Annotated in this window: 57 protein-coding genes and 2 pseudogenes (1 of these 59 only partly in view); 23 read left to right on the top strand and 36 right to left on the bottom strand. The window is 70.2% G+C overall.

What is annotated here, in order from left to right; translation table 11 throughout:
* The 3 genes from ACIBBA_RS26450 to ACIBBA_RS26440 form a co-directional block, all read right to left on the bottom strand.
* On the bottom strand, window positions 1–1,411 hold the 5' portion of the coding sequence (locus ACIBBA_RS26450) for an AAA family ATPase (RefSeq protein WP_396700631.1). Its footprint begins 119 nt before the window's first position; 1,411 of the gene's 1,530 nt are visible here — the first part of the coding sequence; it begins with the start codon at window positions 1,409–1,411; its stop codon lies off the left edge, out of view.
* Window positions 1,412–1,529: 118 nt separating this feature from the next.
* Entirely contained in the window at window positions 1,530–2,282 is a 753-nt protein-coding gene (locus tag ACIBBA_RS26445; protein WP_396700630.1) for a dienelactone hydrolase family protein, read from the bottom strand.
* Window positions 2,283–2,410: 128 nt separating this feature from the next.
* Window positions 2,411–3,109, bottom strand: coding sequence for a helix-turn-helix domain-containing protein (locus tag ACIBBA_RS26440; RefSeq protein ID WP_396700629.1), 699 nt, complete (start codon window positions 3,107–3,109; stop codon window positions 2,411–2,413).
* Window positions 3,110–3,167: 58 nt separating this feature from the next.
* Here ACIBBA_RS26440 and ACIBBA_RS26435 point away from each other — a divergent pair, with 58 nt between their 5' ends.
* Window positions 3,168–4,001, top strand: coding sequence for an alpha/beta fold hydrolase (locus tag ACIBBA_RS26435; protein WP_396700628.1), 834 nt, complete (start codon window positions 3,168–3,170; stop codon window positions 3,999–4,001).
* 18 nt (window positions 4,002–4,019) lie between these two features.
* On the opposite strand, the gene ACIBBA_RS26430 is transcribed toward ACIBBA_RS26435, so the two are convergent.
* Window positions 4,020–4,496: an SRPBCC family protein gene (locus ACIBBA_RS26430; protein WP_396700627.1), complete on the bottom strand. Its 477-nt coding sequence runs from the start codon at window positions 4,494–4,496 to the stop codon at window positions 4,020–4,022.
* A gap of 179 nt (window positions 4,497–4,675) precedes the next feature.
* Here ACIBBA_RS26430 and ACIBBA_RS26425 point away from each other — a divergent pair, with 179 nt between their 5' ends.
* The 4 genes from ACIBBA_RS26425 to ACIBBA_RS26410 all read left to right on the top strand — a co-directional run bounded on the left by ACIBBA_RS26425 (window position 4,676) and on the right by ACIBBA_RS26410 (window position 9,019).
* Window positions 4,676–5,620 carry an ion transporter gene (locus ACIBBA_RS26425; RefSeq protein WP_396700626.1) on the top strand — a complete coding sequence of 315 codons (945 nt, stop codon included), beginning with the start codon at window positions 4,676–4,678 and terminating at the stop codon, window positions 5,618–5,620.
* A 170-nt stretch (window positions 5,621–5,790) separates the two neighbouring features.
* On the top strand, window positions 5,791–6,960 hold the full coding sequence (locus ACIBBA_RS26420) for an acyl-CoA dehydrogenase family protein (protein ID WP_396700625.1): 1,170 nt from the start codon (window positions 5,791–5,793) through the stop codon (window positions 6,958–6,960).
* Window positions 6,960–7,805 (top strand): phosphate/phosphite/phosphonate ABC transporter substrate-binding protein, encoded by an 846-nt coding sequence (locus tag ACIBBA_RS26415; RefSeq protein ID WP_396700624.1) that lies wholly within the window; start codon window positions 6,960–6,962, stop codon window positions 7,803–7,805. The genes ACIBBA_RS26420 and ACIBBA_RS26415 overlap by 1 nt, the downstream gene beginning before the upstream one ends.
* On the top strand, window positions 7,802–9,019 hold the full coding sequence (locus ACIBBA_RS26410) for a ferritin-like domain-containing protein (protein WP_396700623.1): 1,218 nt from the start codon (window positions 7,802–7,804) through the stop codon (window positions 9,017–9,019). Before ACIBBA_RS26415 ends, ACIBBA_RS26410 begins: the two co-directional genes overlap by 4 nt.
* A gap of 63 nt (window positions 9,020–9,082) precedes the next feature.
* On the opposite strand, the gene ACIBBA_RS26405 is transcribed toward ACIBBA_RS26410, so the two are convergent.
* The gene (locus tag ACIBBA_RS26405; RefSeq protein ID WP_396700622.1) at window positions 9,083–9,610 is read right to left on the bottom strand and encodes a GNAT family N-acetyltransferase; all 528 of its coding nucleotides are present in this window, start codon (window positions 9,608–9,610) and stop codon (window positions 9,083–9,085) included.
* A 100-nt stretch (window positions 9,611–9,710) separates the two neighbouring features.
* Between ACIBBA_RS26405 and ACIBBA_RS26400 the strand changes: the two genes are divergently transcribed.
* A complete protein-coding gene (locus tag ACIBBA_RS26400; RefSeq protein WP_396700621.1) occupies window positions 9,711–10,355 on the top strand; it encodes a class I SAM-dependent methyltransferase in 645 nt (214 codons plus the stop codon).
* Here ACIBBA_RS26400 and ACIBBA_RS26395 read toward each other — a convergent pair.
* The gene (locus ACIBBA_RS26395; protein WP_396700620.1) at window positions 10,352–10,753 is read right to left on the bottom strand and encodes a carboxymuconolactone decarboxylase family protein; all 402 of its coding nucleotides are present in this window, start codon (window positions 10,751–10,753) and stop codon (window positions 10,352–10,354) included. The genes ACIBBA_RS26400 and ACIBBA_RS26395 overlap by 4 nt on opposite strands.
* A 179-nt stretch (window positions 10,754–10,932) precedes the next feature.
* Window positions 10,933–11,433 (bottom strand): hypothetical protein, encoded by a 501-nt coding sequence (locus tag ACIBBA_RS26390; protein ID WP_396700619.1) that lies wholly within the window; start codon window positions 11,431–11,433, stop codon window positions 10,933–10,935.
* A gap of 343 nt (window positions 11,434–11,776) precedes the next feature.
* On the opposite strand from ACIBBA_RS26390, the gene coaD reads away from it, so the two are divergent.
* Window positions 11,777–12,205 (top strand): pantetheine-phosphate adenylyltransferase, encoded by a 429-nt coding sequence (gene coaD, locus ACIBBA_RS26385; protein WP_396700618.1) that lies wholly within the window; start codon window positions 11,777–11,779, stop codon window positions 12,203–12,205.
* On the opposite strand, the gene ACIBBA_RS26380 is transcribed toward coaD, so the two are convergent.
* Window positions 12,202–12,900 (bottom strand): alpha/beta fold hydrolase, encoded by a 699-nt coding sequence (locus ACIBBA_RS26380; RefSeq protein WP_396700617.1) that lies wholly within the window; start codon window positions 12,898–12,900, stop codon window positions 12,202–12,204. The two genes, coaD and ACIBBA_RS26380, sit on opposite strands and share 4 nt — an antisense overlap.
* Before the next feature lie 73 nt (window positions 12,901–12,973).
* Between ACIBBA_RS26380 and ACIBBA_RS26375 the strand changes: the two genes are divergently transcribed.
* Window positions 12,974–13,669: a helix-turn-helix transcriptional regulator gene (locus ACIBBA_RS26375; protein WP_396700615.1), complete on the top strand. Its 696-nt coding sequence runs from the start codon at window positions 12,974–12,976 to the stop codon at window positions 13,667–13,669.
* Between the two features lie 59 nt (window positions 13,670–13,728).
* Here the strand turns inward: ACIBBA_RS26375 and ACIBBA_RS26370 are convergent, their stop codons facing one another.
* On the bottom strand, window positions 13,729–14,622 hold the full coding sequence (locus ACIBBA_RS26370; RefSeq protein ID WP_396700614.1) for an SGNH/GDSL hydrolase family protein: 894 nt from the start codon (window positions 14,620–14,622) through the stop codon (window positions 13,729–13,731).
* A gap of 164 nt (window positions 14,623–14,786) precedes the next feature.
* Between ACIBBA_RS26370 and ACIBBA_RS26365 the strand changes: the two genes are divergently transcribed.
* The gene (locus ACIBBA_RS26365) at window positions 14,787–15,539 is read left to right on the top strand and encodes a hypothetical protein (RefSeq protein ID WP_396700613.1); all 753 of its coding nucleotides are present in this window, start codon (window positions 14,787–14,789) and stop codon (window positions 15,537–15,539) included.
* Window positions 15,536–15,841 carry a hypothetical protein gene (locus ACIBBA_RS26360; RefSeq protein ID WP_396700612.1) on the top strand — a complete coding sequence of 102 codons (306 nt, stop codon included), beginning with the start codon at window positions 15,536–15,538 and terminating at the stop codon, window positions 15,839–15,841. Before ACIBBA_RS26365 ends, ACIBBA_RS26360 begins: the two co-directional genes overlap by 4 nt.
* Window positions 15,842–15,857: 16 nt before the next feature.
* Here ACIBBA_RS26360 and ACIBBA_RS26355 read toward each other — a convergent pair whose 3' ends face one another.
* On the bottom strand, window positions 15,858–16,253 hold the full coding sequence (locus tag ACIBBA_RS26355; RefSeq protein WP_396700611.1) for a VOC family protein: 396 nt from the start codon (window positions 16,251–16,253) through the stop codon (window positions 15,858–15,860).
* 44 nt (window positions 16,254–16,297) lie between these two features.
* The gene (locus ACIBBA_RS26350) at window positions 16,298–16,915 is read right to left on the bottom strand and encodes a TetR/AcrR family transcriptional regulator (RefSeq protein ID WP_396700610.1); all 618 of its coding nucleotides are present in this window, start codon (window positions 16,913–16,915) and stop codon (window positions 16,298–16,300) included.
* Between the two features lie 134 nt (window positions 16,916–17,049).
* On the opposite strand from ACIBBA_RS26350, the gene ACIBBA_RS26345 reads away from it, so the two are divergent.
* The 3 genes from ACIBBA_RS26345 to ACIBBA_RS26335 all read left to right on the top strand — a co-directional run bounded on the left by ACIBBA_RS26345 (window position 17,050) and on the right by ACIBBA_RS26335 (window position 22,735).
* On the top strand, window positions 17,050–17,910 hold the full coding sequence (locus ACIBBA_RS26345; protein WP_396700609.1) for an SDR family oxidoreductase: 861 nt from the start codon (window positions 17,050–17,052) through the stop codon (window positions 17,908–17,910).
* A gap of 40 nt (window positions 17,911–17,950) precedes the next feature.
* A complete protein-coding gene (rox, locus tag ACIBBA_RS26340; protein WP_396700608.1) occupies window positions 17,951–19,375 on the top strand; it encodes a rifampin monooxygenase in 1,425 nt (474 codons plus the stop codon).
* Window positions 19,376–19,792: 417 nt separating this feature from the next.
* A complete protein-coding gene (locus ACIBBA_RS26335) occupies window positions 19,793–22,735 on the top strand; it encodes a beta-L-arabinofuranosidase domain-containing protein (protein ID WP_396700607.1) in 2,943 nt (980 codons plus the stop codon).
* Window positions 22,736–22,898: 163 nt separating this feature from the next.
* Here ACIBBA_RS26335 and ACIBBA_RS26330 read toward each other — a convergent pair whose 3' ends face one another.
* The 9 genes and pseudogenes from ACIBBA_RS26330 to ACIBBA_RS26290 form a co-directional block, all read right to left on the bottom strand.
* The gene (locus tag ACIBBA_RS26330; protein WP_396700606.1) at window positions 22,899–24,098 is read right to left on the bottom strand and encodes a low temperature requirement protein A; all 1,200 of its coding nucleotides are present in this window, start codon (window positions 24,096–24,098) and stop codon (window positions 22,899–22,901) included.
* A 301-nt stretch (window positions 24,099–24,399) separates the two neighbouring features.
* Entirely contained in the window at window positions 24,400–24,978 is a 579-nt protein-coding gene (locus tag ACIBBA_RS26325; RefSeq protein WP_396700605.1) for a dihydrofolate reductase family protein, read from the bottom strand.
* A complete protein-coding gene (locus ACIBBA_RS26320) occupies window positions 24,975–26,174 on the bottom strand; it encodes an RNA polymerase sigma factor (protein ID WP_396700604.1) in 1,200 nt (399 codons plus the stop codon). Before ACIBBA_RS26320 ends, ACIBBA_RS26325 begins: the two co-directional genes overlap by 4 nt.
* A 20-nt stretch (window positions 26,175–26,194) precedes the next feature.
* Window positions 26,195–26,548 carry a YciI family protein gene (locus tag ACIBBA_RS26315; RefSeq protein ID WP_396700603.1) on the bottom strand — a complete coding sequence of 118 codons (354 nt, stop codon included), beginning with the start codon at window positions 26,546–26,548 and terminating at the stop codon, window positions 26,195–26,197.
* 39 nt (window positions 26,549–26,587) lie between these two features.
* A complete protein-coding gene (locus ACIBBA_RS26310; protein WP_396700602.1) occupies window positions 26,588–27,001 on the bottom strand; it encodes a DUF6069 family protein in 414 nt (137 codons plus the stop codon).
* A 352-nt stretch (window positions 27,002–27,353) separates the two neighbouring features.
* On the bottom strand, window positions 27,354–27,914 hold the full coding sequence (locus tag ACIBBA_RS26305) for a GNAT family N-acetyltransferase (RefSeq protein ID WP_396700601.1): 561 nt from the start codon (window positions 27,912–27,914) through the stop codon (window positions 27,354–27,356).
* 413 nt (window positions 27,915–28,327) lie between these two features.
* Window positions 28,328–29,752, bottom strand: a complete 1,425-nt coding sequence (locus ACIBBA_RS26300; RefSeq protein WP_396700600.1) for an IPT/TIG domain-containing protein — start codon at window positions 29,750–29,752, stop codon at window positions 28,328–28,330.
* 541 nt (window positions 29,753–30,293) lie between these two features.
* Window positions 30,294–31,310: an acetamidase/formamidase family protein gene (locus tag ACIBBA_RS26295; RefSeq protein ID WP_396700599.1), complete on the bottom strand. Its 1,017-nt coding sequence runs from the start codon at window positions 31,308–31,310 to the stop codon at window positions 30,294–30,296.
* Window positions 31,307–32,791: pseudogene (locus tag ACIBBA_RS26290) on the bottom strand (APC family permease). The gene ACIBBA_RS26295 and the pseudogene ACIBBA_RS26290 overlap by 4 nt, the downstream one beginning before the upstream one ends.
* Before the next feature lie 222 nt (window positions 32,792–33,013).
* On the opposite strand from ACIBBA_RS26290, the gene ACIBBA_RS26285 reads away from it, so the two are divergent.
* Both ACIBBA_RS26285 and ACIBBA_RS26280 read left to right on the top strand, forming a co-directional pair.
* Entirely contained in the window at window positions 33,014–36,382 is a 3,369-nt protein-coding gene (locus tag ACIBBA_RS26285; RefSeq protein WP_396700598.1) for an endo-1,4-beta-xylanase, read from the top strand.
* Window positions 36,383–36,479: 97 nt separating this feature from the next.
* A complete protein-coding gene (locus ACIBBA_RS26280; RefSeq protein ID WP_396700597.1) occupies window positions 36,480–37,163 on the top strand; it encodes a GNAT family N-acetyltransferase in 684 nt (227 codons plus the stop codon).
* 21 nt (window positions 37,164–37,184) lie between these two features.
* Here the strand turns inward: ACIBBA_RS26280 and ACIBBA_RS26275 are convergent, their stop codons facing one another.
* Complete coding sequence (locus ACIBBA_RS26275; RefSeq protein WP_396700596.1) at window positions 37,185–37,859, bottom strand: winged helix-turn-helix transcriptional regulator; 675 nt, start codon at window positions 37,857–37,859, stop codon at window positions 37,185–37,187.
* Between the two features lie 75 nt (window positions 37,860–37,934).
* Between ACIBBA_RS26275 and ACIBBA_RS26270 the strand changes: the two genes are divergently transcribed.
* Both ACIBBA_RS26270 and ACIBBA_RS26265 read left to right on the top strand, forming a co-directional pair.
* Entirely contained in the window at window positions 37,935–38,453 is a 519-nt protein-coding gene (locus ACIBBA_RS26270) for a pyridoxamine 5'-phosphate oxidase family protein (RefSeq protein WP_396700595.1), read from the top strand.
* A 36-nt stretch (window positions 38,454–38,489) separates the two neighbouring features.
* Window positions 38,490–39,077: a dihydrofolate reductase family protein gene (locus tag ACIBBA_RS26265; RefSeq protein ID WP_396700594.1), complete on the top strand. Its 588-nt coding sequence runs from the start codon at window positions 38,490–38,492 to the stop codon at window positions 39,075–39,077.
* A gap of 50 nt (window positions 39,078–39,127) precedes the next feature.
* Here ACIBBA_RS26265 and ACIBBA_RS26260 read toward each other — a convergent pair whose 3' ends face one another.
* Window positions 39,128–40,066: a LysR family transcriptional regulator gene (locus ACIBBA_RS26260; protein ID WP_396700593.1), complete on the bottom strand. Its 939-nt coding sequence runs from the start codon at window positions 40,064–40,066 to the stop codon at window positions 39,128–39,130.
* A 72-nt stretch (window positions 40,067–40,138) separates the two neighbouring features.
* On the opposite strand from ACIBBA_RS26260, the gene ACIBBA_RS26255 reads away from it, so the two are divergent.
* Both ACIBBA_RS26255 and rox (ACIBBA_RS26250) read left to right on the top strand, forming a co-directional pair.
* Complete coding sequence (locus ACIBBA_RS26255; protein ID WP_396700592.1) at window positions 40,139–41,167, top strand: DMT family transporter; 1,029 nt, start codon at window positions 40,139–40,141, stop codon at window positions 41,165–41,167.
* A 436-nt stretch (window positions 41,168–41,603) separates the two neighbouring features.
* Window positions 41,604–43,028, top strand: a complete 1,425-nt coding sequence (gene rox, locus ACIBBA_RS26250; RefSeq protein WP_396700684.1) for a rifampin monooxygenase — start codon at window positions 41,604–41,606, stop codon at window positions 43,026–43,028.
* Between the two features lie 202 nt (window positions 43,029–43,230).
* On the opposite strand, the gene ACIBBA_RS26245 is transcribed toward rox (ACIBBA_RS26250), so the two are convergent.
* Window positions 43,231–43,680, bottom strand: coding sequence for a MarR family winged helix-turn-helix transcriptional regulator (locus tag ACIBBA_RS26245; RefSeq protein ID WP_396700591.1), 450 nt, complete (start codon window positions 43,678–43,680; stop codon window positions 43,231–43,233).
* A 77-nt stretch (window positions 43,681–43,757) separates the two neighbouring features.
* On the opposite strand from ACIBBA_RS26245, the gene ACIBBA_RS26240 reads away from it, so the two are divergent.
* Window positions 43,758–44,831, top strand: a complete 1,074-nt coding sequence (locus ACIBBA_RS26240) for a GNAT family N-acetyltransferase (protein WP_396700590.1) — start codon at window positions 43,758–43,760, stop codon at window positions 44,829–44,831.
* A 116-nt stretch (window positions 44,832–44,947) separates the two neighbouring features.
* On the opposite strand, the gene ACIBBA_RS26235 is transcribed toward ACIBBA_RS26240, so the two are convergent.
* Window positions 44,948–45,769, bottom strand: coding sequence for an alpha/beta fold hydrolase (locus ACIBBA_RS26235; RefSeq protein ID WP_396700589.1), 822 nt, complete (start codon window positions 45,767–45,769; stop codon window positions 44,948–44,950).
* A gap of 177 nt (window positions 45,770–45,946) precedes the next feature.
* Between ACIBBA_RS26235 and ACIBBA_RS26230 the strand changes: the two genes are divergently transcribed.
* Entirely contained in the window at window positions 45,947–46,924 is a 978-nt protein-coding gene (locus tag ACIBBA_RS26230; RefSeq protein ID WP_396700588.1) for a sigma-70 family RNA polymerase sigma factor, read from the top strand.
* On the opposite strand, the gene ACIBBA_RS26225 is transcribed toward ACIBBA_RS26230, so the two are convergent.
* A complete protein-coding gene (locus ACIBBA_RS26225) occupies window positions 46,838–47,194 on the bottom strand; it encodes an STAS domain-containing protein (RefSeq protein ID WP_396700587.1) in 357 nt (118 codons plus the stop codon). The two genes, ACIBBA_RS26230 and ACIBBA_RS26225, sit on opposite strands and share 87 nt — an antisense overlap.
* 80 nt (window positions 47,195–47,274) lie before the next feature.
* Here ACIBBA_RS26225 and ACIBBA_RS26220 point away from each other — a divergent pair, with 80 nt between their 5' ends.
* Window positions 47,275–48,543 (top strand): FAD-binding oxidoreductase, encoded by a 1,269-nt coding sequence (locus ACIBBA_RS26220; protein WP_396700586.1) that lies wholly within the window; start codon window positions 47,275–47,277, stop codon window positions 48,541–48,543.
* An 11-nt stretch (window positions 48,544–48,554) separates the two neighbouring features.
* Here the strand turns inward: ACIBBA_RS26220 and ACIBBA_RS26215 are convergent, their stop codons facing one another.
* From ACIBBA_RS26215 to ACIBBA_RS26165, 11 genes are all read right to left on the bottom strand, one after another.
* Window positions 48,555–48,728 (bottom strand): hypothetical protein, encoded by a 174-nt coding sequence (locus tag ACIBBA_RS26215; RefSeq protein ID WP_396700585.1) that lies wholly within the window; start codon window positions 48,726–48,728, stop codon window positions 48,555–48,557.
* Between the two features lie 649 nt (window positions 48,729–49,377).
* The gene (locus ACIBBA_RS26210; protein ID WP_396700584.1) at window positions 49,378–49,710 is read right to left on the bottom strand and encodes a putative quinol monooxygenase; all 333 of its coding nucleotides are present in this window, start codon (window positions 49,708–49,710) and stop codon (window positions 49,378–49,380) included.
* Window positions 49,711–49,809: 99 nt separating this feature from the next.
* Complete coding sequence (locus tag ACIBBA_RS26205) at window positions 49,810–51,042, bottom strand: cyanophycinase (protein ID WP_396700583.1); 1,233 nt, start codon at window positions 51,040–51,042, stop codon at window positions 49,810–49,812.
* A gap of 201 nt (window positions 51,043–51,243) precedes the next feature.
* Window positions 51,244–51,648 carry a GNAT family N-acetyltransferase gene (locus ACIBBA_RS26200; RefSeq protein WP_396700582.1) on the bottom strand — a complete coding sequence of 135 codons (405 nt, stop codon included), beginning with the start codon at window positions 51,646–51,648 and terminating at the stop codon, window positions 51,244–51,246.
* On the bottom strand, window positions 51,645–52,193 hold the full coding sequence (locus ACIBBA_RS26195) for a hypothetical protein (RefSeq protein WP_396700581.1): 549 nt from the start codon (window positions 52,191–52,193) through the stop codon (window positions 51,645–51,647). The genes ACIBBA_RS26200 and ACIBBA_RS26195 overlap by 4 nt, the downstream gene beginning before the upstream one ends.
* Complete coding sequence (locus ACIBBA_RS26190) at window positions 52,180–52,620, bottom strand: MarR family winged helix-turn-helix transcriptional regulator (RefSeq protein ID WP_396700580.1); 441 nt, start codon at window positions 52,618–52,620, stop codon at window positions 52,180–52,182. Before ACIBBA_RS26190 ends, ACIBBA_RS26195 begins: the two co-directional genes overlap by 14 nt.
* 46 nt (window positions 52,621–52,666) lie before the next feature.
* On the bottom strand, window positions 52,667–52,846 hold the full coding sequence (locus ACIBBA_RS26185) for a hypothetical protein (RefSeq protein ID WP_396700579.1): 180 nt from the start codon (window positions 52,844–52,846) through the stop codon (window positions 52,667–52,669).
* A 112-nt stretch (window positions 52,847–52,958) separates the two neighbouring features.
* Window positions 52,959–53,048: a hypothetical protein gene (locus ACIBBA_RS26180; protein ID WP_396700578.1), complete on the bottom strand. Its 90-nt coding sequence runs from the start codon at window positions 53,046–53,048 to the stop codon at window positions 52,959–52,961.
* A gap of 13 nt (window positions 53,049–53,061) precedes the next feature.
* Window positions 53,062–53,769 (bottom strand): DUF5984 family protein, encoded by a 708-nt coding sequence (locus tag ACIBBA_RS26175; RefSeq protein ID WP_396700577.1) that lies wholly within the window; start codon window positions 53,767–53,769, stop codon window positions 53,062–53,064.
* A complete protein-coding gene (locus ACIBBA_RS26170; protein WP_396700576.1) occupies window positions 53,753–54,169 on the bottom strand; it encodes a hypothetical protein in 417 nt (138 codons plus the stop codon). Before ACIBBA_RS26170 ends, ACIBBA_RS26175 begins: the two co-directional genes overlap by 17 nt.
* A complete protein-coding gene (locus ACIBBA_RS26165) occupies window positions 54,162–54,998 on the bottom strand; it encodes a TIGR02452 family protein (protein ID WP_396700575.1) in 837 nt (278 codons plus the stop codon). The genes ACIBBA_RS26170 and ACIBBA_RS26165 overlap by 8 nt, the downstream gene beginning before the upstream one ends.
* A gap of 307 nt (window positions 54,999–55,305) precedes the next feature.
* Here ACIBBA_RS26165 and ACIBBA_RS26160 point away from each other — a divergent pair.
* Window positions 55,306–55,476: pseudogene (locus tag ACIBBA_RS26160) on the top strand (helix-turn-helix domain-containing protein); the annotation flags it as partial.
* Window positions 55,477–55,650 lie beyond the last annotated feature (174 nt).

Genomic DNA, 55,650 nt, shown 5'->3' with positions numbered 1-55,650 from the left:
CGCGGAGGTCCGCACCGGTCAGCCCGGGGCTGACCGCGGCCAGCCCGGCCGGGTCGATGTCGTCGGCGAACATCCGGAACCCGGACGACTCGTGCCGGTCGACCAGGTCCCGGATCATCCTGGTGATGATCGCGGCACGACCGGCCTCGTCGGGCGGCGGGATCGACAGCTTCACGTCGAAGCGGCCGGAGCGGATCAGCGAGGCGTCCACCCGCTGGGGGAAGTTGGTGGTGGCCACCACGATCACGTTCGGGTTCTCCTCGATCAGGGTGTTCATCTCCTGCTTGAAGATTCCCGCCACCGCGTTGACCGCCTGGCTCGCGGCGTCCCCACCGGCCCCGGCGTAGCTGATGATGCTGTCGAACTCGTCGAAGAGCAGCACCGTCGGCTCGCGGTAGCGGCGCGCCTCGCGGAAGATCTGCTTGATGTTCCGCTCGGAGCCACCGAGCCACTTGTCCAGGATCTCCGGGGTGCGGATCTCCCGGAACTCCGCGCCGATCTCGTTGGCCAGCGCCCGGGCCAGCATGGTCTTGCCGGTGCCCGGCGGGCCGTACAACAGGATTCCCTGCGGCCGGCGGGCGCCCCAGCGCGCCATCACCTGCGGATGCCGGAACGAGATGGCGATCTCCCGGAACCGGGCGACGACCTCGTCCAGGCCGCCGACCTGGTCGAGGCTCACCGCCTCGCTGCGCGGCGCCGGCCGCGCTCGGGTCGGTGCGACCGGCCGGGCCAGCACGTACGTCCCGCCGCGCAGCGCGCGCGGCTCCGGGTCGTCACCGACGATCTCCCGGACCACCTGCAGCACCACGGTGACCAGCGCCCGCAGGTGCGCCGGGGTGACCGCCGAGGCGACCGCGGCGGCGCGCACGGTGACCAGCCGGCCGCCGCCGACCGCCGGCTCGTCGCTGATCTCCGGATCCAACCCCAGCTCCGCGGCGGCGCGCAGCACCGCGACACCGGCCGGGTCGCCGACCGGCGGGCGCTCGGCCACCGCGGCCGGCGCCGGCCGGTCCAGGCCCAGGCGCCGGGAGGCCTCGACAGCCATCCGGCCGGCCCGGACGGCCAACGGCCCGACCGGGGCGCCGGTCGCGGCCAGACGCCGCACGAGCAGCATGCCGGCCGGGCCGGCGGCGCCGGCGGCGAGCCAGCGCAGCGGATGCTCGGGCCTGATGGGCGGGGCGGTACGGATGATGGCGGCCATCCGGCACCGCTGCACGCCGTCGACGACTGTCGGGGCCAGCGTGAAGCCGACCTGGTCGACCGGAGCCGGGAACGGGCCCTCCAGTCGCACCTCGACCGGCCCGGTGCGGGCCGCCGCGAGCAGGGCGTCGGGGTCGACGATGGTGACCTGGCAGCCGAACAGCTCAACGGTGTCGGCGCCCGGTCGCAGGCCGTGATCCGGTTCCGGCATGGGCATCCCCGTTTCTCGAACGGCGCTGACCAGCGAAGTCTGACACCTGCCCACGGCACTCGCCACCGGACGACAGCCGCGGTACGCCTGCTCGCCCGGGCGCGACGCGGGCCCGGGGTCAGCGGCGGAAGGTGCGCTCGAGCAGGTCGAACATCGCGTTCCAGTGCCGCTCGGTGGCCTGCTCGTCGTACGACGCGGTGTCGGCCATGGTGAAGCCGTGGCTAGCGCCCGGGTACACCTCGGAGCGGTACCGCGTTCCGGCGGCGTCCAACGTCCGCTCCAGCTCCGCGATCTGCTCGGCGGTCATCGACCCGTCCTGGTCGGCGTGCGCGAAGTACAGCTCGCCGGTGACCGCGCCGACGCCCCGGTGCGGGCTGTCGGGCGCGTCGGTGACCACCCGGCCGGCGTGGAAGCTGGCCAGCGCGGCGATCCGGTTCGGGTACGCCTCGATGGCCCGCAGCGCGTTCATCCCGCCCATGCAGTACCCGACGGCGGCGACCGGACCCTGCGCGACGTCGTCGCGGGCGGCGAGGAAGTCCAGGTACGCCCCGGTGTCGCGGTCGACCACCTCGGGGGTCAACGCCATGATGTGCGGCGTGATCTCGCCGAACAGGGCGCCCCGGTGCTCCGGCTCGGCGAGCCGGGACAGGTCGAACAGCGGCGTCCGGCCGGCCCGGTAGAACAGGTTGGGCACCAGCACGAGGTAGCCCCGCGCGGCGATCCGTTCGGCCATCTCGGCCAGCCGGGGCCGCAGCCCGAACGCGTCCATGAAGACCAGCACGGCCGGGAAGGGGCCGTCGCCGTCCGGCCGGACGAGGTACGCGTCCGCGACCCCGTCCGCGGTCTTCACGTCCACCGTGGTCGTCTGCACCCGCAACCCCTTTGTCCGGAAACCGTCGTCCCGCCGCACGCTACCCCTCGCTGTTCACCCGCTTCGACAGGCCCCGGAAGCCGTCGGTACGGCTGGTCGCGACGCCCTGCCCGGCGGTGCGGAGGGGCTCACGACCCCTCCGGGTGGTCGGTGCCGAGCAGGCCGGTCAGCAGGCCGCGCAGCGTCCGCTCGAAGAGGTCCGTCGCGGGTGCGGACGCCGGTGGTTGGCGGAACGCCGCCACCAGGTGCGGGTACGCCGCGAGGTCGAAGCCGGCGAAGGTGAACGGCGGGGCGGCTGCCTCGTTACGGGCGAAGAGGCTGACCACACCGGTCATCATCGCGATCGCCTCGAACTTCGCGGCGATGGGGCGGCGTACGGGAGTCATGACCCGCAGGCAGTTGTCGAACCAGGCCAGCGCCTCCGGCCCGATGCCGGAGGGCCGGTGGATGACGTCGATGAGCCATCGGTGGCGCTGGAACAGGGCCAGTTGCCGGCGGGCCAGCAGCAGCAGGTCGTCCAACCAGTCGCCGTCGGTCTCCGGATAGGGCCGCAGCTCCCCCACCACCCGGTCGGTCATCAGGTCAAGCAGGTCGTCGCGGGACGAGAGGTACCGGTAGAGCGAGCCGGCGCCGGTGCCCAGCGCGGCGGCGACCGCCCGCATCGACACCGCGGCGAGGCCGTCGGTGTCGGCCAGGGCGATGGCAGCGGCCACGATCGCGTCGCGGCTGTGCGCCGGGGCGGGACCGCGACTGCCGCGCTCGGCTCGGATCCAGATCGGTTGTCGCCCGGAGTCACCGTCGCCGGGAGAGGTGGATGCGTCGCTCACCGATTCACTGTAAACTGCAAACGACGTTCGCAGTTTAGGTAGCAGGAGGTGGCGGGTCATGACGCGGATCACCGCACGGGACGGCGCGAGCATCGTGCTGCACACGACGGGCACCGGTCCGGGGATCGTGGTGGTGCACGGCGGAGGCGTCACCATCGACGTCTACCGCCGACTGGCGGCGGCGCTGGCCGACCGGTTCACGGTGCACCTCTACAACCGGCGCGGGCGGGCGGACGCCCCGCCCAGGTCGGAGCCCTACCACTTCGAGCAGGACATCGACGACCTCGCCGTGGTGCTGGAGCAGACCGGCGCCCGCAACGTCATCGGGCACAGCTCCGGCGGTTTCATCGCGATGCGGGCCGCGCTCCGGCTGCCGATCGACCGGCTCGCGCTCTACGACGCGGCGATCTCCATCGACGGCGGGTTTCCCGCCGACTGGTTGGACGCCGCGGTCGAGGCGCTGCGCGCCGGCGACACCGCCCGGGGCATGGCCATCACCGCGGGCGGCATCAACACCCAGTCGGCGTCGGCGAAGCTCCCGCTCGGCGTGCAGACCGCGATCTGCCGGCTGTTCCTGCGTACCCCGATCGGGCGGAGCATGGGCGAGCTGCTGCCGATGACCCTGGACGAGTCGCGCCTGATCCACGAGCACGACGGCCCCGCCGACCAGTACGCCGGAATCACCGCCGAGGTGCTGCTGGCGTGCGGCGCCGACGGGCCTCCCTACTACCCGCAACTCAACGAGGCGCTCGCCCGGGTGCTGCCACGCGCCCGGACCCTGATCGTGCCCCGCAGCGGCCACGACGCCATCAACCGGGCGCGTCCGAGACTCGTCGACCCGTTCGCCGCGTTCTTCGCCGCTCCGGTGACGCCGGAACGGGCGCACCTCTGACGGTCACGCCGACGCCGGTCACCCGGGGCGGCCACGTCCCGCCCCGACGTGACCGGCGAGAAACGCGTTGCGCCGCGTGATGAGTCGGCGCAGATACGGTCGCAGGACAAGGCTGGCCACGATGGCGCCGACGGGCCCCATCGGAGCGCTGAACTCGATGACGTCCCGCATGATCGTGACCGATGGGTCGAGCGGATCCGGCGTGAAGACGTGCTGGTGGCGCCATCGCCGGAACGGGCCGCGGACCTGCTCGTCGGTGAAGCCGTTCGGCCGCTGATAGTCCGTGATCCGAACGGTCATGCGCCAAGGGATGCCGAAGTGCCGCGCTTCCCAGGTAACGACATCCCCCGCCGTCAGCTGGCCGCTCGTGACGCCGTCGACCGCACGCTCGACACTGGCGCCCATCGACTCGGTATGCAGACCGACGTCCAGGCAGGCGTCGAACACTGCCTCCGGCGCTGCTCTCACCGTCGTGGTCAGCTCGATGCGCGACACGCCGTTCACCCTAGGCGGGTAGCTCGCTCACCCTGGCGCGGCCTCCGCTGGCGCCTTGGCGAGGCAACGACCTTGGCTAGGCTGTTCGGCATGCCCGTACGCCGCCCGCACCGCGACGATGCCGGCCAGAGGTGGGCCCAGACCGCGGCGTCGACGCGTACGACGGGACTGGCGACCCGGTGACTGGACCACCCGCGCCTGCCCAGCGGGGCAAGCCGGCCGCGCCCGCCCGCCGCCCAGGGCTGGCCGCCGCCTGCGATCGACTGGCCCGGTCCCGTCCCTTCGAGATCGGCATCGTCGTCGTCATCCTCGCCAACGGGGTGGTCCTCGGTCTGGAGACCTATCCGGACCTGGTGGCGGCGGGCGCGGCGCTGCACGGGCTGGAGCTGTTCTTCCGCGCCGTCTTCGTCGTCGAGATCGCCATCCGGCTGGTGGCCTACGGGCGTCGGCCGCAGGACTTCTTCCAGCACGGCTGGAACGTGTTCGACTTCGCGGTGATCACGGCGATCTTCATACCGGGCCTGCACGGCGACCCGGCCCTGCTGCGCGTGGTGCGGGTCGCCCGGATGGTCAGGTTGGTGCGGTTCTCTCCGGGGCTGCGCACCATCGTCTCCGCACTGTGGCGCAGCCTGCCGGGCGTCGGCGGTTTCCTCGCCCTGGCCGTGGTGACCCTCTACGTGTACGGCATGGCCGGCTGGCTCATCTTCGGCAGCACCTATCCGGAGCAGTACGGTGACATCGGCCGGTCCCTGCTGACGCTGTTCGTGCTGCTGTCCCTGGAGACGCTGCCGGACCTGATCGAGCAGGGCATGGCGATCTCGCCGTGGACCCTGCTCTACTACGTCAGCTACGTCGTGATCACCGTGAATCTGCTGCTCAACATCCTCATCGCGGTCATCGTCAACTCGATGGAGGAGGCACGCCGGTTGGAGATGACCGAGCGGCTCGCCCCCGGGTACGACGAGGACGGCGACGGCGTACCGGACGAGGTGGACCGCATCGCGCTGACCCAGCGGCTCGACGACCTGCGGGCGGTCATCGCCGAGCTGGAGCGGGAACTGCGGATCGACCGCGACGACGGGCACGGCCGGGCGCACCGCCAGGACGCCACCGCCCGCCGTTGAGCAGGCAACCGAGCGTGCCGCACCCACCTGAGGCGGCCCGCGCGCCCGGTCCCGACGACGTCGGGACCGCGCCTCGCACGCAAAGACGACCATCCGACGTTCTCGCGCGCCGGTCTCCATAGCAGATAGCCTCGACGGCGGTCCCAGTGGGTCGACCAAAGGACATTCAGATGACGGCGACCGTCGACAATGCCCATCCCGTCACCGACGACCCGGACACCCTCGGCACAGTGATCGAGGACGTGATCCGACCCCAGGCGCCGACCGTCGACCGCGGCGGGGCCTTCCCTCGGCAGGGCATCGACGCCCTCGCCGGCGCTGGTTTCCTGAGCCTGGCCTCCTCGACGGAGGTCGGCGGCGGTGGGCAGGGAATGCGCCCAGTCGCCGAGCTCATCGAGCGGCTGGCCGCCGAGTGCGGGTCCACGGCGATGGTGGTCCTCATGCACTACGCGGCGACCGCCGTGATCGAGGCGCACGGCCCGCGCGAGGTGCGCGAGGCCGTTGCCGCCGGCGAGCACCTGAGCACGTTGGCCTTCTCCGAGTTCGGATCGCGCAGCCACTTCTGGTCGCCGACGGGCAGCGCGACCGCGGCCGACGACGGCACCGTACGGCTCGACGCCCGCAAGAGCTGGGTCACGTCGGCCGGCGAGGCGGACAGCTACGTCTGGTCGAGCCTTCCGCTGTCACCGGAGGCCGGTCCGATGACACTGTGGCTCGTTCCCGCCGGCAGCGCCGGCCTCGATGTCACCGGCGACTTCGACGGGCTCGGCCTGCGGGGCAACGGCTCCCGACCGATGACAGCCGACGGCCTCAGCGTCCCCGCCGACGCGATGCTCGCCGCCGACGGCGCCGGCCTCGACACCGCGCTCGGCGCGGTCCTCCCCTGGTTCCTGGTGCTCAACGCCGCGTTCTGCCTCGGTCTCGCGGACAGCGCGGTCACCGAGGCCGGCCGGCACCTCACCCGGACCACGCTCACGCACACCGGCGCGGCCCTGCGCGACGCGCCCGTCGCCCGACGCGACTTCGCCCGGCTGAAGATCCGCACCGACGCCCTGCGGGCCTTCCTCGGCGACACCCTCACGGCGCTGGAGACCGGTCGGGAGGACGCGATGCTGCGGGTGTTGCAGGTCAAGGCGCTCGGCGGCGAGACGGCCGCCGAGGTGACCGACGGCGCGATGCAGCTCTGCGGTGGCAGCGCGTTCCGCAAGGAGTTGGGGCTCGAACGCCGGTTCCGTGACTCCCGCGCCGCCCGGGTGATGGCGCCGACCACCGACGCCCTGCACGATTTCGTCGGCCGCGTCGCCACCGGGCTGCCTCTGCTCGACGAGGCCAACCGCTGATGCCGGCGCCAGCTGTCCTGATGGGCGCGGTGGCCTACGACCCCAAGGTGGTGACCATCTGGGAAGGCTTCCGCGCCTGGCTGCGCGGGCGCGGCCTGGACTTCGACTTCGTCCTCTACTCGCACTACGAGCGGCAGGTCGAGGACCTCGTCGCCGGGCGGATAGACGCGGCCTGGAACTCGCCGCTCGCCTGGCTGCGCGCCGAGCGGCTGGCGGCGGCCACCGGTGGCACCGTCAGCGCCCTCACCATGCGTGACACCGACCGGGATCTGACCTCGGTCGTGGTGGTGCGCGCCGACTCGCCGGTGCAACGAGTTGAGGACCTTGCCGGGATGACGGTCGCCGTCGGCGCCGTGGACAGCCCGCAGGCGACACTGATTCCACTCGGTCACCTCGCGGCCGCCGGTGTCGAGGTCGGAATCCGCAGGTTCGACGTCGGCGTCGGCCTGCACGGCGACCACATCGGCGGCGAGCGCGACGCCGCCCGGGCCCTCGTGGCCAAGGAGGTGGACGCCGCATGCATGATCGACGCCAACCACCTGGCGTTCGTCCAGGAGGGCACGCTGCCCACCGAGGGCACCCGGATCGTCGCGCAGACCGCGCCCTACGACCACTGCAACATGACCGTCCGCGAGCCGGCCTCCGCCGGGGTCACGCTCTTCGGCGAGCTGCTGCGCGGCATGTCGTACGCCGACCCGCAGGTCCGGCCGCTGCTCGACCTCGAAGGGCTGACGGCGTGGGAAAAGGGCCGCACCACCGGCTACCAGGCCCTCGCCAGCGCGGTCGACGCCATCGGGTTCTACGCCGAGGACGGGCGGGTGACCGCCGAGGACTACCAGCCGTGAGCACCGCACCGGCGGCCGACGTCGACGTGCAGCTCGGCGGGCTGGGCTTCGGCCGCGGCGCGTACCTGCTGGTGCAGCGCGCTCTGGCCCGGCTGCCGCCGGGCGGCCGGGTGGCGGTCTCCGGCCGCGATCCCGCCCTGCGCGTACACCTGCCGGCGTGGTGCCGCAGCCGGGGCCACCGGGTCGAGTGGCCGGACCCGGCCGACCGGACGGACCTGGTGGCGGTGATCGTCCGCGGCTCGGCGGACGACGAGCGCTGGTTCGGCGCGGAGCGCGCCGGGCCGGCTCTGCCACCGGCCTTGAGCAGTCGCCCGCCGTCCCGCTGGGGGCTCGGCGCCCGTGGCGCGCTGCTCGAAGCCGGCGGGCCCGAGGCCCGCTTCGACCTGGACGAGCGTGACCTGGTGTGGGCCGACGTCGCGCCGAAGCTGTACGCGCAGGCGGCCGCGCGGCAGTGGGACCCGGAGACCGCCGTGCCGTGGCACGACGCGTTCACGCTACCGGCCGACGTCGAGGCCGCTGTCGTGCAGGTGATGACCTACCTGGTCGAGAACGAGCAGGCCGCGCTCGTCGTGCCGGCCCGCTTCGTCGGTCGGATCCACCCGCACTTCCGCGAGGTGGTGCAGCTGCTCGCCGTGCAGATGGCCGACGAGGCCCGGCACATGGAGGTGTTCAGCCGACGGGCGCTGCTGCGCGGCACGGAGCTGGGCACCTCCTCGGCAGGTGGCCGGCAGTCGCTGTTCACCCTCGTCGCCGAGTCCGACTTCGCGCTCGCCTCGTTCCTGCTCTCCGTGCTCGGCGAGGGCAGCTTCGTCGACCTCCTGGCGTTTCTCGAACAGAACGCCCCGGACCCGGTGACCCGCCGGATCTGCTGGCTGGCGATGCAGGACGAACGCCGCCACGTGGTGTTCGGCATGGCGCACCTCGAACATCAGGCCGCCGTGGATCCGTCGCTACGTGATCGGCTGCGCGCGGCCATCCACCGCCGCCACGACGCGCTGACCGACACCGCGGGCCTCAACGCGGACGTCTTCGACGCCCTCGTGGTGCTCGCGGCCGGCGGCTGGAACCCCGACGACGTTGCTGCCGGCTACGACCGGGTGCAGGAGCTGCAGAACGCGATGGACCAGGGCCGTCAACGCCGGCTCGTCCGGCTGGGCTTCCGCAGCGACGAGGCGGCCGCGCTCTCCGCACTGCACACCCGCAACTTCATGTAGCCCGCAGGCCAGCCTCGGTTGTCCCTGCCACGAACCGTCCGCCTGGTCTCGTCGACACGTGGGTCAGAGCTTCACCCAGTAACGGCGCACGGCGCCGAGCTCGGTGTCCCGGACATCCTCGAGGACACCCCCGTGGCGCTCGATCGTCTTCGCCGAGGCGACGTTGTCGGTCGCGCAGCAGATCAGCACCCGTTCCAGGCCGAGCCCGCGCGCCTCCTCGAGCATCCGCCCGAGCGCCCAGGTGGCCAGCCCTCGCTGCCGGGCCGACGGCCGGATGCCGTAGCCGATGTGACCGGCGATCCGCTGCAGAAAGTCGTTGGCGAGCTCGTGCCGCAGCGCGATTCCGCCGAGCACCTGGTCACCCTCCACGATCCATCGGTACGTGCAGTGCGCCCGGCCCGCCTCCAGTGGCGTCGCCGGGTCCGACTGCGCGGTCAGCCGGGCCACCCAGGCCGCGAACCCGGTCGGCGACTCGACCTCGTCGGACGGCCGCAGCCCGAACCCGTCCTCGTGGACGCCGGGACCCCAGTCGTCGCGTGCTTCGAGCCAGGCGGCGTGCAGACTGACGGTGGGCGCGATCAGTTCAGGCACTCCGTGACGATAACCTCCCGACCACGCCGGCCCGGGCGCGACCGGTCCGCTCGCCCTGGCAGTGGTGCCGACGCTCCGCCGGGCCACTAGCCTCTCCGGGATGAGCGATCAAGGTTGGTTGGCGGACACCCGGGCCTCGTACGACACCGTCGCGGTCAGCTACGCCGACCAGGTACGCGACGCTCTCGCCGGCGAGCCCTACCTACGCGGGAGTCTGGCGATGTTCGCCGACCTGGTCCACGTGGCCGGCGGCGGGCCGGTGGCGGACGTGGGCTGCGGACCAGGACATGTCACCGCCCATCTGCGCGAGTTGGGCGTCGACGCCTTCGGCATCGACCTCTCACCCGCGATGGTCGGCGTGGCCCGGCGCGATCACCCCGGCCTGCGGTTCGAGGTGGGTTCGATGACGGACCTGGACCTCGCCGACGCCTCGCTCGCCGGCCTGCTCGCCTGGTGGTCGCTGATCCACGTCCCCGACGACACGGTCGGCACGGTTCTCGGCCAGTTCCGGCGGGCGTTGCGTCCCGGTGGGCTGCTGCTGCTCGGCTTTCACGTCGGCGACCAGTCGCGACTGAAGACCCAGGGCTACGGCGGCCACCCGATGAAGGTCCACGTCCACCGCCGTCGGCCCGAGCAGGTGACAACCTGGCTTCGCGACGCCGGATTCACCGTCGAGGCCCAGCTGCTGATCGACCTGGACGAGAGTATCCCCGGGGCCATCCTCTTCGCCCGCCGCCGGCCCTAGCTCTCCGCGAAGACCTGGGTCGCGACCTGGTAGCCGTCGAACGCGCGCGCCACGCCGGCGTAGACCGCGATCTGCACGAACACCTCGGCGATCTCTTCCTTGGTGACACCGGCCTTGAGCGCGATGCGGAGCTGACCGCGCAGCGGTTCCAGGACGCCGAGGGTCGCCGCGATGGTCACGGAGACCAGCGCCCGGGAGCGGGTGTCCAGGTGCTCGGTGCGCGGCCAGGCGTCGCCGAATGCGTGCACCGTCGCGATCCGCTTGAAGTCCGCGCCGTTGGCCGGTTCACCGGGGCTGGCACCGAGGAAGCGCTCCAGACGGAAGCCCAGCAGGCGCTCAGCCGTGTCCAGCGCGGCGGCGTACTCCGGGTCGGTCGCCGCGGGCTCGTTCGTCGTCACGACGCTCACTCTGTCATTCACCATGGCAAAGCGGGCGGGTCCGCGCATTTTCGGCGGTGCCTACGGCCCCCGAGATCCAGTACGGCATCACCTGCACCTCGCCGCTGGCACCGGAGACGAGACGTGATTCCCGGCGACAGCGGCGAAGGAGGCGAGTTTGGCCGCTGTGGGCGGCGCGCTCAGAAGTTGACGCTGACTCCGGCCGCCTTGCAGGCCGCGGTGATGTCCGCCCCGGCCTTCTCGAAGGCGGCGTTGTCGGCGGCGCCCACCGGGTCCGCGGCGGCTGCCGCCTTCGAGGCCTGCGCACCGAACCGCGACATGGCGGTGGCCACGTCGCTGTCGCCCCCGGCGGACGCGAGCGTCGCCATCTGCTCGCTCATCTCGGTCAGGATCTTCTTGAAATCCGCCGGTGACGGTTCGCCGGACTGCATCGCCGCGATGAGCGCCGCCTTCTGGTCATCGCCGACCTTCTTCGCGGACTCGCAGAGTTCCTTGTCGCTCCTGCCGCCTGCCGCAGGCGACGACGGCGCCGAGGAGGGGGTGGCATCGGCCGAGGAAGGGGCCGCCGAGACAGAGGCTGAGGGGCCAGCCGTCGTCGCAGCGTCCTCCCCACCACAGGCGGCGAGAGCCATCAGGCAGGCAGAGAACACGACAACGGCGGGGACACGGAGAGCTTTCACGGGCGCACGCTAGCCGCACCACCTACTTTGATCAACTTGGCCGATGAGCCGCCACGCCGGTTTGAGCCGCTCCTCGGTGCGCCAGCGGGAGCCGGCCGCACCGGGGTGCAGCCAGGCCAGTGCCAGACGTGTCCACGGCGCTGTGACATATTGCCCACGCCCAGGGGCCGACGAATCCGACAGCCGATACCTACAGTCGGGCCATGGGCACCGACAACGGCGTGCGGGTCTCGCTCGCCGCGCTTGCCTGCAGCAGTGAGGCGCAAGCCGCGGGTCTGCGGCCGTGACCCCCGAACCATCGGCGGAGCGACGTCCGATCGAACACACCATCGGTCGCGTACGTGTGCGAGCCGTCTACCCCGGTAGCTTTGATCCCTTCACTCCGGGGCATCTGAACGTGGTGAACCGGGCACGCGACCTCTTCGACGAAGTGGTCGTGCTCGTCGCCGTCAACAGCATCAAGCATCCGGGCACCGACGAAGAGGAGCGAGCGGCGGCTGTCCGGGCCCTTCTGCCGGTCGAGTGGACGTCCGTCACCGTTGCGGCCTGGGGCGGGTTGACCTCCACCTACTGCCGTCGGCATGAAGTAGGAGTGATCGTCCGCGGCGTGCGTAACACCACCGACCTTCGGACCGAGTACCAGCTCGCCGCGATGAACCAGTCGCTGGGCGTCCCCACGGTATTTCTGCCTGCGCAGCCCGAACTGGCCGCGGTGTCTTCGACCGCGGTGCGCACGCTGGGGAAGTGGCCTTCGTCGGCGCAGCCGTACTAACCGAGGATTTCTGCGCGTGAGTCAACCGGCGCCCGACGTGAATCGAGGAATCGCGTGATGGAGGCCGCCACGGCCGGGTGGTCTTCGAGCATCGGCAGGTGCCCCGCATCCAACTCGTACTGCCAGGCGGCGCCGAGGCGCTGGGCGCATCGTCTTTGCAGCGCGATCGGCAACTCACGGTCACCGCTGGTACGCAGGTAACCGCGCCACCCGCTCCACTCCCGGTGGGCGGTCCCGTCTCGATAGAGGCCAGGTGACTCGGGGGTGAAGTCGGCGATGATGCGGTCGGCGACCTGCTCGGCCAGGCCGTGGGCGAGGCCGCGTCTGATCGCCGAGTCAGGTGGCCGGGTCCCGGCGAACCGCATGACGGCGCTGAGCAGCCACCGGTTCGGCACCGGCATCGCCGAGATGAACGACCCTCCCGGCCGCGGGATCACGGCACTGATCGCCAGGAAGGCACTGACACGCTCAGGTACGAGCCGGAGGACTTCGGAGCCGATCACGCCGCCGGCTGAGTGCGCAACGATCACGAACCCGCCCGTCGGCGCGGAGTCGATGGCGGCCTGGGCGTAGTCACGCAACCGCGCCCGGCCGTTCCCAGGTCGGGAAGCGACCCGGGTTTCCCGCCCCTCGCCGAGACTGCGGCGGACGTCATCCCAGATCCAGCCAGGAAGCCCGGCGCCGCTGAGGAACAAGATCGGATCGTGTGAGGTGCTCATGACAGCATCGTCACTCGGACGGATGTCACCGGCATGTCACTATTTATGGATGAGCCGCACCGACCGTCTCTACGCCCTGCGTGAGGAACTGCGACGGGCAGGGCCTGCCGGGCGTACCGCGGAACGGCTCGCCGAGGTCTTCGAGGTCAGCGTCCGCACGATCAAACGCGACATCTCGGCCCTGCAACACAGCGGCTTCCCGGTCTGGGCGCGACCCGGTCCCGGTGGCGGCTACGTGGTCGACGCGGCCGCGACGCTCCCGCCGGTGAACTTCACCGACGCCGAGGTCTCCGGCCTCGCCGCCGCCGTGGCCGCCCACCGCGGACAACCTTTCGACAGCCACGCCCGCGCCGCCCTCGTCAAGGTTCTCGGCGTGATGGACAGCCGCGCACGGGAACACGCGACCGCGTTGAACGAACGCGTTTGGATCGACCACACCGATGCTCCCGGCGGCGCGCGGACTCGACGAGCGATCGAGCAGGCGCTTCACGAACAACGCGTGCTCGTCGTGCACTACCGCGACGGGCACGGCAAGGACACCACTCGCCACCTCGACCCCGTGCTCCTGGCCCGCACCCAGGGACACTGGTACCTCGTTGGGCACTGCCGCACTCGTCAGGCGATCCGCTGGTTCCGCCTCGACCGGGTGAGTGCCGCACACCTGACCACGCAGCCCGCAGCCCGCATCCCCGTCGAAGCCGTCGGCACACCGCCCACTACCGCGGGAACCATCGCCGATCTGTGACGCCGAGCCGGGTCCCGCCGCTGCACGACGGGACCCGGCTCAACCATTCGCACGCCCGATCAGCTGTTCAGCCTCGCGAGAAGGGCATTGGCCATGCCCTGCTCGCCCCGGGCGTTCGGGTGGAACGGGGCAGCGGAGTTCTGGGGAACCAGTCCCTCGACCCACCGGGTGCTGCTGCTCTTGCACGCGTCACGGCCGATCGACGGGGTGTAGACGTCCGCGTAGATCGCGCCGTTCGCGGTCGCGGTGCTGGCCAACATCGCGTTGAGCGACTTCTCGATTCCGCGCAGGTACGGCACGTCCTGGTAGGCGATCGGGACCACTGGCCAGCAGCCGTATCCGGTGTCCGGCAGGATCGCCGGGTACCCGAGCACCGCGACCCGCGCGCCCGGCGCGGCTTGGCGGACGGCCTGCAGCACAGCGGTCACCTTCGGCGCGGCGGCGGCGATCCTGGCCTGCAACTGGTCGGTGCCTCCGGCGGTGTACCGGTCCTTGCACGGCGATCCGAGCGGGCTGCTGAGACTCGCCTCCGCGCAGTCGCTGATGATGCCGGAGAAGCCGATGTCGTTGCCGCCGATCTGCACCGTCACCAGCGCCGTGTTCGACGTGACCGCGCTGAGCTGTGGCGGCACCGTGATGCCCAACTGGCCGCTGCCACCGTAGAGGATGTCGTCGGTGGTGGCGCCGGAGCAGCTCACGTCGGCGAACGACGACGAGCCGGCCGACGCGGCCGTCAGCGAAGGGTAGTTGCGGTTGGACCGCAGGCAGTTCAGGTCGACCTGGGTGGGGATCAGCGGGCCGGCGGTGTACGAGTCGCCCAACGCGACGTAGCGCCCGGCGGGTACGGCGGCGCTGGCAGGTGTCGCGACGGTGAGCAGCACGCCGGCGGTGGCCGCAGCGAGTGCGGCCAACCGGGTGGCTGCCCGCAGGAGCGGCAGGCGGGGACGGGTCATGGCGCCTCCCAGGGGAGTCACGGTGGTGGTGCCGAGATCCTGTCGCCACTAATGATGGCCGTCAATATTGATGGATCTCACTAATTGCCGTGCCGAAGTGTGGGCTGGCGGGGTACAAGAAACCGAAGGCACTGTCGTGGGCGGTCGGGGCAGACTGCCTGCCGATGAGTGGTGACACCGAAGACTCCGACCCCGACTGGTGTTACGCGAGCCCACGTACCCTGCTGGGGTCGCTGCAGCGCGGCCTTGGCCGCGGCGCGCCGCTGGGGGTGTTGGAGGTTCTCGGCCGGGCCGGGGTCGGCGAGGTGGTGGCGGAGGTGCGCCGCTACATCAGAAGCGGTGAGCGATGGCTCGAAGCCCTGGAGACCGTGGCCCGGTCCTGGCCGATCCGCTGGTGGGACGACCTGTACCCGGTCGGCGCCGGCCGGCTCAACTCGACCACTCCTGACCAGATCCTGTGGCGCTCAGCTCCCTGGACCGCATGGACCGAACGCAGTAGTCGGATCGCCACCGCGGTGGACGCCGCGAAGCGCCGGCCAGCACCAACCCGACCGTACGCCGACACCACGACCAGGGCCTTGCTGGACCTGCTGCGGGATACCGGCCGTGTCACAGACTGGCGCCCGGCGTTACGCGAGTTGCGCCGGCGGCCACCCGAACCGGCGTTGCTCGAGATCGTCGACACGCTGGTCGCCGCCGATGTCGGGCACCCGCTCGCCGCGGCGATGGGACAGCTCGGCACAGTCGCCCTGCCGGCAGCGCGGACGTGGGCGACCACACCGCGGCATCCGTTGTTCTGGACCGGAGTGCGGCTGTTGGCGGCACACGGCGGGCAGGCCGACGTGCCAGCGCTCGTCGCCGGACTCGACTGCCTGGACAGCCGCCCACCGACCGGTGCGGGTACGACGACCTGGTGAAGGGGCTGGCTCGGATCGGCGGCCCACAGGCATCGGCAGAGCTACCTCGGTTGCGCCGGCTGTGGTTCAGCCCGCACTCGTACGAGCGGGCCGACTACCTGAGGGCGCGGCTGGCCCTGGACCCCGACGGAGCCTCAGGTTGTCTGTCCGAAGGGCTGGGGGACTGTGAGTCGGCGGTGCGCCTGCTGGCCGCTCAGCATGTGACCCTTGACGATCGATCCCGTGACCGCCTGCGCTACCTGCGCGACGATCCGATCGAAGCGGCCGACGTCCGCGCCGCGGCAGCAGCACGCCTGTCCTGAACAGCCGCACCGCGACCTAGTTCTGCGGTGCCAGGGTGCGTAGGACGTCGAACTCGTTGCCCTCCGGGTCTGCCATGACCACCCAGTTCCGGTCTGACCCCTGGCCCACATCCGTCCTGGTGGCGCCGAGGCCGAGCAATCTGGTCACCTCGTCCTCTGTGCTGCCGTCGATCGGGCTGACGTCGAGGTGAAGCCGGTTCTTCACGGTCTTGCCCTCGGGCACCCGGATGAACAGCAGGGTGGGTGACATCTGGCGGGCCCGAACGTCCTCGACAGTCGGCACCCAGGAGCCGATCTCGACCTTGCCCTCGCTTCGGTCGATCACCTTGAAGTCCAGGACTTCGCACCAGAAGGCCGCGAGCCTCTCTGGATCGTGGCAGTCAACGACCAACTCAGTGAACCTACTTGTCATGACACTCCCAGGCAGTGCGGCGGGGCTCACGCTCTGATCGGAAATCAGGTCGTCGGTGGTGCCGTGGCTTCGATGTCGTGCGCGGGTTGGCCGAGGGCGCGGAGGGCGTGCGCCACGAGCGTGTGCAGCTGCTCCTGGTCGGGCATGCCGAGGTGAAAGACGAGCCGGTGATAGAGGGGCCCGTAGACCAGGTCGACGGCCACGTCCAGATCGGCGTCGGCGGCGAGCTGCCCGTCGAGCTGAGCTTGGTGCATGCGCTTGTTGAATGCGCTGATGCGTGGCCGGATCAGCCGCTCTCGTAGCTCCTGCGCCAGCTCGTCGTCGTGCAGGGCCTCGGCGATGAGGCCGACGACGGCGGACGTGTTCGAAGGCGTGAGCAGGGCGATGACCGCGGTGAGCTGGGTGCGTAGGTCAGCGGCGAGGTCGCCGCTGTACGGGTGTTCGGCGACCGTGGTCGCCACGTCGTTGACGGCCTCCAGGACGACGGCTCCCTTGGAAGGCCACCACCGATAGATCGTCTTCTTGCTGACGCCAGCGCGGGCCGCGATGGCCTCGATCGTGAGCCGTCCGTAGCCAAGCTCGGCGCACAGCTGCAGCGCCGCGTCCAGGATGGCCCGGCGACTGGCCTCGTTGCGGCGCAGAGGGTTAGGCGATGTCGGCACGGTTCTTACCGTACCAGGAAACGACACGTGCCGTGTTGACACTTTCGGTGCACGACACGTAGCGTGTCGCCATCGAAGACCGTCCAACACATGACGTCGAGCAGCTCGCTGTGCATGAGAGGGAGTTCATGGCAATGGCAGACAGTGCGGGTTCGCGGGTCTGGTTCATCACCGGGGCGAGTCGTGGCCTCGGCCGCGCCTTCACCGAGGCCGCGCTCGCCGCCGGCGACCGGGTGGTCGGAGCGGCCCGCGACACGTCACCACTGGACGATCTCCGCACCGAACACCCGGGTCGGCTGCTGACGCTGCGACTCGATGTCACGGACCGTTCGGCGGTCTTCGACGTGGTCGGCCGGGCCGCCGCGCACTTCGGACGGCTCGACGTCGTGGTGAACAACGCCGGGGCGCTGTTCACCGGGATGGTTGAGGAGTTCACCGAGGCCGAGGCCCGCGCGCAACTCGAGCTCAACTTCTTCGGCGCGCTGTGGGTCAGCCAGGCCGTCCTGCCCCGGCTGCGGGAACAGGGCAGCGGGCACATCGTGCAGATCTCCAGCATCGGCGCGCTCGGCGGTTTCCCCAGCACCGGGCTGTACAGCGCGAGTAAGTTCGCGCTGGAAGGCCTGAGCGAGGCACTGGCCGCCGAGGCCGCCAGGTTCGGCGTCAAGGTCACCATCGTCCAGCCGGGGGGCTACTGGACCGATCTCTACACCAGCAGCCGGGCAACCACGCCGAACCCGGCGTACGACGCGCTGCGCGCGGAGTTGGCCGCGCAGTGGGCGGAGGGGTCGATCGACAGCGAACCCCGGCTGGCGGCCGACGCGCTGATGACGCTGGTCGGTAGCGACGAGCCGCCACTGCGGCTGCTGCTGGGCAGCATGGTCTACGACGTGGCCTTCGACATCTCGAGGCGACGGATGGACACCTGGGCCGCCTGGGAAGCGGTGAGCCGAGCCGCAGAGAAGGCGGTCCCGGCCCCGGACGCCGGGCCGGCCTGACCGTCAGGCCGCAGGAGAACAGTTAGCGATTGGACGGTTCATGGTCGACGTGATCGTTGTGGGCGGCGGCCCGACCGGGCTGATGCTGGCCAGCGAGTTGCGGCTGCACGGCGTACGCGTGGTCGTGGTGGAGAAGGAGGCGCAGCCGACCCAGCAGGTTCGTGCGCTCGGCCTGCACGTACGCAGCATCGAGGTGATGGACCAGCGCGGTCTGCTGGAGCGGTTCCTCGCGCATGGCCGCCAGTACCCGGTCGGTGGCCTGTTCGCCGGCATTTCCAGGCCGTCACCCGATCTGCCGGACACCGCACACCCGTACATCCTCGGCATTCCACAACCCACGATCGATCGTCTGTTGGCTGAGCGCGCCGGCGAGCTCGGCGCCGAGATCCGGCGCGGCTGTGAACTGGTCGGGCTCAGCCAGGACGAACACGGCGTGACCGTCGAGCTGGCCGACGGGACGCGGCTGCGCTCGCGCTACCTGGTTGGTTGCGACGGTGGCCGCAGCACGGTACGCAAGCTGCTCGGGGTCGGCTTCCCCGGCGAACCGGCGCGGGTCGAGACGCTGCTGGGCCATATGGAGGTGGCCGTGCCGGCGGAGACGGTGGCCGCCGTGGTGGCCGAGGTCCGCAAGACCCACACGCGGTTCGGCGTCACGCCCTTTGGCGAAGGGGTGTACCGCGTTGTCGTGCCCGCCGAGGGGGTGGTCGAGGACCGTACGGTTCCGCCAACCCTCAAGGAGGTCAGGCAGCGGCTGCGGGCGTTGGCCGGCACCGACTTCGGCGTGCACTCACCGCGCTGGTTGTCCCGGTTCGGTGACGCCACCCGGCTGGCCGAGCGCTATCGGGTAGGCTGGGTACTGCTGGCAGGCGACGCGGCGCACATCCACCCGCCGACCGGTGGGCAGGGCCTCAACCTCGGCGTCCAGGACGCGTTCAACCTCGGCTGGAAATTGGCGGCCGAAATCGGCGGCTGGGCGCCGGACGGGCTGCTGGACAGCTACCACACCGAACGGCACCCGGTGGCCGCCGCCGTGCTGGAGAACACCCGCGCCCAGATCCAGCTGATGTCCACCGAGCCGGGCGCCCAGGCGGTGCGTCGCCTGCTGTCCGAGCTGATGGACTTCGAGGAGGTGAACCGGCACCTGATCGGGAAGATCACCGCGATCGGGGTTCGCTACGACTTCGGCGACGGCCACGACCTGCTCGGCCGACGGCTGCGGGACGTGCGGCTGAAGCGCGGGCGCCTCTACGAGCTGATGCACGCCGGCCGCGGGCTGCTGCTCGACCAGGCCGGGCAGTTGTCAGTGGCGGGGTGGACGGATCGGGTCGACCACGTCGTCGATGTCAGCGAGGAGTTGGATATCCCGGCCGTGCTGCTGCGCCCGGACGGCCACGTGGCCTGGATCGGCAACGACCAGCAGGACCTGCTCAACCACCTGCCACGGTGGTTCGGTCCCGCCGCCTGAGATAGCTCCAAAGTGGAGGGCAAAAGCCCTGGCCAGCGTCTCTGCTGGTCAGGGCTTCTTGTCTGGGTCGGGACGGCCGGATTCGAACAGCCGCAGGTAGCGGTTCTCGGGAGGGTCAGGAGGCCACGCCGGCAGGACGCCGCCGCGGTCACACCGCACCCGCTCCCCCATCGACACGCGCAGACCTCTTGACCGTGGTGTAGTGATCGCTAACATAGGCAGCATGTACGTGCAGTAGCGCCCCCACCACCGACAGGGCGCCATCCTGCCTGAGCTGATCCCCCGTCATGGCCCGCCAAGCCGTCCCCCGACGCGTCGTGTTGTTAGCGCGAACATTCCTGCTCCAGCGGCGGGGCGGCCCGGGGGTGTCCCGTCCCGGCCAGCCACCTGGTCACAGCCCAGTCCAAGGAGAGTGACGTGAGCAAGCAGTTCTCCCGGCGGAACCTGTTGCGCATCGGCGCATTGGCGGCCGCCGCCCCGGCCGCGATGACCCTCGCGCCAACCGCGCCCGCATTTGGTTCGGGCGGTACCCACAGCGGCCGAGACGGCGCCGGAAGCAAACACCCGCGGCCGGGCTGGGAGGCCGCCAACTGGCGAGTCAAGCCCTTCGCGCTGAACCAGGTCGCCCTGCGCGACGGCATCTTCCAGCAGAAGCGCGACCGGATGCTCAACTACGCCCGGAACTACCCCGGCACCGGCGGTGTCTTCGACGGGCCGGACCGCATGCTGCACCTGTTCCGGGTCAACGCCGGCCTGCCCGCTCCCGGGACCTGGCCGGGCGGCTGGGACACACCGAACCACCTGCTGCGCGGCCACTTCACCGGTCACTACCTGACGATGCTCTCGCAATGTTGGGCCGACGCGGGCGAGGAGGTCTTCCTCGACAAGCTCGACTACCTGGTCGAGGAACTGGGCAAGTGCCAACGGGCGCTGGACGCCCGGCCGGTGGGTCGGGTGCCGGGCCGTTCGGGCAAGGCGGTACGGCTCAGCGACCCGCACCCCAACCAGTACGTCCTGCTGCCCGCGGGCATCCTGACGGACGTCGCGGACGTCACCATCGCGGCCTGGGTGAACCTCGCGGCGGCGCAGAACAACCCCAAGATCTTCAGCTTCGGCACGAGTGCCAACGTCCACCTCTCGCTGACCGCGCGGGTCTCGGCGACCAACCCCGGTCCGCGTTTCGCGATCACCAACAGCGGCGCCAGCGCCGAGCAGCGGATCAGCGGCGACAGCGTTCCCGTCCCGGTCGGTCAGTGGGCGCACGTCGCGGTCACCCTCTCCGCCGCCGACGGCACCGGTCGGCTCTACGTCGACGGGGTGGAGGCCGGCACGGCCGCCATCACGCTCACCCCGGCGAGCCTCGGCGCGACCGGCAACAACTGGATCGGGCGCGGGCAGAGCAACAACGACCCGCTGCTGAACACGTCGGTCGACGACTTCCGGATCTACCGTCGAGCGCTGAGCGGGACCGAGGTTCAGGCGCTCGCCGCCGAACAGGCGTCGGCCCCGGCCGCGTCCCCGGCGGACCTGGTCGCCTGGTACCGCTTCGACACCGAAGGCGAGACCGCCCGCGACCACTCGGGCAACCGGCGGGACGCGAGAATCATCGGCACCAGCTACCGCGGTTTCCTGGCCGCGTTCCCGGAGGGCCAGTTCAGTCGCCTCGAGCCGCCGACCCTGCAGCCCAACAGCGGGCCGAACGCGGTCTGGGCGGTCTGGTACACCTGCCACAAGATCATGCGAGGGCTACTCAACGCGTACCACCTGACCGGCAACGAGGAGGCCCTCGACATCGCCTTCCGGATGGGCGACTGGGCCCACCAGCGGCTCAGCCGGTACAGCCAGGATGAGCTGGATCGAATGTGGACCATCTACAGCGCGGGCGAAGCCGGGTCGATGAACGAGGTGATGGCGGAACTCTCGGCGCTGGCCCACGGCGCCAAGAAGCGGGCGCAGTACCTGGCGACGGCGAAGGCTTTCACCTTCACCACCCTCTTCGACGCCTCCCTCGCCGAGCGGGACGAGCTCAACGGGCGCCACGCCAACCAGTACATGGCGCCGAACATCGGCTACCTGCGGATCTTCGAGCGGACCGGGGACCGGGACTTCCACGTCGCGGCCAAGCACTTCTGGTCGATGGTGGTGCCGCACCGCACCTTCAGCAACGGCGGCGCCGGCCGGAGCGAACACTTCGGCCCGCGCGGCGTCATCACCGCCGGATTCACCTCAACGTCGGACCCGAGACACGCCGAGACGTGCTGCGCCTACAACATGCTGCGACTGACCCGGAACCTCTTCTTCCACGACCCGGATCCGGCCTACATGGACTTCTACGAGAAGGCCCTGCACAACCAGATCCTCAGCTCGCGGCGGGACGTGGACAGCGTGACCAGCACCGAGGTGACGTACCACCAGAACATGTGGCCGGGCCGCTCGCGCCGGATCGGCAACACCGTCGAATACAGCCGGTACGGCGGCAACGGCAGTTGCTGCAACGGCACCGGCCTGGAGAGCCACACCAAGTACCAGGAGACCATCTACTTCCATTCGGCCGACGAGTCGACGCTCTACGTCAACCTCTTCATCGCCTCGACCCTCACCTGGCGCGACCGAGGTCTCGTCATCACCCAGGAGACGCGGTACCCGACCGAGGGGTCGAGCCGGCTCCGCTTCGAGCAGGGCGGCGGGCGGTTGAAGGTCCGGCTGCGGGTGCCGTCGTGGGCGACGCAGGGCTATACGGTACGGGTCAACGGGCGCCCCCAGCGGCTGGAGGCCAAGCCCGGCAGCTACGTCACCGTCGACCGACGCTGGAACCGCGGCGACACGATCGACATCGACATGCCGATGAGCTTCCGGGTGGAGAAGGCCCTCGACGACAAGTCGGTCCAGTCGATCATGTACGGCCCGACCCTGATGGTGGTCCGCGACGCGACGCCGAGCTACCGCGAGTTCAGCTTCTATCGCGACCTCAAGCTCAACGGCGACCTGGCCAGCTCGATCCAGTCGACCGACGTGCCGATGCACTTCACCACGCACGGCTACACGCTGGCGCCGTACTACATCTCCGACCCGGTGCCCGGCGAGTTCAACGCCTACCACCCATACGTCAAGCGGATCGAGCCCGAGGTGGTCTTCGGCACGGTCGGGTCCGGAGTGCCCAACGACGGCGTGCGCGACGAGAACGGCGAGACCTTCCTCGACCGAGTCTGGGCGGAGGCACCGTTCGCCAGCCACTGGCACTTCCTCCAGCGGGTGCGGCAGGTTTCGGCCGAGTGGGTCACCGCCGGCCGGCACACCGAGGAACAGCGGCAGGCGATACTCGACGCCGCCAACCAGGCGCAGCGCGACCTGGACGGCTGAGCGTCGCGGCGCGGGGCCGGCCCGGGTGGTGTCACCGCCCGGACCGGCCCCGCGCTGCGGCCAGCCCCACTCCCCGACTCCGTGGCACCGGCGGCGTCGAGTTCGCGTCCAGGCCTGGCTGCCCGCGCGGCGCTGTCGCCGCCTGGCCAACGCCGGGTACACATCAGCGAGGCGGCGAGGCCTGCTCCAGTGGGCGTCCGTGGGCTCGGACCGCGTCCGAGACGGCGACGCCGAGAAGGACGGCGGCAGCCGCCGCGGCGACCCAGAGTGGCGGCAGGCCGACCATCACCGGCGCTATGCACGCGAGGACGACGATCCCGATCGGCCGCGGCCGGGACACGCGGGCGAAGGCCACATACTCGAACAATGAGCGCCCGGCGAGGTAGAGCGCGGGCCCGCCGAGGATGGCGCCGACCCAGGCGGGTTTGGCGTGTCCGGTTGGATCTATGAGGACGAGTTCGGAACCGGCTGAGGTGGCGACGATGCCGGCCACCATGAGCAGGTGGGAAAACTCGGCCGACCGACCGAGCCTGCCTGGGGCGGCGGATGCCGCGATGGCCTCGCCCAAGATCTGGCCGGCTCGGTAGAAGTAGATCCGCCACAGCAACACCGTGGTGAGGAACGACAATGTCAGGGCCACTGTTCGTTCAGCCACGATCGGACCGCGTAGAAGACTCGACCCGGAGGTCAGGATCGTCTCACCAAGCGCGACGATCACGAGTTGCCAGTAGCGTTCGGCCAGGTGCTCGCCCGCCACGGCCCACGGCGACACCCGTGCGCGACCCAGCCACGGTACCGGCCAGCCGAGTCTGCCCCCCAGGTAGTCGATCGCCAGGGCCAGCGTCCACAGCAAATTGCGCGTCAACTCCGGTGCGAAAGCTCCGGTGAGCCACGGCACGGCCGACGCGCCGAACCAGACGAGCGCCAGCATGTTGACGCGGCGCAGATCGTGACCCCGCAGGGTGAGCGCGAAGAAGAGGGTGCGGCCCACCTGGATCGCGACGTACGTGCCCGCAAAGAGCATGCCGGTCTCGGCGAGAGCCCCGGATATCGCGACCGCCAGGAACAGGCTCCCAAGCATCGTCGCGACGACAACGACCTGGATCGCCGGCTGGAACGGGTCGAATCTGCTGGTCATCCACGCCGTCTGGGTCCAGATCCACCAGAGGGCCAGGAGCAGCAGCAGCGTCTCGCCGTTTTCCGAAAGGGAAGTGGTCAACGTCTCGGCGACGTGTCCCCTGGTGTAGTCCAGCACCAACTCGTGCACGATCCGGGTGAGCGCGAAGACGTACACCACATCGAAGAACAGTTCCAGGAAGGTCGGCCGCTGCGGACTCTCACGCTTGCGCAGCAGATTGGCCACCCTGTTCGTCGTCACCTGCCCGCCCGCTTCGTCGGCATGTCGCTGAAGCAGTCGTACCACGCCGCTGCGCCGCCCACGGACAAGACGTACCTCCCGATCACGGAAGGGCCTGACGGCCGACGAGGGCTGCCGCCGCACCCAGCGTCGTGCTCTCCCATTCGGGCAACGGCCAGCTGACCGACGTGCTAGGCGCGTTCCGCCAACTCCCCAGCAACCGCCACCGGTACCACGGTTACCAGGGAGCCGACGATCTCCGGACGGTTCGCGTGGCGGGCACTAGCTCCGCGTATGAAGCGCGGACTCAGACATGCAGGGTGGGCCGGTAGGTGAGTTCCTGGGTGCGACCGTCGAGTGTCCGGCTCTCGATCAGCTCCAGGTCGAAGTCGGCCGCCCCCTGGAAGATCGGCTCCGTCCCGGTCTGACCACTGATCACCGGGAAGAACGTCACCTGGACGCGGTCGACCAGACCGGCGGCCATCAGCGCCCGGTTCAACGACAGGCTGCCGTGCGAGCGCAAGGGCACCTCGGACTCCTCCTTGAGCCGGGCGACGGCGTCGACGGCGTCACCGCTCACGACGGTCGCGTCCGGCCAGTCCAGGGGTTCTTCCAGGGTGCTCGACACCACCGTCGCCGGGAGGCTCCTCATCCGGGTGACCCAGGCGTCACGGACCTCGGACTCGTCGGTGCTCGCGGCCAGCATCCGCGCGAACACCCGGTACGTGTCGGCCCCGAAGACCATCCGCTGCTCCTCGCCGTACATGGCGAGGCGGTGCTCGAGCAGTTCGGGGCCCTGCTTACCCCAGTAGCCGCCCCAGGCGCCGCTGTTGGTGCCGAAGCCGTCGAGGCTGGAGAAGACGTCGAAGGTGTAGGTAGCGGTCATGGTGCTCTCCTTGTGCGGGTGAGTTGGGTACGACGGGTCTGCAGGAAGGCGCGCTCGGTCTCGTTGGTGGCCAGTCCCATGGCCTCGTCGTAGGCGGCTCGGGCCTCCGCGTCGCGTCCGAGCCGGGTCAGCAGTTCGGCCCGGGTGGCGGGCAGCCGGTGATAGCCCGGGAGATCGACGTCCTCCAGCGCGGCGAGGGCCACCGCCGGTCCGTGCACCTCGGCGACGGCGACCGCGCGGTTGAGCGCGACGATCGGGGTCGGCGCGAGCGCGAGGAGCTGGTCGTAGAGTGCCAGGACCTGCGGCCAGTCGGTGGCGGCGCCGTCGGTGTGCACCGCGCTGATCGCGGCCTGGATCTGGTACGGGCCGGGCCGGTTGCGCCGCAGGCAACGGCGGACCAGGTCGTGGCCCTCGACGATGAGTGCCCGGTTCCACAACGAGCGGTCCTGGTCGGCCAGCAGCACCAGTTCGCCGGTCGGGTCGAGCCGGGCCGGGCGGCGCGCCTCGGTCAGCAGCAGCAGGGCGAGCAGGCCGAGGACCTCGGGCTCGTCGGGCATCAACGCGGCGAGCTCGCGGGCGAGCCGGATCGCCTCGGTGCACAGGTCCGTTCTGATCAGCTGCCCGGCGGTGGACGCGTAGCCCTCGTTGAACATCAGGTAGAGCACGGTGAGCACGGGCGGCAGCCGGTCCGGCAGCTCATGTTCGGCGGGTACCCGGTAAGGAATGCCGGCGTCGCGGATCTTCTTCTTGGCGCGCACGATTCGCTGGGCGACGGTCGCCTCCTGGATCAGGTAGGCCCGGGCGATCTCCGGTACTTCGAGGCCGCCGAGCAGGCGCAGCGTGAGGGCGGTCCGCGCATCAGGAGCGAGCGCCGGGTGGCAGCAGGTGAAGATGAGTCGCAGCTGGTCGTCTTTCACCGGTCCCACCTCCTGGGGCTCGTCCTGTTGGTGCAGCAGCAGGGCCTGTGCGTGCCGGGCCTCGCGTGTCGACTCCCGGCGGAGCCGGTCGACGGCCCGGTTGCGTGCGGTGGTCACGATCCAGGCGCCCGGGTTCGGCGGCGGGGTCTGCCACTTCTGCAGCGCCGTGGTGAAGGCGTCTTGGACCGCCTCCTCGGCGAGGTTGATGTCACCGAGGAGGCGGGCCAGGGTGGCGACGCAGCGGCCGTACTCCGCGCGGTAGATGCTCGCCAGATCCATTTCGGGTGACCGGCTTCTGTTCAGGCTTGGGACAGGTCGTCGAAGGGGCGCACCTCTATCGGGCCGCAGGCCGCGGCGCACTTCTCGGCCCAGGCCAACGCCTGGTCCAGGTCGGCGCACTTGATGATCCAGAATCCGGCGATGTGCTCCTTCGTCTCGGCGAACGGCCCATCGCTCATGGTGGTGGTGCCGTTGTCGATCCGGACGACGGTGGCGCTGTCCGGCGACAGGAGTCCTCCGGCGAAGACCCAGGCGCCCGCGGCCTGCAGTTCGTCGTTGATCCGATCGGTCTCCCTGAACATGGTTTGCATCTCCTCGTCGGACGGCGCGGGCGCGCCCTCGACGAAATGCACGGAAAGCAGGTACTGCTTCATGACGGTCCTCCGGTAGCTCGACGGTGGGATGGTGACAGGTCACGCGGCCAGGCGGCGCGCGACAGCGGGGATCACGATCGCGGCCGCGACCAGGTGGGTGAGCATCAGCAGCGCTTTGGTGCCCGCTCCCGCGTCGGCGATCACGTCCGGCACCAGCGACAGGACGGTCAGCGCCACCGTGGTGCGGACGAACGTGCGCCGCGGACGCCGGGCGAAACGGGACAGCAGCGCGGCGATGACCAGGCCGATCAGCGAAAAAGCAGCGGTCAACACGCCGAACCCCGCGACCGGAATCGGGGCGCCGGCCATGTCGAGGCTGACCCCCGCCGCGTGGCCGGCGGCGGCGACGGCCATGGTGGCCGCGCTCGCGGCAACCGCGGCGACGATACCGGTCAGGATCAGCGCACCGATGCTCGACGTGGTGGCGCGGGTCGTGTTCGCAGTGGTGGTCATCGTGGCCTCCAGTAGGTGCACGGCCGGCTCGGTGCCGGCCCCTCACCAGGGCTACGAAAAGGATCAACCCCAATCGACAAGCCGCCCGAAACTTTTCGAAGACACCCGACTCCGGGTGTAGGTCGAGGCGGTTGCGGGGCATAGCGGGCGGACCCGACGATACGCCGGTGACGCTCTCGGCTTCGATGAGCCGCGCGGCACGACCCGGCCTACACCAGAGCCTCCGTGAGGGCGCTCCGATCTGGCCGACGAACCGGCTCTCAGCGCCGAGCACGGCATCCGAGGCGCGGCCGTCCACGACCTGCGCGCTGCTGCCGCGGCCCGCAAGCGCCGCCGGCAGATGAACGCTCCGCTAGGAGCTCTCAGTGCCCGGTGACCCTGGTGGCTTGGTCACGGCGAAAAGTTCGCATGTCATGTTGTAGTACCGACGGGTCTGCCCGCGGTGTTCCATGCCCAGCCGCCGGCAGACAGCCTGCGAGGCGGTGTTGTCGGGATGGGTCACGGCAAGGACTGTCTGCAGGCCCGCGTCGAATGCGTACCGCAGGACCGTCTGTGCGGCTTCGCCGGCGTAGCCGTGCCCCCACGCGTGGGGGTGGAAGTACCAGCCGATCTCCGTTTCGCCCGTTGGCGGCAATGGCTCTCGATCGCTGGAAGCCAGGATGCCGACGAGCAGGAGCGTACCCAGCAGTTGTCCGCTGTGGCGGTCCTCGACCGCCCAGACACCGTGCATCCCTTCCTCGCGCCCACGCCAGCGCGCGATGGTCGCCAACGCCTCGTCGTGGTCGTGGATGACGCGGGGCTTGGCTCCGATGAAGCGTTGCACCTCCCACCGCGAGCACAGGTCGAGGACGAAGTCGGCGTCGTCGTCACACCATTCGCGAAGTCGTAGACGCTTCGACGTCAGGGAACGCACCACCGAATGCTATCGCCGTCAGGGGTGCGGCACGCCGATCACCAGTCGCCGGCGACCCCCTCGCTTGTAAGGTCCGGGCGCCTCGCCTGGCGGCTTCCGGGGCGCCTACGTCGTTGTCGAAATGCCGCCGGGTGCGAGCGGCGGCTCCTCGTCACCCGCACCGGCTCGGGCCGTGGGGCCGCCGCCCCCCCCCGGGGCCGCGGGGGGGGGCGGGGCCCCCGCCGCGCCGGCGGGGGCGCGGGGCCCCCCGCCGCACCCCCCCCCCGCGCCGCATGGTGGGGCCGGCCGCCCCCGCGGGGGGCGCCGGGGCCCCCCCGGGGGTTGCCGACGGGGCGCGGGGGGGGGGGGGCGCCGCCCCCCCCCCCCCCCGGGCGGGGCCCGCCCCCCCCCCCCCCCGCGGGCCCACGGCTGGGTCAGGCCGGCCAGACGCTCTGCCTGCGGCGGCGAGTCGCCAGCAGCAGCACCGCGCCGCTGAGCAGCATGGTGAGGCCGGCCGCGACGGGCAGGCCGAGCGAGGCGCCGGTGACCGGCAGGTTTGCCTGGTAGTGGAACGCGACCTCGTTCGACGTACCACCCGGCGTGGTCACCCGGAACCCGGCCCTGCCCGCCGCGCATGGCGGCGTGCGGAACGTCAACGACCCGGCGTCCGCCGCGACGGTGACCTCACCCCCGGCGATCGTCCGTCCGCAGATGCCGACCGTGGTCTGGCCCCGGACGAACCCGCTGCCCCGGACGGTCACGACGGTGCCGCCCGCCGTGCTGCCCTGGTCCGGGGAGAGCGACTCGATGCTCGGTACGACCGCGACCGCCCGGTAGGTGAACGTGCCGGCGTTGGAGGTACCGGCGGGAAAGACCAACTCGACGGTCGCCGGACCCGCCGGGTTCGGCGGGGTGACCACCGTGATCGTGGTGCCGGCCGGGTTGACGGCGAAGCCGGTGCCGGCCACCTCGGCAAAGGTCACCCCGGTTGCCCCGGTGAACCCGGAACCCGTGATTGTCACCGTCGTGCCGCCGACGGTCGGCCCCTCCTCCGGCGTCAGACCGGTTACCTCAGCGCCGGTGCCGTCGGCCAGATAGGTGTACGACAACGCGGGCGTCGAGCCACCGGCCGTGGTGACCACCACCACCGCCGGGCCGACCGTCCCCGGCGGCGTCACGGCCGTCAACGACGTTCCGTCGGCGGTCACGACCACATTGGTGGCGGCCACGTCGTCGAACGTCACCACCGTGGCGTTCGGCACGAAGCCGGTGCCGGAGATCGTCACCGGCTGGCCACCCGATTGCGGGCCGGAATTCGGCGAGATCGCCGACGCCGTCGGCGGCACCGCCGTCGGGCTCTGGCAGGAGGCTTCGGCGAGGATCACCTGCCCGAGCGAGAACTGCACCGGTTCAGCGCCATCGAGGCCGGAGACGGAGAGCAGCGCGCGCACGTTGATGGCGATCACGTTGTTCGGCGTGCCGGTGAGTTGGCGATCGACGACGGCGCGCAACGTGGCGTTGGTCAGACCGGTGACGGTGACGTTCGCGGCGAACTCCTGGGCCGTGTCCCGGATGGTGATCTGCTGACCGAAGACCGCGATGTCCTCGCCGGTGGCTCCGGCGCTGGTGTTGCCGGCCCTGCACTGCGCGGTGACCTCCAACCCGGAGACGTCCAGCACCTCGACGCCGAGGACGCTCAGCGCGAAGTTGGCGAGCTCGGACGAGGCGGACGACGTGGTCGGCCCGCGGGTGGCGGTGACCTCCGCGACCGTGCCGGTGGTGACCACGTTCTCCGGATCAGCGAGGGTGACGTCCACCGACGTCTCGTCGTCCGTACCGCCACCGGGCGGGGCGGCCACGCTTCCAAAGGTGCCCTGGGCCTGGACCGAATCGTCGCCAGGGTCCCCGACCAGGTCGACTACAACGCCTCGCGCAGCGGCATCGCCCGGAGCCGCGAGCGCCGGCCGCGCCGGCCCCAGAACGGCCGCGCCAGCCACCAGTAACCCCACCGATGCCACCGACAGTCGTCGCCAGACAGGTCCCATCGCTTCCCCCGTTCAGCTCAAGCAGGTGCTGGACGTGGAACCTGGATCCACGCCGCTCAAAGGCGAAACGAGACAGAGAGCGGCGCGCTATGGGTGAAACTACTGGGAGTGCATGAACAGCCACGTTTCGTCACCGATTCCGCAGCCGGCTCGGGACCCACTTCTGAGGAATGCTCGGCATGCGGGCGTGCCTCACCAGACCGGCCCGCCGTGCGGTAGCTCAAGATCGGGCGGGGCTGGCCCCCTGGGCCGTGAACGCAGGTGCTGCCACAGGGCCGGCGCACCGGTAGCGCTGGGGCAGCCACCTCACCGGGTGGCGAGACCGGCCGGGGGCGACCCGGCCGGCCCCGCCCCGTCAGCGGTGGGTCAGATAGTGGCGGGCCGTCTCACGCAGCCGGGCATGCATCCCCTCGTACCCGCCGACCCCGCCCAGATAGCGCTTGTCCACCTTCGCCACCATCGTGTAGTTCGTGTCGCACACGTTGCCGACCGGAGCCTCACCGGCCTGGCTGACCAGTTGGTACGCGTCGAGCTGGTCCAGCCCGACCAGCTCGGCGGTCCAGGTGACCAGGTCGTGCTGGCTGATTCGGTAGGCGTCCTCCAGCGGACGGGCCGAGCCGGTGGACATCAGTGCGTCGTCCGACTCCAGCCGCGGCCACGGGGTGCCGACCCCCTTGACGACGTCCACCACGACCGTGGTGTTCATGGCCGCCTCGATGCCGGTGCCGCACACCTCGCCATGACCCTGCCGGCAGTGCCCGTCACCGAGGGCGAAGAGCGCTCCCGACACGTTCACGCCGAAGTACGCGGTGACTCCGGCCCGCAGTTCCGGGGTGTCCATGTTGCCGCCGTGCGCGTCCGGGGTGATCGTCATCCGCGCCTCGAAGGCACCCGGTGCCACGCCCGCGGTGCCGTGCATCGGATCCAGCGGCAGCGCCACCGTGTAGTCGCGCCGGCGTGCCCGGTACGTCGCCGTGCCGGCGGCGACGTCGACGTCGTACCGCCAGACCACCTCGTCGAGCGGGGGTTGCAGCGTCGCCGTGGTGTGGGTGCCGGTGAGCGCGCCGAAGTGCGGAAAGGTGGTGGACACGGCCCAGTCCCGGGCCGGCTCGATGGAGATGAAGTGCACGGCGAGGGTGTCCCCGGGCTCGGCGCCCTCGATGTGGATCGGCCCGGTCACCGGGTTGAGGTACGGGAACTGGCAGACCTGCGACGGCAGGTCGCCGGTGCTCCGGACCCGGCCGCCGAAGCAGTCCTCGGTGTACAGCTCGAGGATCGTGCCCGGGCGCACCCGCAACACCGCCTCGCGCCCGCCGAAGGTGTAGGAGAGTTCGTCCGGCTCCGGCCGGTACTTCACCACGTCCGTGTTCACTGCGGCTCCTTCACCGGCTCGTCGGTGCTGTCGTGGGCGACTTCGGCGAGCGCGGCGAGCTCGGGACGCCGGCCCGTCAGGTAGAAGGCCAGCAGGACCAGCAGCCCGACGCCCAACCAGACGAAGCCGAGCACCTGGGCGGCGACCTTGGCGTTGATGACGACGTAGAGCAGGATCAGGAACCCGATCACCGGCACCACGAGATGTCGCAACCAGTCCCGGCTGCGGTTGCGCACGACGTAGTGGGTCACGACGGAGACGTGCAGCGCCAGGAACGCGGTCATGGCGCCGAAGTTGACCAGGGTGGACAGCAGCGAGATGCCGTCGTCCCGGCTGGCCATGTAGAGGCCGAGCGCCAGGGAGATGGCGGCGACCAGCAGGGAGGCGTTGGCCGGCACCTTGTGTTTCGGGTTGATCCGGGCGAGGAAGCGCGGCATCTGCCGGTCGCGGGCCATCGCGTAGAGCAGGCGGGAGGTCGCGGCCTGCGCCACCAGGGAGTTGGCGAAGCCCCAGGCGATCGCGGTGGCCAGGGCGGTCAGCCCGGCCAACCAGCCCCCGCCTGCCGCCCGGGCCGCGTCGTAGAACGCGGTTCCCTCGGGGTCGCCGTTGTCGAGCAGGCCGGCCGCGTCCGGCACCAGCAGGGCCGCGACCCACGTCTGCACGACGAACAGGGCGCCGGCCAGCAGCAGCGCCGCGATCATCGCCCGGCCGATCTGCCGGGCCTCCTCGCGGCTCTCCTCGGCCAGCATTTAGATCCCGTCGAAGCCGAGGAAGGAGAGCACGGCGATCGACACCGCACCGAAGACCAGCGGCCAGGAGAAGGTGTCCGCGTCGAACAGTGGCCGGAGCGAGAAGCCCGCACCCTTGCCCTGCGCCAGCGCGATCACGCCGACGACCAGGAAGATCACGAGGATGACCAGCTCGGCGGCGAGCATCACCCGGCTGACCCGGGCGGTCATCCGGATGCCGAAGTAGTTGACGACGGTGTTGAGCACGACGAAGGCCGCCAGCCACGCCCACACCGGCACGCCGGGCACGAGGGAGTGCATGGCCACGCTGGCCACCAGGTAGAGCAGACCGGGCACGAGGACGTAGTCGAGCAGGATCACCCAGCCGGCGAGGAAGCCGGCGGGCGGTGCGATGCCGCGACCGGCGTAGCTGTAGACCGAGCCGGCCATGGGGAACGCGCGGACCATCTGCGCGTACGACAGGGCGGTGAACATCATCGCCACCATGCCGATGATGTAGGCCAGCGCGACCATGCCGCCGGAGCCGGCGTACACGCTGCCGAAGATGCCGAAGGGGGCGATCGGCACCATGAAGATCAGCCCGTAGACGAGCAGGTCGGTGAAGCTGAGGGTCCGACTCAGTTCCTGTCGGTAGCCGAACTGTTCGACCTGGGTGACTGTCCTGGGTGGGTCGGGAGGTTGAGCCACGGCACGCCTCCTTGATCTGGTGAGGCCGCACGTTAGCCCAGCCATGGACGAACATCTAGATCGATGTGCCTGGATTGAGAACATCGCGAAATCACGCCGCAGAAAAAGTCAGGCTTGACTGTTGCTTCACCAGAGCCCTTTGGCCCGAAACTTCTTCGAAACGTTCCGGAAAAGCAAGCGTCGCCATAACATTCACGCACTTGGAAGTCCTCACCCCAGTGCCAGCACCAACCCGCCGACGCTCTCCGATCGCCGTAAGGACCCCCGATGCGACTCTGGCATTCGTCTCGTCGAACACGACGCCGGTCGCGACAGCTGGCCGTGCTCTGCTTGGCCGCGCTCGTCGCCGCCCTCGCGGTGGCGCCCACGCCCGCCGCCGCCGCGACCGTCCTCTCCACCACCTTCGAAACCGGCTCGTACAGCCCCTGGGGCCCACGTGGTGACGTGATCCTCGCCATTGCCGACGAAGGCCACGAGAGTCAGAAAAGCCTCTCGGTCACCGGCCGCACGGCCAACTGGCAGGGCCCCGCCACGAGCGCGACCGCTCTGTTCGAGCCCTCCACGCCGTACTCGGTCACCGCCTGGGCCAAGCTCCCGGCCGGCACCGAGGGCAGCGCCGGCGTGCACTTCACCGTCGAGGCGACCCCGGCCAACGGGGGTGACAACACGTACACCTGGATCGGCGGAAGCGTCACCGCCACCGCGGCCGGCTGGGTCCGGATCGGCGGCGACTACACCCTGCCCGCCGGCCTCAGCTCCGCCACCCTCTACGTCGAGGCGGACGGAACCACCCCGTTCCTCGTCGACGACGTCGTGATCACTGGACCGGACGGCGGGCCGGGAGGACCGGCGCCCGGCACCGTCGTCATCGACACCGACTTCGAGGACGGGCTGGACGGCTGGGGCCCGCGCGACGGCGGCCCGGGCGCCCCACGGGTCACGCTCAGCGACATCGCGCACAGCGGCGCCGCCGCGGCTCTGGTCACCGATCGGGTCAACCAGGGCGCCGGCCTCGGCCGCGACGTGACCGGCCTGTTCGAGACGGGTGTGACCTACGCGTTCCGGGCGTGGCTGCGATTCGCCGAAGGCCAGCCGACCGACCAGATCTGGCTCAGCCTCGCCAGCACCACCGGCGGCAGCCAGTCGTTCAGCACCCTCGCCCAATTCGACACCGTCACCAACACCGGGTGGACCGAGGTGACCGGCAGCTTCACCATGCCAGCCGCGGACAGCGCCTTCCTCTACTTCGAGAGCCGCTGGCAGGGCGCGGACACGACCGGCAACACCAGCGACTTCCTCGTCGACGACATCGTCGTACGGGTGCCGGAGCCCCCGGTCGTCGAGGACCTCACCGGCATCCACGAGACCACCGACTTCCCGGTCGGCGTCGCGGTCGACAGCCGCGAGACGGTGGGGGCGGCCGCCCAGCTGCTGACCCGGCACTTCAACCAGATCACGCCCGAGAACCACATGAAGCCCGAGGCCTGGTACGACGACGAGCGCACCTTCCGCCCGCACGACCAGGCGCTCGCCCTGATGGACTTCGCCCGGGACAACGACCTGCGGGTCTACGGTCACGTGCTGGTCTGGCACAGCCAGACCCCGGCCTGGTTCTTCCAGGACTCGGCCGGCCAGCCGCTGACCACCTCCGAGGCCCACCGGCAGGTGCTGCGTGACCGGCTGCGCACCCACATCTTCGCCGTCGCCGAGTCGCTCAGCGAACGGTACGGCCCCTTCGGCTCCCCCACCAACCCGCTGTACGCGTTCGACGCGGTCAACGAGGTGATCAGCGACAGCGGCGAGTACGCCGACGGGCTGCGCCGCAGCGAGTGGTACCGGATCCTCGGTGAGAGCTACATCGACCTCACGTTCGAGTACGCGGACGAGGCGTTCAACGACGTCTACGCCGCCGAGGGCGCCGACCCGGTCACCCTCTTCATCAACGACTACAACACGGAGCAGAGCGGCAAGCAGGCCCGCTACCGGGCCCTCGTCGAGCGGCTGCTCGCGCGCGGCGTGCCGATCGGCGGTGTGGGCCACCAGTTCCACGTATCGCTGGCCACGCCGGTCAGCAGCCTGGAGGGCGCGCTGGAGGCGTTCGGGGACCTGCCCGTGACGCAGGCCGTCACCGAACTGGACGTCACGACGGGCACCCCGGTGACCCAGGCGAACCTGATCGAGCAGGGCTACTACTACCGGGACGCCTTCCGGATCTTCCGGGCGCACGGCGACGACCTGTTCGCCGTCACCGTCTGGGGCCTCACCGACGGCCGGTCGTGGCGGGCCGGCAGCGGCGCGCCGCTGCTCTTCGACGACAACCTGAAAGCCAAGCCCGCCTACCACGGGGCGGTGGACGGCGAGCTGCCCGCCCGGCTGAGGACCGCCGACGTCTTCGCCGGCGACGTACCCCTCACCGCTGCCGCGACCACCGACCTGGCCTGGCGCAAGCTGCCGCCGCACCCCGTCGGGGACCGGGCGCGGTTCCAGCTGCGCTGGGCGCCGGGGCACCTGACGGCGTACGTCACGGTCACCGACACGACCGTCTCCGCCGACGACCGGGTCAGTTTCGTGTTGAACGGCGAGACCTACCAGGTCTCCCGGGACGGCAGCGGTACGGTGCCGGCCGTGGCGGCCACCCGGGACGGCGGTTACCATCTGGTCGCCCACCTGCCGCTGGCCGGCGCCGTCCGGGGCGACACGCTCACCCTGGACGTGCGGGTCACCGACAACGGCGCCACGTCCGGTTGGAACAGCCCCGGCGCGGTCGGCACCCTCACCCTGGTCGAGGAGCTGTCGTACCTGGAGGTGCGCCAGGTCGCCAGCGCGCTGGTCATCGACGGCACGGTCGACGCGGCCTGGGCCCACGCGGGAATGGTGACCACGGCCAAGCAGGTGTCCGGCACCGACGGCGCGACCGCCACCGTCCGGACCCTCTGGCGGGGCCAGACGCTCTACGTGCTCGCCGAGGTCGCCGACCCGGTGGTGGACGTCTCCGGCTCCGACCCGTGGACGCAGGACTCGGTCGAGTTCTACGTCGACGCCGGCAACGCCAAGAACGGCGCCTACCGCTACGACGACACCCAGATCCGGATCAATGCCGACAACGTCGTCTCGTTCGGCACGGGTGACGAGACGTTCCAGGGGAGCCGGTTGCAGAGCGCGGCCGTCCGCACCGGGACGGGCTACACCGTCGAGGCCGCGATCAGCCTGCTGGAGTACGGCGGCCTCGACACGTTCCACGGCCTGGACTTCCAGGTCAACGACGCGTCGAACGGCACCCGGACGGCGATCCGCAACTGGGCCGAGCAGGAGGGCGTGGGTTACCAGAGCACCGCCAGGTGGGGCGTGGGCCGGCTGGTAGCGGGCTCCAACGTGGATGTCGTGACGACCCGCTTCACCGCGTGGACGTCGGACGACGGCGGCGGTTACTGCGCCACCATCACCGCCACCAACCGAGGCGACAAGCCCGTCGAGTGGCACGCCGTGGTCAACCTCGAAGGCGACATCTACAACGCCTGGAACTTCGAGCGCGAGCCGATGGGCGGCGGTAGCTACCGGATCAGCGGCGTGGGCTGGAACCGGGTCCTGCCCGCGGGCGCCAGCACCTTCAGCATCGGGTACTGCGCCAACCTGTGATGCCCGCGCCGGTGGCGGCCACCGTCTCGGTGGAGGCGGCCGCCACCGGCTCGGCACGGGATGCGGGTAGCTTCCGTGCAAGTGATCTACTCAGTGGGTGAGCAACCTGCGAGATCTCATCGTCCGCTGGCAGCGCGGCTGGGGCGTGGCGCGCCATCTGCCCGTCGCCGAAGACGTGGGCGGCGCGTTACGGGTCCGGTGCATGCAACCCGGCCGCGACATCGAGTATGTCGCCCTCGATGCCGGCGAGGACCTCGCGTCGCTCACCACGCTGGCTGAGCTGGTCGCCGGCGAGGACGCCGTCACATGGCTGACCGTGCCCACCACCGACCCAGCGAGGGCGGCCTCGGCTCTGACGGCCGCCGGCCTGATCGTGCTCAAGCACTCGGAACTGCTGATGACAGCCGATCTTCGCAGGCATCAGCAGAACATGCCGGTGGCACCGTACCGGCTCCTGACCCAGGTCGATTCGCACCGCGGCGACAGCGTGGTCACGGCCACGGTTCGGCACGAGCCGGGAGAGGTCGGCGCCCGCGGCACGATGGGTGTGGCCGGTACGGATGCGGTCGCAGACCGGATCGAGACCATGCCAGCTCATCGCCGCAAGGGCCTAGCCAGCGCGGTCATGAGTGCACTAGTCAGTTCCGCGATCGAAGAAGGCGCCGAACACGGCATTCTCATCGCGAGCGAGGACGGTCAACGTCTGTACAGAACGCTCGGCTGGCAGCCGGTAGCCGATGTCGTGATCGCAACGACGCCTGGCAACACGTACCCGTCCTGAACGGACAGCGTAGTCACCACGTCAGGTCTTGGCTGGCTGAGGTGCGGGGGTGAACGGGGCCAGGAGAAGTTCGGTGAGACGCTGCCTGGCGTGCTCGTCACCGCTCAGGCGCAGCGTGCCGGCGCCCAGTGCCGCTGCCATGGTGATCTGGTGGCCGCAGACGGCACGGAGGGTGTCGAGGTCGGTGGTGAGCGTCGCATCGGGGTCGGGCGCCGTGCCGCGGCGGATCTGGACCGAGTCGTCGGCGACTTCGGCGAGGTAGGTGTCGGCGTCGATGTAGAACTCATAGACGCCGCGCAGGTCCGCGGCTCGCGCCGGATCGAAGGTCGCTTTGATGCTCAGCAGCAGGGAGTCGATGCCGAGAGCGCCTTCCGGTCGTTGCGGGGACTGGCTCCCCCAGCGGCCGAACTGCAGGAGGACGGGCTCCAGGGCGCGGCCCCATTCGGTGAGTTCGTAGAGGTGGACCCGCGTCGGCGGGCCCAGGTCCCGCCGTTGCACGACTCCGTGCTCGGTCAGCTGGCGCAGCCGCTGGCTGAGCACGTTCGGGCTCACGCCCGGTAGGCCGCCGAGCAAGTCGTTGAAGCGTCTCGGGCCGAGCAGGAGGTCGCGTACCACCAGCAGCGCCCATCGCTCGCCGACGACGTCCAGTCCACGCGCGACACCGCACGGATCCCCATAGCTACGCACGCCGCTCATGACGTCCAGCCTACCTGGATCCTAATTTAGGAGTTCTACTTGTTCCGTAGGAGTTAGCCCTCTAGCGTGGCTCTCATGAGCCTGCCCAACACCGAGGCGGCGAGCCTGCCGCAAGGTGACCTGAAGCTGCTGGACACCCCGTTGGCGCAGCGCCTGCTCGTCGCGCCCCTGGCACGCCTGGCCTACACCAGCAGGGACGGCACGCCGCGGTTGATCCCGGTGAACTTCCTGTGGACCGGCGAAGAGTTGGTTGTCGGCGCGTTCGCTGGCACCTACAAGATCCGTGACCTGCGCGCACGGCCGGACGTGGCGATCTGCATCGACACCGCGGACGGGCTCCCGGAGGTGCTCATGCTGCGCGGGAAGGTCACCCTGATGGAGGTCCAGGGCGTCCTGCCCGAGTACGCCGTTATCCAGCGTGCGGGAATGGGCGACGAGGTGGGCGACGCCTACCTGAAGGCGATAGACAAGCCGGGCCTGCGGATGGTCCGGATCGGCCTGCGCCCCACGTGGGTCGGAGTCGTCGATTTCCAGGAACGGTTCCCGGCGCGGACACCGGAACCCGTCCGATCCGCGCTCAGCGGCGGCCAATAGCCAGCGCAGCCCACGCACCATGACGGAGGACGAGAGATGCGCAAGATTGTCGTGTCGATGTGGACCACCCTCGACGGGTTCGTCGCCGGCCCGGACGACGAGATGGACTGGCTGCTGGTCGACGACCAGCTGCAGAAGTACGAGCGTGACCTGGTGGAGAACGCCGGCAGCCTGATGCTGGGCCGGGTCACGCACGGCGACTTCGCCGGCTACTGGCCGCTGGCCGCCCAGAACCCCGACGAGCCGGACGAGGTGAGAGGCTACGCCCAGCGAATCGACGCCCTGGAGAAGATCGTCGTCTCCGCCTCCGGAAACACCGCAACCTGGAAGAACACCCGGAGACTCGCCCGCATCGACCCCGACGAGATCACCGAGCTCAAGCACGAGCCCGGCGGGGACATCGTGGTCTACGGCAGTCTCACAGTGATCCAGTCCCTCGCTGACCACCGGCTCATCGACGAGATCCACCTCCTGGTACACCCCCTGTACCTGCGCCGCGGCAAGGCGCTGTTCAACGGCGAACAACCGCCCGCACGACTGCGACTGATGTCCGCCGAACCCTTCGCCTCCGGGGTCGTTCTCATGAGGTACCACCCCGTCAACGACATCCGAACCGCCTCCTGAGTTTGCGTCGTGCGGTCCGGCACACGACGCACCGGCGATCCCGAGGAGGTCTAGGCGTTCGGCTCGGAGCCGGCGGGGCTGACCGCGTTCGCCTGACCCGTCACGGCCGTCAGGAGGGCGGTCAGTGCGGGGGCGGGCGGCGTGTCTCGGGTGACGGCGACCAGACGGCGCTTGACCGCGACTTCGGCGACGTCACGGATCGCGAGAGCGGCGTCGTCGGCGGGCAGGGTCAGTGCCGGCATGAGGGCGACCGCGGCCGCGGCGCGGACGAGTTCGAGCTGCACGTCAGCGTCGCTGCAGCGATGCCGCACGTCGGGTTCGTATCCGCCGAGGGACCGGCAGGTCCCGACGACCATGGCGTGGTGACCGGTGCCCTCGGCGGAAGTGGCCCAGACGTCGGAGCGCAGCTGCGCAACCGCGACGGGCCCTCCCGGTCGGGCCAGCGGATGCGCTGCCGGTAACACGATCTTCAGGGGCTCTTCGAGCAGGAGCGTGAAGCGCAGTCCGGCCGGGCGGGGCCGGGGATGACCGTCGTACTCGTCGCCGATGACCAGGTCTACCGCGCCCAGCCGCAGACCCGGCAGGGACTGTTCGAGTTCCAGCTCGAAGATCTCCACGCGGACCTGGGGGTGATCGGCGCTCAGGCGGGCCAGAGCCGGGACCAGCAGTCGACGGGCCGCCGATTGCAGGCCCCCGGCGCGCACGGTGCCCCGGATGTCACCGCTCAGCGCGGCCAGGTCGGCCTCTGCCGCTTCGGCCGCCGACAGCAGTACGCGTGCGTGCTGAGCCAGCAGGTGTCCGGCGTCGGTGAGACGTACGCCCCGCCCGGCCTTGTCGAACAGCCGGGCACCGACCTCTTTCTCCAGGATGGCGAGCTGCTGGGACACCGTGGAGGGGCTGTAGTCCAGCGCCGCGGCGACCGCGGCCAAGGTGCCGCGCCCCTCGAACTCCCGCAGGAAGCGCAGCCGCCGGAGGTCCAACGCGGTCATGTGGGGATCCTAACGAGTTGGCTCCAAGAATCATCACTGGACCTGACGAGTCCGGTTACGGATCCTTGAAGCATGGGTCCCGCACTATGCCTTTTGTCCGCCGCAGGCTTCGGCGCGATGGCGATCTTCGGCAAGCTCGCCTACGACGCCGGGGTCTCGCCCGGGGCACTGTTGCTGGTGCGCTTCACCCTGGCCGCCGTGCTGCTGGGGATGCTCCTGCTGGTGAGGCCGGGCCTGCGCCGCGCGGCACCGGATCAGCAGCGGAGCGAGGCGCCCGGCCGGCCGGCGATGACGCGCGGCCGGATTCTGGCCACCGCCATCGGGCTCGGTGCCATCGGCTACGCCACGCAGGCGAGCCTGTTCTTCTCCTCGCTGGAGCTGATGGACGCCTCGCTGCTGGCCCTGATCCTCTACACCTACCCGGTCCTGGTCACCGTCGGCGCGGTGCTGCTCGGCCGCGACCGGCTCACCCCGAGACGCGGCGCTGCGCTGGTGACCGCATCGGGCGGAACCCTGCTGGTCCTGCTCGGCGCCGGCGGCGTGAGCTTCCACCCGCTCGGGGCGTTGCTGGCCTTCGCCGCCGCGATCACCTACACGATCTACATTCTCGTCGCCGACACCGTCGTGCACCGGCTGGCACCGGTGGTGCTGTCCGCGCTGGTGATGGCTGGCGCCGCCGGCAGCCTCGGCGGCCGCGCCCTGTTCACCGGCGGGGTCGACCTCGACTTCGGGGCCTGGGGTTGGTTCTGGCTGGCCTGCATCGCCGTGGTTTCCACCGTGGTGGCGATGCTGGCCTTCTTCGCCGGCCTGAAGCAGACCGGCCCGTCGACCGCCGCGATCCTGTCCACCTTCGAGCCCGTGGTCACCGCCGCCCTGGCCACGATCATCCTCGGTGAAACCCTGACCCCGGTGCAGTTGGCCGGCGGCGCCCTCGTGCTGTCCTCCGTCGCCGTCCTCCAGCTCCGGCCCACCCGAACAGGAACCGAAGCTCGGCCCCTCGGCGTGCCCGACAGCTCCAACCCCAGGAGCCCCCGGCTGGAGCCGGCGCATGACGGCTCAACCGAACCGACGGCGGTCGCGGTAGGCCGACATCCGCGGTAGGTCGAACTCGGCTGAAACGCCGACCCGGAAGACCGCACGAACGGGCGAGAACAGCCATGGCCTGGTGGTGGCAAACCCTGATCAACATCGCCGCCGCACGAGCCCGTGCGGAGTCGTGATCACCTGGCTGGGGAAAGGACTGGACGCGATGATGCTCGGGCTTGTAGCTTGCAGCTGACCGAGACACCACCTGAGGAGGTGAGACCCATGAACGCTGTATCGATGTGGGTGCTCCCCCTTGCCGTCACGGTCGGGCGATTGACATAGGTGTCGCCGGGAGCGCCTCGCCAACAGGCCCTCCCGAAAGGCAACACCTATGCACTTTCCGCATTTCACCGCCCAGCCGTCGTCGACCGATGCGGTCGAGCACGACTCCACCGTGGTCGACGTTTCCGGGCTCCCATCGCCGGCCTCCGGCACCGACCACCCGCCCCTCATGTTCGACGTGATCATTGCCGGGTGCGGGCCGACTGGTGCGATGCTGGCCGCCGAGCTGCGGCTGCACGATGTGCGGGTACTCGTCCTGGAGAAGGAAACCGAGCCCGCGTCGTTCGTCCGCATAGTCGGTCTGCATATTCGCAGCATCGAGCTGATGGCCATGCGCGGGCTGCTGGAGCGCATTCTCGAACGCGGAAGACAGCGTCCGGCCGGCAGCTACTTCGCCGCCATCGACAAACCCGCGCCCGAGGGCCTGGATTCCGCGTACGCCTATCTGCTGGGCATCCCGCAGCCGGTCATCGTTCACCTGCTCGAGGAACATGCGATCGAACTGGGTGCGCAGGTCCGGCACGGCTGTGCGGTGGTTGATTTCGAACAGGACGACGACGGTGTGACCGTCGAGCTGGCCGACGGGGAACAGCTGCGTTCGCGCTATCTCGTCGGCTGTGACGGCGGGCGCAGCACGGTGCGCAAACTGCTCGGCGTCGGCTTCCCCGGCGAGCCCGCGCGGACCGAGACGCTGATGGGCGAGATGGAAGTGGGTGTGCCGCAGGAGGAATTCGCCGCCAAGGCGTCCGAAATCGGCGAGGCCGATAAGCGATTCAGCCTCAGGGCCGCAGGCGTTGGGGTCTATCGCGTCGTGGTCCCCGCCGCGGGGGTCAGCGATCGTGCGGAACCGCCCACCCTCGAGGACTTCAAGCAACAGTTGCGCACCATCGCCGGAACCGACTTCGGCGTGCACTCCCCGCGCTGGTTGTCCCGCTTCGGGGATGCCACACGGCTAGCCGAACGTTATCGGGTCGGGCGGGTGCTGCTGGCCGGCGATGCGGCACACATCCATCCACCCATCGGCGGACAGGGTCTCAACCTGGGCGTTCAGGACGCATTCAACCTCGGCTGGAAACTGGCCGCACAGATCCGCGGCTGGGCGCCGGAGACACTGCTGGACACCTACCAGGCCGAACGGCATCCGGTCGCCGCGGACGTGCTGGACAACACCCGCGCCCAGACGGAACTGCTGTCCACCGGACCGGGCCCGCAGGCGGTGCGCAGGCTGCTCACCGAACTGATGGACTTCGACGAGGTGAACCGCCATCTGATGGAGAAGATCACCGCGATCGGCATCCGCTACGACTTCGGCGAAGGCCCCGACCTGCTCGGCCGCCGCCTGCACGACATCGACGTGAAACAGGGCCACCTCTACGGTCTGCTGCATCGCGGCCGCGGCCTGCTGCTGGACCGCACCGAACGCCTGACCGTCGACGGCTGGTCGGACCGGGTCGACTACCTCGCGGATCCCACCGCGGTACTGGATGCTCCGTGCGTCCTGCTACGCCCCGACGGCCACGTCGCCTGGATCGGCGACGATCAGCAGGACCTGGCCGACCACCTTTCCCGCTGGTTCGGCAAGCCCGCCAACTGACTCCGAAACATCCACCGCCCGCTGGCATGGCGGAAATGGCCATGCCAGCGGGCGGTAGCCGGTCGTGCCGGTGCGGGCGGCACCGACGGCGCGATGGGTCACCTCGTCCTCCGCGTGACCGGGTCGATGACCGCCGGCACCTGGGCCAGGATCGACCACCTGGCGAACACATCCACCAGGTGGTCGGGGTCTCGGTGCGATGTCAGTCGGGCAGGTCGGCGATCCGGGTCGACAGCTTGCGCAGCACCTCGAGTTCGTCGGGGTTCAAATGATCGAGGAAGCGCGAGCGGACTGAGACGACGTGATGCGGGGCGGCGTCCTCCAGAACCCTGAAGCCGTCGTCGGTCAGGTGCAGGATGCAGCCCCGCGCGTCCTGCGGATCGGGCTCCTTGTCGATGAGTCCCCTGCCCTGCATTCGGGCCGCGTGGTGGGACAGTCGGCTGCGCGACCACTCCATCTTGGCGGCGAGGTCCTTGAGCGCCCACCGACGGTTCGGCTTCTCCGACAGCGTGCTCAGCACCTCGTAGTCGGCCGGTGACAGCCCCGAGTTGCGGGCCAGGTCCCGGCCGAGCCGCGCCGGCAGCGCGATCAGTAGGCGCCGGAATGCACGCCACGCGTGTTCTTCGTCCTCGCTCAGCCAGGCAGCGTCCACCCGGTCACCGTACACCTCGTTGACACGTCATAGAAATTCCGGGTACGGTCGATGACATGTCATCGAATTCCTCGAGCGTGCCCCTGCAGATCCTCGTCATCGTCGCCAGCACCCGCCCCGGGCGCCTGGGACCCGCGATCGCCGACTGGTTTGTCCGGGCAACCCTGCCGGAAGCCGCAGGTGGCGGCATCACCCTCGACGTCGCGGACCTGGCCGACATCGGGCTGCCGCTGCTCGACGAGCCCGAGCATCCCTCCAGCGGCAGCTACGTTCACGAACACACCCGCGCATGGAGCCGCCGGGTGGCCGCGGCTGACGCATTCGTGGTGGTCACACCGGAGTACAACTACGGCATGCCCGCGGCATTGAAGAACGCGTTCGATTTCCTCTACCACGAGTGGGCATGGAAGCCGGTGGGGTTCGTCAGCTACGGCAACACCTCGGCGGGCACCAGGTCGGTACAGATGACCAAACAGGTCGTCACGACCCTGAAGATGATGCCGATCGGCGCCACTGTCGCCCTCCGCATCGCCGACAGCACCCGCGACGGGCAGGTGGTCGACTCCGCGGGACTCCAGGAATCCGCTCGTAGAGTGCTTTCTGAGCTGAGTCGGGTGGCCCGAGCGATGCGGTCCTTGCGCACCGGGACCGACGGTGAAGACGCCAGCACTGCTGTGCCGGTCGAGGGACTGAGGCTGAGCACCGCCCGGCCCGACGACCTGGCCGAACTGCTCGTGCTCCAGCGGTGCTGCTGGGTGCAGGAAGCCCTCGCGAACGACACCCTGGACCTGGCGCCGCTACGGGAGACACTCGATGACCTGCGCGCATCGATGTCGACCTGGCAGCTGTGGTGCGTGCGCCGGGACGGCCGCCTCGTCGCCGCGGTCCGCGCCCGGGCACACGGGCGGGCGTGGCTGATCGGTCGCCTCATGGTGGCCCCCGACCAGGCCGGCAACGGCATCGGTTCCTGGCTGCTCTCGTACGTCGAAGCACAGGCCCCTCAGCAGACCACGCACTGCGAGCTGTTCACCGGCCACCGCAGCACGCGCAACATCGGCCTGTACGAACGCGCTGGCTATGCCCTCACTGTCATCGACGGCGCCCCGCACGGCAGCGTCTACCTCACCAAGCAGCGACAGCTCACCTCCTGAGTCCCATGCTCGCCAGGCAATTCCGTGGCAGGCGGGCTCGCCGCTGCGCGGTTGGTCGAGGCCCGGCGGCCCTCTGGGAGGCCGCCGGGCAAGGCGGGTGTGGCCGTGCCACCGAATCAGCTCTGCTTGTCGAGGAAGGCGAGCGTGACCGCGGCGAACAGCGGTGAGACGGCGATGTCGTAGTGGGTGAGTCCGGGCAGGATGGCCAGCGCGTGCCCGCCCTTGGGCCGGCTCTCCCCCATCCAGCCCCCGTCGCGCAGGCCCCCGTCGAGCAGCTCGAAGACCCCCACGTAGTGGCTCGGCGGCGCCATGTCGGCGTCGGCGGCGACGATCAGCGTCGGCACCTGCAGACCGCGGACCTCCTCCGTGTAGTCGAAGTCCTTCGCCATGGCCGAACCGATCTTGTCCAGCAGCCGGGGGAAGTCCTCGGGACGCGGCGCCACCCGCTGATAGAGCTCGTACATGGGGGTTTCCTTCATGAACTCCGCGGCGGCCGCGCCGACCTGACCCTGCTGCGCGAGCATCTCCGGGTAGATGGCGTCGCGGCGGATGTGCGCCGAGGCCGCCACCAGGCGGCCCACCAGGTGCGGGTGCCGGATCGCCACCTGCAGCGCGACCCCGCCGCCGAGGGAGTAGCCGACGACGTCGGGCTTGCGCAGCCCGAGGTGCTCGATGAGCGCGGCGACGTCGTCGGCCATCAGCGTCACGTCGAGCGGTCGGTCGATGTCGGCGGTCCGGCCGTGCCCCTGCAGGTCGACCAGGATGACCTGGTGGTGCTCGGCCAGCGCGGGAAGGATCGGCGCGAACATCTCGCCCGAGCAGAGACCGCCGTGCAGCAGGACCATCGGGCGCCCCGCGCCGTGCGTCTCGTAGTACAGGTTGATTCCGTTGACGTCGGCGTACTGTCCCGTGCCGGCGTTCTCCTGCGTGGCGGTCATGATGGGCTCCTCGCGTGTCAGGTCGAACAGACACCGGTATTGACCGGCCGGGCCCCGGGAACTCATCGCTGGCGCGGGGTGAAATTCCCGAGCCCGTGGGGGTCGACCGCCGCGACACGGTCAGCCCCGCGGGCGAGCGGTCCGCACACGGGAGGATCCTCGGCTAGCTTCGTCTGGGTGAGCGACGTGACGACCAGCGCCCCCATCGAGTCGCAGCTTGAGGCGTACCGGTCGGAGCTGACCGGCTACTGCTACCGGATGCTGGGCTCGGTCTTCGAGGCCGAGGACGCCGTGCAGGACACCTTCGTGCGGGCCTGGCGCGGCTTCGATCAGTTCGAGGGGCGATCGGCGCTGCGGTCCTGGCTTTACCGGATTGCGACGAACGTGTGCCTGACCATGCTCTCCAGCGCGCAGCGGCGGGTGCTGCCGATGGATCTCGGCCCGGCCGGGTCCGGCCGCGCCGCTGGGCCTGGCGAGCCGCGCCCGGACGAGTTCTGGGTGGGCCCCGCGCCGGACAGCCGGCTGCTGCCGGAGCGCAGCGACCCGGCCGATGTGGTCGCCGAGCGCGAGTCGGTCCGGATGGCGTTCGTCGCGGCGCTGCAGCACCTGCCGCCGCGGCAGCGGGCCGTGCTGATCCTGCGCGAGGTGCTGGCCTGGTCGGCCCAGGAGGTCGCCGAACTGCTCGACACCTCGGCGCCGAGCGTCAACAGCGCCCTTCAGCGGGCCCGGGCCACCCTCGCGGCCGCCGACACCACTGCCGACGTGTACAAGCCGATGGACGACAAGCAGAAGGCGCTGCTCGCGCGCTACGTGAAAGCCTTCGAGGCGTACGACCTGCAGGCGCTCACGACGCTGCTGCACGAGGACGTGACCCTGTCGATGCCGCCATTGCCGCTGTGGCTGCGTGGCCACGACGACATCGTCGCCTGGATGTCCGGAACGGGCAGCGGTTGCCGCGGGTCGCGGCTGGTGCCGGTGGTGGCCAACGGCATGCCGGCGTTCGGCCAGTACCGGCCCAGCCTCACCGGCTCGGGGCACGACCCGTGGGCACTGATCGTGCTGGAACTCTCAGCCGGGCGGATCGCGGGGGTCACCAACTTCCTCGACACCGCCCGCCTGTTCCCGATGTTCGGGCTGCCGGCCCGACTCGGGTAACGCGCCGGTCAGCCCGAGCAGGCCGACGAGCCGCAGCAGCTCCGCGCCGGCGCCGCTGACGACCAGGCGCCAGCCGTGTCGCCGCGCGGTCAGGCCCAGCCGGGCCAGCGCCTCGACCGTCACCACGTCGGGCCAGGTGACCCCGGTGACGTCGCAGGTGACGATGCCGGGGCCACGGCCGCGCAGCAGCTCGGCGAGGTCGGCGCACAGATCGGGGATGTCGGCGCGGGTCACCGCGCCGACAGCGAAGGAGATCGCGGGGGCCGCCATCTGAGTAGGACCACCCGCACCCGGGAAACTCATCGCACCCCGGACCGATGATTTGCGGACGGCCCACCGGTCTGACGGACATGACGATCCGACAGACGCTGCGTACCGACGGCCCGGTCCTCCTGCCCGGAGACCAGGGCTACGACGATCACCGCAAGCCCCTCAACCCGGCGCTCGACCCTCGGCCCGCCGTCGTGGTCCGGGCAGCCGGCACGGCCGACGTACGCCGGGCGGTGCTGGCCGCCCGTCGCCACGCGCTGCCCTTCGCCGTCCAGGCCACCGGTCACGGCACCCACGTCGCGCACGACGACGCGCTGCTGCTCCGCACCGGCGCGATGGCATCGGTCCTGGTCGACCCGGACCGCCGCGTCGCCCGCGTGGGTCCCGGCGCCCGGTGGGGCGACGTGCTGGCGGCAGCCGCACCGTTCGGGCTCGCGGCCCTGTCCGGATCCTCACCGGACGTGGGTGTGGTCGGCTACACGCTGGGCGGCGGCCTGGGCTGGCTGGCCCGCAGCTACGGCCTCGCCGCCGAGAGCGTGCTGCGCGCCCAGGTCGTCACCGCCGACGGTGAGCTGACGACGGCCAGCGCCGACCGGAACCCCGACCTGTTCTGGGCGCTGCGCGGCGGCGGAGGTTCCTTCGGCGTGGTCACCGCCCTCGAGTTCCGCCTCTACCCGGTCGCGCAGGTGTACGCCGGTGCGGTCACCTTCGGCCGCAAGCGGGCGGCGGAGACGATCGCCTTCTACCGGCAGTGGATCGAACGGGTGCCGGACGCGCTCAGCACCGCCTTGCTCCTCACCCGCGACGGCTCGCTGGTGATCAAGACCCTGTACGCCGGTGACCCCGAACGGGGGCGGGCGCTGCTGACACCACTGTGGAAGGTCGCGGGAGCGGTCGCCGCGGACACCATGCGCGTCGTGGACTACGCGCAGGCCGCGATGGGTGGCACGTTCGCCCGTACGTTTGATCAGGTGCGCACGCTCGACGACGACCTCGTGGCCGCGCTGGTGGCCGAGGCGGACGCCACCGTTGAGATCCGCCACTGGGGCGGTCGCATTTCCCGCGACGACGGGGCCGCGGCCCACCGGGACGCCCCGCTGTCGATCATCCTCGACACGATCCCGTCACCGCGGACCACGGAGGCGCTGTCCCGCTGTGGCCGCGGCAGCAGCTTCCTCAACTTCCTGTCCGACCCGACCCGGACCGCGTCGGCTTTCACCGCGCGGAACTGGGCGGCGTTGCGCCGGATCAAGGCGACCTACGACCCGAAGAACATCTTCGGCGCCGGCCTGGCCGTCCCGCCAGCAGCGACCTCGGCCTCTGCCCAGGCTCACCCGGCAGCGGGTTGACGCGGAGGGCCCTACGCGTCCAGCACCGTGATCCACTCGGCTGTTCTCGGGCGGTAACCGTGCCGGTCCACAAGTCCACGCACGATCGCCGGCACGTGACCGGCGCCGTAGACGACCGCCACGTCGATCGGCTCCGACGAGCGTGTGCGGATCAGCTCGGACAGCGCGGCGAGCAAACCGCTCATCCCGATCGCCGCCGAACGTACGCTCGAAGTGCTCGGCGAACTCGCTGTCCGCGTAGGTCTCGTCGGTCGCGCTGGGTAGGTCGTTCAACTCGACCTCCGGCGAGAGCAGTCGCCGCGTGCCACCGAAGAACTGCGCCACAGCCACGAACGGGATGACGCACCACATGAACGCCCGGTGCCGCAGCGGCATGGCCCGCCAGCCCCGGGCGAACTCCGCCGCCGTCACGTCCGGGTTGATCAGCTCCACGCCGAGCGACCGGTACGCGATGTTGTCGACCACCAGTCCGGAACGCTTGTTCGCGGGCATGACCCGGTAGGTGAGCGTGATCGCCCACCCGAGCACTGAGCGTCCGCTGACGCCCTCGACGACGAGCACGTCACATCGCTGGAGGCGTTCGGCCACCGCCGTGTAGAACTGCGGACTTGCCACATGCAGCATGGAGAAGAGAACGAACTGCAACTGGCTGCCGGGGCGCCTAAGGCGCACGACCGCGGACCGGGTGCCGATGATGCTGTGCTCGATGATCTGCATGTCTGCCTACCTGGCGTCTCGAGCCCCGAGAGTTCACAAGGTAGGTCCAGACGGCAACCGGCCCGCGTCGCGCGTGTGTGGTCAGCCCTCCGGCTGCTCGAGCCTTCGACACACGGTCTAGGCGCGGTCGGGGACGGCCATCTCGCCGAGTTCGGACCAGTCGTCCTGCGGGATCGTCGTGTTGACGATCCGGGGAGTCTCGGCGAGGTGCGGCGGCAGGCTCCGCTGGGCGGTGCGGAAGTGCTCGGACCGCACGTGCGCGGCGCCGGCGTCCCCGTCCCGGAACGCCTCGACCAGCACGTACTCGGTCGGGTCGTCGATGCTGCGGGACCAGTCGAACCACAGGCAGCCCGGCTCCGCCCGGGTGGCCCGGGTGAAGTCTCCGGCGATCTCGGGCCACCGGTCGGCGTACTCCGGCAGCACCCGGAACTTTGCGGCAATGAAGATCATCTGGCATCTCCCGTTTGGCTCGCTGCCGAGCGGCGTTGGGCCCGTGATGGCTGTCGGCCCGTGGTGGTCAAGCTACCGGGCGGAACGTGCCGCGGCGGGTCAACCTGCCTGGATCGAGAGCGTCAGGTCGGTGAACGAGGCGGCAGCGACCCCGTCCACCGTGTACGCCCGGAACGCCGCGTCCTTGGCCAGGCCGACCACGAACGTCGGCGCGGTCTCCGCGGTCGTCCCCGCCGTCGCGGAGGAGAGCCCGGCGTCGGCCAGGTCGAGCGCCGCGTCACGCAGCGCGTACGAGCCGAAGACGTCCGTGGTCGGCGGGGCCGCCGGGCGGCTGTCCGGGACCAGCGGTGCGTTGGTCGCGCCCTTCGTGACCTGCCACTGGCCGGGATCGTAGGTGTCGCCGTCAGTGAGATAGCTCCAGCGGACACCGCTGATCGACCAGTGCCCGGCGACCTGACCCACCTGGGCCGAGCGCAGGTCGAGGATCGACACCCCGTTGCTGCCGACCACCCGGGCCGTCTCGTTGGCGGTGCCGGCGCCGGCGACGATCAGAGCGGTGTCCTCGCCCATCCCGTACACCCGGTCGTGGCCGGTGTCGGCGGCGAGCCGGATCGAACGCCCGTTGCGGCCGCGCGCGTCGAAGTGGGTGTCGACCAGCCCGGAGGTGAAGAAGTTGAACCCGCCGGCCGGCCAGTAGCCGAGGACCTCGTCGGTGTCGAAGTAGCCGGGCTGGGCACCGTCGCGTACGCCGTGGTAGCTCGACCCCCCGGTGATCATGTCGGGGCCAGCGAAGATCTGCATGCCGGCGCTGGTGCCCGCGACCGGCGCACCGGCGAGGAAGCGCTGCCGGACGGCGGCGAGCACCGCGCCGTCGGAGCCGTCCGGGTGAATCATGGACTGGACGTAGCGGAACTGGTCACCGCCGGCGAAGAAGAAGCCGGTCATGGACGCGGCCAGGGCGGCGTGCTCCGGGTCGTCGCCGCTGCCGTCCCGCTTGACGTTGACCGGGATCCAGGTGGCCTCGGCGGCCCCGTACCGCTCGAGGAGCTTGCCGACCTGGTTGGCGCTCCAGTGCGGCGTCGCCGACGACGCGCTCAGCACGCCGATGCGGGCCTGCGCGCCGCCGGCCTGGCGGACGAACTCCCCGTAGACAGCGCTGTTGTTGTCATCGAGCGCGCCACCGATCAGCATCACCGTGCCCGGGCCCGTGCTCACACCGGCGGGCGCGGCGAAAGCGGCGGGCGCGGCGGAAGCGGCGGGCGACGGCACCGCCGCCGCGGCTACAGCGATGATCAGGGCGGTCAGCAGCGGCAGAAACCTCGGCCGGTTCATGGGACGACGCTAGGTCGTCCGGTCGACGTGCGTCAAGGAAGGCGAATCTGTCGATGCGCGCGGCGGCGCCCGTGGCCGGCCGCGCCTGAAGGCGGCGCCGGACCCAGACGTTCGGCTCAACGTAGACGGGCGCAGTCGTGGGCCATCGCCAGGACCCCTGGCCCGCTACAGAGGGAGCTTGGACAACCGCCCACACAGGCGTCAGAGTTGACGAGCCATGCCGACCGACTCTGGCGCTGTCTCTGCGAAGCCATACTGTGCGTAGAGGTGGCGTGCCCTGCCGTCCGCGATGAGTGAGATGTAGGCGGTGCCAGGCGCGCGTTCCAGGAGCTGTTCCATCAGTGCAGCCATGATCATTTTGCCGACTCCTCGCCCCTGGTGCTCGGGCACTACGCACATGTCGACAATCTGGAAGGCGGTGCCGCCGTCACCGATGACGCGGCCCATGCCTATCGGCTCGTCAGCGTGATAGGCGACGACGGCGTGCCATGTGCCGTCCAGACCCGCGGTCGCCGCCCCCGCCGATTTGGCGCTCAGACCGGCGGTGACCCGCAGATGCTGGTAGACCTCGACCGACGGAGTTTCTACTCGCAGCAGGTATGTCATGACGTCGAGGTGGTCGCACCGGATGTGGCGTGCGCACCGTGATCGCTGACCTGCGCGTCGAACCAGGCATGAAGCGCTGCGACAACCGTGGTGTCGCTGCTGGTGTACGTGATCCGCGCGCCGTCGTCCGTCGTCCCGTACTCGATCTCTAGTCTGCTGGCGCTGTCACGGAGAACATCTAGTCCTGGCATCTGACCGCCATGGATACTCGCCGGGTCGGTGAAGTCGCCGCGGCGGAACCGCTCGGCCTCCTGTTGCAGGTGCCGCCGGACGAGGTCCACCTGCTTGACATCCCGTGGATCGTCGGCGACGACTGTCTGAACGCCACCGCCGTTGCCCTTCTGGAAGTGGTGGGTGGTCCGGTCGAGTTCGAAGGGCATGACAGATTGCCCACGTTCTGCCACCTGGGCCTGCCGGTCGGCACTCGCCGTTGGCGCCGTTGATCCGCGGCCGACGTCGGCGCAGGCGGTGATCGACGTCGCCATGGCGGCCGTCAGGGCGAGCAGTGTGTAGCGGCGGGCACGGGAAGAATCAGGACTTTTCATCGGCAGCCTCCGCCAGGGTCTGCAGCGCGTGCACCACGGACGCGCGCTGATCGTCGGGTATTCGGGCCAACAGATCGGTGAACCTGGTCCGGCGGGCCTCGGCTTGTCGCGTCGCGGCGGCAACTCCGGTATCGGTAAGTTCGAGGAGGACTCCCCGTGCGTCGTCGCTGGCGGCCCGCCGGCGAATCCATCCGCGCCGCTCAAGGTTCGTGACCAAGCGGCTGACCGTGCTCTTCTCGAGCCGTAACCGCCGGGTCAGCTCGGCCTGCCGCAGGTGTCCATCCCGGGCGATCTCCGCTAACGCGTGCGCCTCTGAAACCGGCAGCGGTTGCCCGCATGGAGTGCGATCGGGCTGGTGAAGGCCGAAGTTGCGGACGAACCGCATGAGCGCGTCCTGTGCCGCGCTCACGTCCTCACCTTCGACCATGGTTCGACGATACAACCAGATGGTTCGATGACACAACCTTCTTGCCTTAGCCGTCCCCCGGGCTCTGCACCGCCTCCTCGTGTCGCATGCCGCCGGCCGCGAGATCGCCCGCTGGACGCTGCATCACCAGACCGGCATCAGAGGCGTCGGTGGCGCCGTGATGCGACAGCCACATGTCACCGGCCTGCGCCGCATCGACCAGACGGTGATCGGCTGCATGGGTCATCGATATTCACCGGTCAGGGTCGGTGAACGCCCGCAATTGCAGCCGCGCGGCTACGTTGCCGCTGAACCAGGAGAAGACGCCGCTGCCCGGGTCGAAGCCGGCACGGACGATGTCACACCAGTCGTGCGCGTCTCAGCAAGGCTGCCCCGGCTCTGACTGCTGCCCAGTCGGTTTCCAATCGCCGGTTCAGGGCGTGCTGCAACCATGTGGCGCGGTCACGATGCTCGGCAACGCAGCGCGGTCAGGTCCAGCTCGACATCAGGCAGTACGACGCGCCGCTCTTCCAGCACTGTGATCCGCTCCTGCATCGCCGCCATCAAGTCGCGGTCAAGATCCCGCACGGCGTCCACGAACTCCTCGGTGGTGAGGACCAGTCGGCCCCTCACCGGGCCGGCGAATGTGACATCGATGTCCTGCCCGCAGCGTCGGTTCCACCAGTCGATCGTCACCGCGTCGAACCCGTTGATGATGGTGCGCCACCATCGCATCACCGGGCCGTTGCGTAGGTAGCCCAGATCAAGAACGTGGTCGCCGTACCAGACCTCGGCGGTGAAGTCCTCCTCATGCTCACCCCGCTCCAGCCAGCCGGTGGAGTCGGCTTCGATGAACGGCACCAGGTCGGCGGGCACCGGCTCGAGCACCGCGGGCAGCAGTTGCAGCAGGTCCTCCCACAGCCGAACTACGTAGTAGTCGACGTGGGGCGAGCCATGCCAGCCGTCGGCCCGCCAGCGGCGCACCGTCTGTTCGGAGTAGCGCAGCAGCCGGTGACCGTTCAGTTCGATCCAATACCAGCCATCGGTCAGGCCAAACCAGTGCAGCGTGCGCCGGTCCCGGCCCCAGGGATGCACCTGGTCCAGCGGGCGCAACTCGAACCGGAACCGCAGCCGACCGATTCGGCCGACCGGGCTATCGAGGCACGCCACGGTTACCCTGCTCGGGTCCACGCCTGCCGCGCCCGCGCAGGCGCTGCAGGCTCGCCTCCAGCTGGCCTGCTCGGCCGCCTTCCAGCTGCTGCCGACGTTCCAGCGCCGCCGTCACGTGGACAGCCAACGGTATGTCCGGCCACTTCCGCCACCGGCGCCATCGCTTGACGTAAAGCGTCTGCTCGACCACGTCGGCGCCACGCTCGTCTACCGAGCCGACCGCTGCGTCGAGCACCTGCCGCTCGTGGTGGCGGTTGGACCGGTTCGGGTAACGCTTGTTGCGGCGGACGCTCTTGCGGGAGCCTTTGTCGTTCCCGCCATAGTTGTTCCGCCGGTCGTGCTCGTAGCTCAGCTGCTTCTTCTCCTGCGGCGTCCGCCGGGCCCTGCGACGCTCACCCACGCTCGTTCCCAGCCGTCGATTCCACGGCTGGTCCTTGGAAGCGTTCCACGAACGCGCGATACACGGGTGTGCCCGGCAGGCCGTCCCGGATGGCGAACACGACGCGGTCGAATCGGTCGACCACCTGCAGCGCATCGGCGAACGCGCCGGCCACGGTCGCGGGGTCGTTGCGGAACACCCCACACCCCCATGCGCCCAACACGATCGCCCGATGCCCATGCGCGGCCGCGACCTCCAGCACCCGCCGGGCACGCCGGAGCAGCACCGCCGGCACATCCGCGGCGTCCGCGGGCTGGTTGCGTACGACCGCACCGAGGTTCGGCGCCGCAGCGGTCAGGAACGACGTCGTGTACGGCTGGTCGAGAAGGTTGCCCTTGTCGTCCCGGAACACCGGCACGCCCGGGGAGTAGATGATCCGGTCGCTGTAACGCAGATCGCGCTGCTCGCGGTGGAACGCGTAGAACTCCGGCGCGGCAAGGAGACACGGGTACAGCGCCGACGAGCGCGCGATGCTCTCCTCCTGCGCCTTCGCCCCGCCGAGGAAGCCGCCACCCGGGTTCTTCGCCGATGCGAACACCAGACACGCCGCGCCAGGCCCAAGCCGGAGGGCCGCCTGCAACGTCGACTCGTACGTCACCTCCACCTCGCCGGCGCCGGGCTCCGCGGTTCCCACCGCGAACACGTCGTCCGGAAGGTGATGACGAGTGCCGGCGACCGCGGCACGCACCGCCTCGCCGATGCCGACCTCATCGCCGGCGCCATTGCGATAGCGTCCCGACTCGGCGATCGCGACCGTTTGCCGAGCGATCTCGCGAAGACGACCACTCACCCGGCGCACCCGTAGGCACCAGCACCAATGTATTGCACGATGAGCAAGCTAGGCAATCCCGTCCCGACCGGCAACCGGTTAGTGGCTTCCGTTGGCGTCAACGCACTGTCGGAGGCGAAGCCGATACCGGTCAACCTGCTCTGATTTTGGATCGCCGGAGACAGCGGTCGCGTGACCTAGTTGTACTGCCCAGGCACGTTGGTTCAGGTCGTGTGACGACACGACCTGACGGATCTTGATTGGTGAGGACCTCCTGTCGTGGAGTGGAGCTGCTGAAGGCGACCACACCACAGACCAGGAGGTCCTCGTGTCTCACGCTAACGCAGCGTTGACTCCCCGTGCCCGGCTGCGTCTGGCCAAGCTCGTCGTGGATGAAGGCTGGCCCGTCGCGCGAGCGGCTGAGCGATATGACGTGTCATGGCCGACTGCGAAGCGGTGGGCCGACCGTTACCGGCTGGCCGGCGAGGGCGTGTCAGATGGTCTGTGTAACGAGATCAGCGTGAGCTGAAGGAGTACACAGATGAGCGTGACTGGTGATCAGCGCGGGAGTGAACCGTCGCCGTCGTTGGCTCGTGCGGCGGTTGACGAGATGATCGATGCCGGTTTGCTCGATGAGGTGATGCGTCGGGTGGATGCCGGTGAGGTGGCGTTG

It is taken from the genome of Micromonospora sp. NPDC051006 (genome assembly GCF_044456245.1).
Lineage (GTDB): Bacteria > Actinomycetota > Actinomycetes > Mycobacteriales > Micromonosporaceae > Micromonospora.
Note: the sequence above shows the minus strand (reverse complement) of the source record. Positions and strands in the feature narration are given on the sequence as shown.

Excerpts from the sequence above, each read along its gene's own strand:
- ACIBBA_RS26345 (WP_396700609.1), top strand. The coding sequence starts at position 17,050 with ATGGCAGACAGTGCGGGTTCGCGGGTCTGGTTCATCACCGGGGCGAGT.
- ACIBBA_RS26255 (WP_396700592.1), top strand. The coding sequence starts at position 40,139 with ATGGGTCCCGCACTATGCCTTTTGTCCGCCGCAGGCTTCGGCGCGATG.
- ACIBBA_RS26210 (WP_396700584.1), bottom strand. The coding sequence starts at position 49,710 with ATGATCTTCATTGCCGCAAAGTTCCGGGTGCTGCCGGAGTACGCCGAC.
- ACIBBA_RS26315 (WP_396700603.1), bottom strand. The coding sequence starts at position 26,548 with ATGAAGCAGTACCTGCTTTCCGTGCATTTCGTCGAGGGCGCGCCCGCG.
- ACIBBA_RS26355 (WP_396700611.1), bottom strand. The coding sequence starts at position 16,253 with ATGACAAGTAGGTTCACTGAGTTGGTCGTTGACTGCCACGATCCAGAG.
- ACIBBA_RS26215 (WP_396700585.1), bottom strand. The coding sequence starts at position 48,728 with ATGAGCGGTTTGCTCGCCGCGCTGTCCGAGCTGATCCGCACACGCTCG.
- ACIBBA_RS26235 (WP_396700589.1), bottom strand. The coding sequence starts at position 45,769 with ATGACCGCCACGCAGGAGAACGCCGGCACGGGACAGTACGCCGACGTC.
- ACIBBA_RS26195 (WP_396700581.1), bottom strand. The coding sequence starts at position 52,193 with ATGAAAAGTCCTGATTCTTCCCGTGCCCGCCGCTACACACTGCTCGCC.
- ACIBBA_RS26275 (WP_396700596.1), bottom strand. The coding sequence starts at position 37,859 with ATGAGCGGCGTGCGTAGCTATGGGGATCCGTGCGGTGTCGCGCGTGGA.
- ACIBBA_RS26205 (WP_396700583.1), bottom strand. The coding sequence starts at position 51,042 with ATGAACCGGCCGAGGTTTCTGCCGCTGCTGACCGCCCTGATCATCGCT.
- ACIBBA_RS26400 (WP_396700621.1), top strand. The coding sequence starts at position 9,711 with ATGAGCGATCAAGGTTGGTTGGCGGACACCCGGGCCTCGTACGACACC.
- ACIBBA_RS26260 (WP_396700593.1), bottom strand. The coding sequence starts at position 40,066 with ATGACCGCGTTGGACCTCCGGCGGCTGCGCTTCCTGCGGGAGTTCGAG.
- ACIBBA_RS26220 (WP_396700586.1), top strand. The coding sequence starts at position 47,275 with ATGACGATCCGACAGACGCTGCGTACCGACGGCCCGGTCCTCCTGCCC.
- ACIBBA_RS26435 (WP_396700628.1), top strand. The coding sequence starts at position 3,168 with ATGACGCGGATCACCGCACGGGACGGCGCGAGCATCGTGCTGCACACG.
- ACIBBA_RS26270 (WP_396700595.1), top strand. The coding sequence starts at position 37,935 with ATGAGCCTGCCCAACACCGAGGCGGCGAGCCTGCCGCAAGGTGACCTG.
- ACIBBA_RS26415 (WP_396700624.1), top strand. The coding sequence starts at position 6,960 with ATGCCGGCGCCAGCTGTCCTGATGGGCGCGGTGGCCTACGACCCCAAG.
- ACIBBA_RS26225 (WP_396700587.1), bottom strand. The coding sequence starts at position 47,194 with ATGGCGGCCCCCGCGATCTCCTTCGCTGTCGGCGCGGTGACCCGCGCC.
- ACIBBA_RS26285 (WP_396700598.1), top strand. The coding sequence starts at position 33,014 with ATGCGACTCTGGCATTCGTCTCGTCGAACACGACGCCGGTCGCGACAG.
- ACIBBA_RS26365 (WP_396700613.1), top strand. The coding sequence starts at position 14,787 with ATGAGTGGTGACACCGAAGACTCCGACCCCGACTGGTGTTACGCGAGC.
- ACIBBA_RS26310 (WP_396700602.1), bottom strand. The coding sequence starts at position 27,001 with ATGACCACCACTGCGAACACGACCCGCGCCACCACGTCGAGCATCGGT.
- ACIBBA_RS26320 (WP_396700604.1), bottom strand. The coding sequence starts at position 26,174 with ATGGATCTGGCGAGCATCTACCGCGCGGAGTACGGCCGCTGCGTCGCC.
- rox (WP_396700684.1), top strand. The coding sequence starts at position 41,604 with ATGTTCGACGTGATCATTGCCGGGTGCGGGCCGACTGGTGCGATGCTG.
- ACIBBA_RS26375 (WP_396700615.1), top strand. The coding sequence starts at position 12,974 with ATGAGCCGCACCGACCGTCTCTACGCCCTGCGTGAGGAACTGCGACGG.
- rox (WP_396700608.1), top strand. The coding sequence starts at position 17,951 with ATGGTCGACGTGATCGTTGTGGGCGGCGGCCCGACCGGGCTGATGCTG.
- ACIBBA_RS26370 (WP_396700614.1), bottom strand. The coding sequence starts at position 14,622 with ATGACCCGTCCCCGCCTGCCGCTCCTGCGGGCAGCCACCCGGTTGGCC.
- ACIBBA_RS26190 (WP_396700580.1), bottom strand. The coding sequence starts at position 52,620 with ATGGTCGAAGGTGAGGACGTGAGCGCGGCACAGGACGCGCTCATGCGG.
- ACIBBA_RS26325 (WP_396700605.1), bottom strand. The coding sequence starts at position 24,978 with ATGACCGCTACCTACACCTTCGACGTCTTCTCCAGCCTCGACGGCTTC.
- ACIBBA_RS26185 (WP_396700579.1), bottom strand. The coding sequence starts at position 52,846 with ATGACCCATGCAGCCGATCACCGTCTGGTCGATGCGGCGCAGGCCGGT.
- ACIBBA_RS26420 (WP_396700625.1), top strand. The coding sequence starts at position 5,791 with ATGACGGCGACCGTCGACAATGCCCATCCCGTCACCGACGACCCGGAC.
- ACIBBA_RS26265 (WP_396700594.1), top strand. The coding sequence starts at position 38,490 with ATGCGCAAGATTGTCGTGTCGATGTGGACCACCCTCGACGGGTTCGTC.
- ACIBBA_RS26200 (WP_396700582.1), bottom strand. The coding sequence starts at position 51,648 with ATGACATACCTGCTGCGAGTAGAAACTCCGTCGGTCGAGGTCTACCAG.